Genomic DNA, 50,285 nt, shown 5'->3' with positions numbered 1-50,285 from the left:
GTCTTGGTAAACTTACTTTAGCAACTTTGGACTTCTTTTTTTATCTTTTTTTGAGCCCTTATCCCGAACTGGGGTTAAATAGACATTATCCCAAGTAGTACAATCGCAGCGCTAATGAGCAGTCCTGCTGTTGATCGCAATTTGACCTGATAGCGCTTTAAAATGAGATAAGCGGCATAAAGGCTGGCAAGCGTTAATAGCCCTTGGGCTAGGTAGTAGTTATAGCTAAAGGCTTCACCGTAACTATCAAGGCTATCAAAGCTATTGCCATATTCAGCAGCGATAAAATAGACGGAAACACTGAGCAAAACATAGGCGCTCGCATAGCCAATAGCATTGGTAATTTCTAGAGCGTTCATTCGCCATTTGGTCGGGATAAAAGCAGCAAGCCTATAGCGTTGTAAATGAGTCACGCTAGTGATTAATGCCAATAATCCTAAACTGACTTCGGATAAATGATAATAATTTAATAAGTAAAATAGGCAGCTTAAGGCTAAGGTTGCGCTCAATAAACGATAGATAAAATTGGGTATAGCAACAGTCATCAACAGTTGCACAAGGAGCAATAGCATTATATTGAGTGGCTCTGCAATCTCACTCGCCAGTAAAGCATAGGCAATATAACCTTGACCTGCTAGCGTAATCGCAAAGGCTAAGCTATTCCAAAAAGGGCTATGGCGTATACGGGCGTTATAAAATAGAAACCCGCCAATAACGCTTAATATGCCGCCAATAATAAATACCGCTAGCGTACTATCCAGCAAACCGGTGTTATCTAATAATAAGGTCAAAAACCCTATAAAAAATAGACTGGCTAAAATACCACTCATACCAAAAAATAAGCTGATAAACCACGGGCTGCGCGCTTCAGATTGAGCACTACTTAAAAGCTCATGGTTGACGTTTTGCGCATCGATGAGTCCCTGCTGTTGCAATAGCAAAAAGTCATGATTTTGTTCGTTATGGTTGATATTATTATTCATCTCATTGTTCATCGCTGTTCCCCTTGATTACAGTATGAGGAGCAGTGTCATCGTTCTTGATACGGGCAATTTTACGTAGCCACATAACTGCCGACGAGCTCATGCCAATAAGTAGCAAGGCTAATATCAAAAACCCACCCGCGTCAAAACCCTCCAATAGCCATTTACCGACCCAAAACATCACCACAGTAATGATAGAAAATGACAAATAAGTCAGCATAAGCAAATCAAGACGGCGCTGATAAAACTGCCAAAGCATAAAGCCGCACCAACCCAACCATAAGAGGGTAGCAATAAGCGTTGCCCAGATATTGCCATTATCAAAGACCGTGACAATCGCCAGATACGTCATAAAAAACGTGCTTAAGAAACCGACGACATAAGTGCTCCAATGCAAGCTGGAATTGGTTTGAGCGCTGTTTATTTGAGCAGTGGATTTTTTAACGTTAATGCGATGAAACAGATAGGGAATAGAAGAAGAAGTTTTATTATCGAAACCAATCAGCCAACTATAAAAGGCAATAAAATTAAATAGCGCAAGGATGGCTACTTGAGAGATGTTTTGCAGGCTATATTTAATAAATTGTAGATTTGCGACATCTAAATAGAGTAGCAAAAATGCATTGATTAGCCCTAACCAAAGCAGCCAGAGCGCAGGGAAACGGGCGATAACGACCCAAGGTGTAATCAGTATCGCCCAAGCAAAGAAAAGCTGCCAAGTATCAGCGCCTGTTTGATAGATCTGCCCAAATAGCGCCAATAAGCTACCGGTAATAATACTAGCGATAAGCAACAATAACTGCCGAATCAGTTGAAATTGTCGCCTAAAAGACAGTGCGACATAAAGCGCGATGGTAATCACCAGCGCCCCTTCAACCAAGGCGAATTTACCTATTTTGCCCAAGCTTTGCCAGTTATAGGCGATAAAGAACACAAGGGATAGTACCAGCGCCACCGTGCCAATAATCAGCAGCGCTTTATCAAAAAATATCAGCCAGGTGCGTTTGCTAGGATAGACTTCTAGGTGCGTTGCTGCCGCCTCGGTATTTTTAAGGGGAAGAAGACCTTGATTTAGCAACTGCTCGATAGTACGCCGTGCTTGGCTCATAGTCGCCTCTGAATAAAAACAGTTTGTCGCTTATCTTAGCTGTTTTTACGCCGGCATAATGTACTAAAGTTTATAGCTTGCAAAATTTTATACAGAGTCTAATAAAATTCAATGTGGCTTAGCAGGTGCTCTTGGATTAAATAGGCGCAGATATAAGCGCTCGGCCAAGCAACCATAAAGGCGTACTTCCAAGAATGAAACAGCGTAGTAAAGAAACCTTCGACAAATCCTACATTGATCAGTAGCAGGGCCGTCGAGATAATCGTCGACATCATCAGCGCCATCAAAAAGGTGAAAATCAGCCGATAGTATTTGCGCCGCGTGCGTATTCTGACGGTCGGGAAGTTTGCCATAATATTCTGTTGTCCTGCTTGATGAGAGCCACGTTTCACTGCTGCTGTAAACGTGATATTTTGCGATGAGAGAAGATGAGATAAAGCATTGCTCATGCTTAGCGGCGACTATGATAACGCGTGATGACGGCGAGGTAAAATGGTTATTATCAATCATCAAGTTCGCCTTATTATATTGTTATCATTCAGTTTTAATAATTTGTCGCCATTCATGCTGATGAAGTAAACTTAGCACTGTCCAAAACAACTCTATAAGGATAAAAATGTCTGCCAATCCAAGTAATTTAGCGCAGAACGTAGAAAAATATTTATCCAAAAACTCATGTAAACAAAGAACGCTTGGCATCATCGGCGGCATGAGTTGGGAGAGTACCGAAAGCTATTATCGACTGATAAATGAAGGTATCAAAGCTAGACTTGGCAATTTACATTCAGCAGATTTACTGATTCATAGCGTGGACTTTGCACCGATTGAGGCGCTGCAAGCACAAGGCGCATGGGATGAAATGGGTAAAGTATTGGCCAATAGCGGCAAACGTCTGCAAGCGGCTGGCGCGCAAGGTTTGCTTATCGCGACTAATACCATGCATAAAGTCGTCGATGATGTCCAAGCCGCTACCAACTTACCGATTATTCATATTGCTGATGTCACCGCTGCGGCGATTAAGCAGCAAGGGCTAACCAAAGTTGCGCTACTTGGCACGCAGTTCACCATGACAGAGAATTTTTATAAACAGCGTTTGATAGATGCAGGTTTGCAAGTGTTGATACCAGAGACAGGCGCACGGGCAGAGGTACATCGCATTATTTATGAGGAGCTGTGTCAAGGTCAGCTACTTGATAGCTCACGCCAGTATTATCAGCAAGTGACTAAAAATTTAGCAGATAAAGGCGCAAAGGGCGTCATTTTGGGCTGTACCGAAATTGGACTGCTGATTCAGCAAGCAGACAGCCCCATTTCCGTATTTGATACCACTGCAATTCATGCAGCAGCAGCAGTGGATTTTTTATTAAGTTCTTGGTTTTAAGGTTAGTGATTTTAAAATAGTTAATTTTAAAACGGTTGAACTTAAACCCATTGCATTGACTACCTATAAACCGCGCGAGGAACGTTTATGTTTTCTTCTCATACGGTGTTTTTGCAGGCGTTTTTGTAGTCGACGACGCAGCCTTGTAATACGGCGTAAAGGCGAGAGCTTCCACACCGTAGTCGGTAAAATATCACGAAACGAGGCGCTGGTACCGGTATGAGCGCGAAACTCCTCCGACCTTTGCGCTGCTTCTTCGGCTGGCATATTTTTACCTTTGCGCCAGCCGCCGTATAGATATAATCCCGCGCCCATCACCGCCGTTGCTACCATGCCAGCTGGAAACGATAGCCAAAGCGCATCGGCTCCAAGGAATGGATAAAGCCCGAACGCAAAGCCAAGGCGCACAGGATACATCGAAATCACCATGACGATAAGCGGCCAAACCACATAACCGTTGGCACGCATGGTGCCAAAGAAAACTTGCGCAATGCCAAAAAAGATAAAGCCCCATGTTGCCATCAACTGAATATGGCGCCCAATCGGCACGGCGGCGCTGTCACTACCAAGGAATAGCTCCAAAATAGTCTCATCAAAAATGCTTAGTACCCCAATCATAGCGCCCGTCAATATCACGTTAAAGATAAGCCCCCAGCGCGTGATGCCCGCCACACGGTCCCATTGATTGGCACCGATATTTTGTGCGACCATGGCACTGGCCGCTGCACTGAGCGCCATCGCTGGCATCTGCACATAGGTCCAAAGCTGCTGCGTCGCGCTATAAGCGGCCGTTGTCTGTACGCCCTCGCGGTTAATGAGCGACAGCATTGTGAGCGCTGCTGATGAGATAACAATCATCTGCAGCCCCATCGGCAGACCCTTTGAAAACATCGACTTTAGGATATCTCGGTCTGCGCGTAAAAAACGCAGCTCGGGTAACTTAAGTGTCAGCACAGAACCACGCAAATACATAGTGACAATCATACCAATCAGCGCTAGAGCATTGGCGACAGCAGTTGCAAAAGCCGAGCCAAAGATACCCCATTCAGGGAAGGGGCCGATACCCAAAATCAACACCGGCGTCAAAATCAGGTCGATAATCACCGAGATAATGATAAACCAAAGCGGCGTGGTAGAGTCGCCCGTTCCGCGTAGTGCCATCATGATCAGCGTAAAAGTTAAAGTGACAGGCATCGCTACAAAAATCATCCGCAGATAGGTCAGCGCAAGCTCTACCGCACTTGCTGGCGTACCGAGCAGGTTAAGCAGCAGTGGAGCAAATAGCCAGCCGATGGCCGATACCAATATGCTGATCGGAATAATACTACCCAGCGCGGTGCCCATGGTTCTTTTCACCATCGTATCGTTACGGCGTCCCATGGCTTGACCAATCAAAATAGTCGCCGCCATACCAAAACCGAAAACGAAGGAGATGAGGATAAACATCAAGATGTTGCCATTTGCCGTCGCGGCCAGCGCTTCTTCCCCTAAAAACCGCCCTACCCAGACGGCATTAATCGAGCCGTTCAATGACTGCAAGGCTGACGAGCCAAGAGTTGGCAAGGCAAATAGCAGCATGGTTTTGGCAATCGACCCTTGGGTGAGGTCATGGCTTTTGGCAGTAGAGGCAGTTGTTTTACTCAATGTTTATCCTTGTGCGCCATCCAGATTGGCCGTATTTTATGACATAAAAACCCTTATTATAGATGACCTTGCCTATAGCATCTTGGTTAGACTGGTAACGTTTTTTTATATAATGTATTGATAGGTGATAGTAGTATTAAAATTAAACGATGATAAATAGTGATAAGTTGTTGACCCAGTAAGCTAGTTATTAATACTCTTATGCTAAGATTGCGATTTTAACTTTTTTATCTCTATCTACCAACTATAACAAGGATGTTTCGATGCTCTTAAAACGCCTGTGCCTTGCCGCGGTTTTTAGTCTTTCTATGGTCGGTTGTACCACCGCGCCCAATCAATTAGCGGTCAATACCACGCAAAAGATTATCCAATATGAGCGTAACAAATCTGATTTAGAAATCAAAGCGCTGACATTGGCCTCTGGCGATAAGATGGTCTATGCCGAAAACGGCAATGTCGCTGGCGAGCCGTTATTACTCATTCATGGCTTTGGCGGTAATAAAGACAACTTTACCCGTATCGCGCGTCAGTTAGAAGGTTATCATCTCATCATTCCTGATTTGCTTGGTTTTGGTGAGTCGAGCAAACCCGTGAGTGCTGATTATCGCTCGGAGGCGCAAGCGACGCGCTTGCATGAGTTGCTGCAAGCCAAAGGGTTGGCGTCCAATATTCATATCGGCGGCAACTCGATGGGCGGCGCTATCAGTGTAGCTTACGCAGCAAAATATCCTAAAGACGTCAAAAGTTTATGGCTCGTCGATAGCGCAGGTTTTTGGTCAGCTGGTATTCCTAAATCGTTAGAAGGCGCGACGTTAGAGAACAATCCGCTGTTGATTAATAGCAATGAAGATTTCTACAAAATGTATGATTTTGTCATGTATAAGCCGCCATATTTGCCAAAATCGGTCAAAGCGGTATTTGCCCAAGAGCGTATCGCTAACAAAGCGCTGGACGCCAAAATATTGGAGCAAATCGTCACCGGTAATGTCGAAGAGCGCGCCAAAATCATCGCCCAATATAACATTCCGACGCTCGTCGTTTGGGGTGATAAAGATCAGATCATCAAACCTGAAACGGTCAATCTCATAAAAAAAATCATCCCGCAAGCGCAGGTCATTATGATGCCAGAGATTGGTCATGTACCGATAATCGAGGCGGTAGAACAAACGGCAGACGATTACAAAGCGTTTAGAAGTATAGTAGACGCACAGCGTTAGGGATTGGTTAAAAGTATTTATCTTATAGACAATAAAAGAAACACCAGATGCTCTGATGTTTCTTTTATTGTCTATAAGATTTTAATGAAGTCGTTTAAGATTATAAATCTTTGACAAGTCGCTCGAGCAATTCAAGCGTACTTTCTTCTCTGACCAACGCGACCCCTTGTCCTGCCCATAAAGACTGATGTTCAGCATTGAGGTTATTTTTTGCATGAGCACGCAAGTTTTTGGTCATGGCATTTAATTGTGGGTAAGGCGGTAACTCATGCGCGCTCTCAAATTGACCAAAATCGCGCAAATAGTCATTTAACAATCCGCGTGCTTGCTTACCTGAAAATAGTCGCGTTAATCGCGTCTCGCTACTGCGCTTACCCAGACTGGCATCAAGCAGCGCTTGTTTATACGTATCATTAATAGCGCATGTATCGGTGGTCAAAAAAGCCGTGCCTATTTGCGCCAGCTCAGCACCAGCCGTTTGCACCGCTTTAATCGCTTGCCCCGTCATAATACCGCCCGCTGCAATCAAAGGAATATCGGTGCAAGCACGCGTTTGACTAATCAGCGTCAGTAAACCCAATGGATCGTTTGCGCTTTGTGGCAACCAACCACCGCGATGACCGCCAGCTTCTGAGCCCTGAATACAGACCGCATCGACACCAATATCTGCCCATGCTTTCGCTTCCAACGGATGATTGGCAGTACCGATGACGCGTGTGCCCAAATCCTTTAAGCCCTGCACCTGCTCGGCGCTGATAATACCAAAGGTGAAGCTAGCGACAGGCACTGGATTGTCATACAGCACTTGTAGCTGCTCAGAAAAATTAAATGCGGGACGTTCAGGTAACGCCATGTCTATGTTGTTTTTTTTATAATACTCGTTTAACCAAGTAGGGATTTTGCTATCCAAAGTAGTAGAATCATGCTCAGATAACACCATTAGATTGATCATAAAAGGGCGGTCGGTGAGCGATCTAAGGATATTAATGTGCTCATTTAAAACCGTTGGCGCCGTCGTTCCGCCTCCCAATGACCCCAGTCCACCAAAATTACTTACTGTCGCTGCCAGCTCAGGCGTGGTTGCTCCTGCCATCGGTGCTTGTACGATAGGGTAGGTTAAATCAAAGGTATTTAGTAAGGTCATGACGGGCGTCCTTGTTATGTTATGAGAAAATTTGCATGACTTACTTTAACAAAGCTGAGGGATACGCGTGTTAGAGAATGTGTATTTAGTTATGCAATAAAAGTAGTGGATTTTTATTATGAAACCAATGTTTTTTAAGATTAGTACTCACTAATTGATAAAAAAAGGTCAGCTTTTTAAATCATCAAGGCGATGACCGAAAAAACTGACCCATTTCTTTAAACTTACTTACTGCTTAATTCAACTGCAAAAACCCTTTCGCATTCATCAATAACCCAACCACGTCATCACCACTGATGATCGTAAGGCGCTTATCGAACAATCGTATCCTAACCCACTGGCGGCCACGGACGGTCGGCATCACTGATAATCCATTCTGCCACATAGCCGCTCGGCGCTAGCTTCCAATCTGCTTGATTTAGCACCCCTAAGACACGCGAGGTTTCGATCACTTTGCCGCCCTCGGTGACGCCCGTGCGCAGTAGGGCAGAGGAGCAAGGCTTGCCTTTGACCCACATCGACTGCTCGATATATATCCAGCGCTCATCGAAGCCGACGATACGAGTTTTCATGGTGACTTTATCGAAGGCGCGAATGCGTTTGCGATATTGGATGGTACTGCCAGCGACCACCAAACCCCAGCGCTGCTTTAAGAGCTGTGTACCAAGGCCGCTCCGTACCGCAAAATCGGTACGTCCCATATCAAAAAGGGTCAGGACGCGGCCATTATTCATCTCCAAGAAATTATCAATATCGGTCAGACGACAGCGAAAGCTAATCTCGCTGGTATCTTTAAACGTTAAGGTATTGCCCTTTTTTACTTGTAGTGCGGCGCGAGCGATGGTGCTGGTATAACGAATAAATGGATACATGGCGCAATCTCAAAGAGGTGGAGGTTAAGTAAAAAAAGTAAAGTTTGGCAGAGTGGCAAATGTCATTATCAATGGTTAAACGGCACGCCAATAGACTTAAAATAAGCGCTGACCGTTTCGGGCAACCAGTTGATATCAAATCTTGATTGTTTATAAAGATGCGTCGATTTGTCTTTATCGACGTTATAACGAATAAAGCCCACGTGCCCGCCATGCTCAGTTTCTAAAAGTGTGACAGTATCGGAGACGTCGTTTGGCGTGGCAGTAAACCCAAGGAAAGGGTCGTCTTTAGCGCTGATTAATAATAAAGGTTTGGTTACTTTTATCAAATAAGGCAGCGCCGATGAAGCGTAATAATAATGGTTATTAGAGCGGTAGCCATGACGCGGAGCGGTAAAGATATCATCAAAGTCACTGATACGATTGACGGCTTTGATAGAGTCAATCTCATCTTTGGTGATGTCATTCGCCAAGGCTTTTTTGATAATGGGATTCAGCAGATACGGCGTATAAATACGGTGACTCAAAAAGCTGTGCATACTAAGCGCCGCCGACGACATATCGACAGGCGCTGAAATCACCGCTGCGCCGTCACATAGCGCTTTGTCGCCATATTCGCCCATATATTTTGCCAGTGCATTGCCGCCTAAGGACACACCTACCGCATAGATATGGGCAAAGTTTTTGCGCAAGTTCTCAAGCATATGATGCAGCTCGCCGGTGTCACCGGCGTTATAAAAGACGCGACCGCTCGCAGGAATACCGCCGCAGCTACGAAAGTGGGCGACCACAAAATGCCAGCCCTGCGCATGCATCTGATGGGCCAACGCGCGCGCATAATGGCTGTCGCTACTGCCTTCCATACCATGAAATAGTACGATTAATGGGGTTTGCTCACGCTCGCCATTACCTGCTGAGTTTATAACATCGGCGTCTATAGGATGTGCATCATAAAAGTCATAAGCAATATCACTTTCATCCAAGGAGTCTTTTTCGACCACACGGCGATAAGTCGGCGTTTTAGGGGCAAAAAATTTGGGTAAAATGCTTTGTAGATGTGGATTGCTTAACCAAAATGGCGGTTTAAATGGGGCAGGGGTAAAGGTTTTATGTGGTTTCGATGTTGGCATAAAGGTTTCTTATTTAATGGACGTTAAAAATATCGTTAAAATCGTTGTTAAAAATCAATGCCTTATCATACCGACGGCAGTTGCCAAAACCAATGCTTTTCAGTGAACGCTCAGTGAACGTATGGTCACTCAAAGCAATTCATCTAGAACTACCACTAAGAAGAACTAAGAAAAATGGCTCTACATACATACTTATCAATTATGGCGACTCTAAGACACGCCCATCCATCGCCAGCCGCTCTTTTAAGTGATCGATATCTGCTTCAGCAAGCGTTACGGTCAAGGTCACTTGCTTACTATAAGTCACATCATCAATATGCCCGCCCAAGTCCTCAACCACGTAGCGGCACTGTGCTTCGGTGGCAAACTCAGCGATTATTTGCACTTGCGCCATCGGCACGTACGGGAGCAGTACCATTTCATCGACGGCCGCCTGCGCAGAACCTGCATAGGCGCGGGTGAGACCGCCTGCACCGAGTTTGATACCGCCAAAATAACGCACGACGATGATAATCACATTGCCGATAGATTTATGCTGTAAGACGTTTAATATCGGTCGTCCTGCGGTGCCATTAGGCTCGCCATCGTCGTCAAAGCCTGCGCTGGTGGTGTTATTAGGGTCGCCAATGATATACGCCCAACAGTGGTGACGCGCATCGGCATACTTTACGCGTAGCTGTTCCACGTGAAACATTGCTTGCTCGCGCGAGGTCACAGGATAGGCGTAGGCAATAAACTCAGACTTTTTAATGTCTAAGCGCGCGCTGACCGCATGTTTTAGCGTTTGATAACTCATATTTCATCAGGTCTAAGTTGGATATGGTAAACTTACTTAACTTTCACTGCCTGCCGTATTGGGCGCAGTGTTCATTTAATTTTTTATTATAGTACCACTTCTCACTGTTTAAGACAGCGGACAAGCGCGAGAGCCGTGCTTGTATGGTTGGCTTTTAATACGAAGTTGGTAGTATAAAACGAATGGTAGTCAAGCGTATGCGTCTAGATAAATTTATAAGTAAAGCCACTGAGCTGTCGCGCAAAGAATCAAAGCGGATTTTGCACGCCGGTGAAGTGACGGTAAATGATGCGGTGGTCAAAGATCCGGGGCTGCATGTCGATATTGTCAACGATGAAGTACTGTGGGCGGGCGAGCCATTGTCGGTTGCGACTGGCAATCGCTATATCTTGCTTCATAAACCTGAAGGTTTTGAATGCTCTTTAAAAGCCAAAGAATATCCTATCGTCACCGAGCTAATCGCTGTACCTGAGCTTGGCAGCTTGCGTATTGCAGGACGCCTCGATGTCGATACCACGGGCGCCCTACTTATCAGTGACGATGGCAGCTGGTTACACCGTGTGACCAGCCCTAAACATGAGCATGCCAAAATATACGAGCTCACATTAGCAAGTCCCATGGACAGCGACGCGCAAGCCAATGCCGTCAAAGAAGTGGCTGAAGGTATCCTCTTAGAAGGCGACCACGAAGAAACCAAGCCTGCTACCCTTGAGTTTATCGACGAAACCCATGCACGCTTGACCTTGGAGCAAGGTAAATACCATCAAGTAAAACGTATGATGGGCTATTTTGGTAATCGAGTCACCGAGCTGCATCGCGCTAGTATTGGTCATATCACCTTAGACGGTTTGGATAAAGGCGACAGTCGTTTCTTAACGCCGGAAGAAGTGGCTAAATTCTAAAATTAGGCTCTGCTGCATCTTAAACAGTCATCAAAATTTTCTGCAAAAAAAGCAGCCATGAAAAAGTGCGCTGCTTTTTTAATGTCCACTGTTTACCGTTATATTCCCTGGCTACTGTCTGTGTTGCCTATCTCTTAAAGCTAAGTAGCAGTTTTGCAAAATTAAGCCCTAATACCTTTGCAAAAACTGTCCTTGTGCTAAAGTCTGCCTATCTTTTTTTTTAATCTATATTTTTACATAATATAGTCAGCTTTATTAATAATGAGCATTTTTAAAGTATTGCTATTAAAAATCAATAGGACAGTCTTCTGTGAAATTCTCTCTGTTAAAATCCGCCAGCTTAATCAGTGTCATATTATTGACCACCACCGCTTGTGCGCAGCAAAGCGCTACTGACACTATCAAAAATAATGTCAACCAAGCGCCGCAAAATAGTGCAAGTATACAAAGTACGCAAGCGACTAGCAGTGTGAGCAAAGCTGTCGATAGTCAATTACGCCAACTGCTGAGCCAAGCAGGTATCAAAACGCAAATCACTTCTATTGTGCCCTCTAAATTGCCCAATATGTATCAAGTGAACTTGGTAGGACAGCCGCCGCTCCATATCACTAAAGAGGGTAAATATGTCATCCAAGGCGAGCTACAAAAGAATCCAAGCAAACGCGTCGTCACAAAAACACCAGCGCGTAGCAGCAGCTTGCAAGTGGGCAAGCCCGTCAGTGCCAGCCTGAAATCTGACCTATTAGCAAATATGGGCGCGCTAAAAAACATGAGTACTAAAACGCCGTTCTTTTATACCGCCGTGCCGGGAGTCATTTGGGGTGCGACGCTAGAAGGTGTGCCATTTCTACTATCAGACGATGGGCAATACATCACCGATGGTGAGATATCAGTGATTGAAAACGGTCAGTTTATCGGGCTTGATAGCAACTTTGAGCGCCTTAAAAATCAGTCGGTATTTGCAACCTTAGACCACAGCCAACTGATTACTTATCCTGCCACCAGCCCTGAGAAAGCGGTTATTTATGTCGCTAATGACGTCAATTGTCCTTATTGTCGTCGTCTCCATCAACAGCTACCCATGCTTAATGCCAAAGGCGTGACGGTAAAAACTATCGGTTATCCAATCTATGAAAAGTCGCCTGAGCAAATGCGCGCTATCTGGTGTCAGGGGAGTGAGGACAGCCGCCGCACAGCTTTTGATAAAGCAATGCTACAAGGTAAAATGACACCGGCACCAGCCAGTTGTAAAGCCGATTATGTAACGCCTAACCGTGAAAAGTCAGCAGGGCTTGCGGTCATGGCAACGCCGGCTATTTACCGCGAAGACGGTGTCCTTTATCAAGCAAGCTTTGAGAGCCCAGAGTTTTTAGAGTTCTTGGGTGTGGAGTAAATGATTAAGAAGTCTGTTTATTAAGAGCTCTGATTATTAAAAGCTCTGATTATTAAAAAGTCTATAACATAGAAAGTAACCATTAAAAACTGCCCTATGAGCGATGTCCATAGGGCAGTTTTTAATGGTGCTTAATGATTGATTCTATCAGTCTATCTCAGTAACAGCTATTACAGTAACAGCTATTGCGGTAAAACAATATCAACGATTTTCCAATTTATCAAACCTTCGCGCTGCATCTCGATAGTCAGCGGATAACCTTTCACCTGACCGCTAATGGTAAAGCAGTTAATCCCGCAATAAGCCAGTTTTGGCTTGTCACTATCCGTACCTTGCGCCGCTTGTTGCTCAAGCTCGGCCGCTTGCTTTTGCATGATTTGCTGCATTTGGTTTTTGACCACGGCATTAATGTCGCCGCGCTGAATGATTAAATTTTGAATCAGGTTTTTAAGATCGACTTGATTACTGGCTATCGCCCATGCTGCGGCAAGCTCCTTGGTCGCGGTATTGGCTTGACCTTGGGTGTTAATCAATTTTTCAATATTTTGCGGGGTAATAGCGCCATCGACCGCTTGGATAATAAAGCCGTTGGCCGCTTCGGTTAATGGCGCGCCGCCAAGTTCGGCAACCAATGGGTATTTGGTCATGGTCACTGCAAATTGGCTGGTCAGCTGATTTTGAATACTGGGTCGCACCTGCTCATAATCAATCGCCGCTGCGATCGTTGCACCATCTTTGGCGTCATAGGCATTTTTAAGCTGATAAGCGCTGTAATAAGGCGAACCGCCATAGATAGCGACGGCAATGACAATCAATAAAACAATCAGCTTTTTCATAAAAACACGACCTTAGCGCAAATCTAATGGTTAAAAAATTAAAAACAGTATTTATATATACAGCAATATCGCGCTAAATATTAGCACGCCTACACCTTATAAAGGTATGGAAACCTTTGTGCAATTCTTAATAAATCCTTTTTTAGGGCATCTACAGCCTCATAATTTATAATTTAGACGCCTCAGTGCTTGATAAATCCCGCCATCATCTCCATAAATAGCGCAAACTTTTAATAATTGATTTGACTAAGCAGCATCCCGCCGTATTCGCTCGTAAGATTCATAAGTTATCCTCTTTCTGCTACCTATTCGCCACGTTTCATGTGAAACCTGTAAGTAGGTGCGTGCAGTGCAAAGGAGAAGATTGATTCGGGTTGATGAATCGGCCGTCCGGTGGACTGTGAAGACGATAGGAGAGCCCATGAGTAAGCGCGATTTTTATGAAATATTAGGTGTCAGTAAGACCGCTGACAGCAAGGAAATTAAGCGAGCCTACCGCAAGCTGGCCATGAAATACCATCCTGACCGCAATTCTGATGATCCTGATGCTGAAGACAAATTTAAAGAAGCGTCGATGGCGTATGAGGTATTGAGCGATGAAGACAAGCGCTCAGCTTATGATCGCATGGGACACGCGGCGTTTGAAAACGGCATGGGCGGTGGCGGTTTTGGCGGCGGTGGCAACTTCCAAGATATCTTTGGCGACATTTTTGGCAACTTTGGCGACATTTTTGGTCAATCACGCGGCGGCGGTAGCCGTTCACGCCGCGGTTCAGACTTACGTTATGTGATTGAGCTGACCTTAGAAGAAGCAGTACGCGGCTGTAAAAAAGAAATCAGCTTTACGGCACCTGCGCCGTGCGATACCTGCGATGGTAAAGGCGCAAAAGACGCGTCTGATGTGGTCACTTGTCAGATGTGTCATGGTCAAGGCCAAGTGCGTATGCAGCAAGGCTTTTTTGCCGTGCAGCAGACGTGTCCGCAGTGTGGCGGCTCTGGTAAACAGATTAAAAACCCTTGCTCTGACTGTCATGGCAGCGGCGTAAAAGATAAATCGCGCACGCTTGAAGTGTCTATCCCAGCGGGCGTTGACGATGGTGACCGTGTCCGCCTAGCAGGTGAAGGCGAAGCGGGCGGCGCTGGCGTACAAAACGGTGACTTATACGTTGAAGTACGTGTGAAACCGCACGACGTCTTTAACCGTCAAGGCGCTGACCTCTATATGGACGTGCCAGTGAGCATTACTGATGCGGCACTCGGTAAAGAAGTAGAAATCCCAACCTTAGATGGTAAAGTCAAAATCAAGGTCGCTGAAGGGACGCAGAGTGGCAAATTGCTGCGTGTGCGCGGTAAAGGCGTGACGCCAGTACGTACGACGATGAAAGGCGATTTGATTTGTCGTGTGGTCATCGAGACGCCAGTGAATCTAACGCGCGAGCAAAAAGACTTGTTACGTCAATTCCAAGATACGCTTGATGGTGACAGCAAGCATCAGCAGTCACCCCATAAAAAGTCATTCTTTAAAAAGATTGGTGATTTGTTTGATTGATAGCTAAGCCCTACTGTTTAAGTCATTATAAGGCCTATTGTTTCACGTGAAACAATAGGCCTTTTTGGTGATGCTATAAAAAACCATTTAACCATTATATTTGCTAAACTTATCCTCATAAATTTAATAACCAATCTATCGAAAATAAAACATTTAGGACAAGATATGAGTCAACAAACAGAAGAGCAAACTATTAACGTTGGTGTCATCGGTGCTGGCGGACGTATGGGACGTATGTTAATTGAAGCCGTACAGGACAACCCACAAACCACGCTAAATGCCGCGATTGAGCGTCAAGGCTCAAGCCTTGTCGGCGCCGATGCTGGCGAAGTTGCAGCGATTGGTCGCCTAGAGGTACAGATTGTCGATGATTTAAAAGCCGTTATTAATGACATTGATGTGCTGATTGATTTTAGCTTGCCTGATGCTACCGAACAAAATATGCAAATCTGCGCTGCGAATAAAGTTGCGATGGTGATTGGCACCACAGGTTTTAATGAGCAACAAGAGCAAGTATTAAAAGAAGCCAGTAAGCAAATCGCTATCGTCTATGCGGGTAATTATTCAACGGGCGTTAATTTGTCCTTAAAGCTGCTCGCTATGGCCGCAAAAGCCTTTGGCAATGATGCCGATGTAGAAGTTATCGAAGCCCATCATAAACACAAAATCGACGCACCATCGGGCACGGCTTATATGATGGCAGAGGCGGTTGCAGAAGCGCGCGGACAGAACTTAAAAGACGTTGCCATTTATGGCCGCGAAGGGCAAACGGGCGAGCGCGAAGCTGGCAGTATTGGCATTCATGCGATACGCGGCGGTGAAATCATCGGTGATCATACCGTAATGTTTATCGCTGACGGTGAAGTGGTTGAAATTACCCATCGTGCCCGAGCGCGCATGACCTTTGCCGCTGGTGCGGTGCGTGCGGCAACTTGGGTGATTAAGCAAGAAGTTGGACAATATAACATGCAGGATGTTTTAGGGTTAAATGACTAAAGCCTAAAATATTAAGGTTTCTCATTGATGGTTTGGTAGCGGTTATTTATTGATAAAGCAGAATGACTGCTAGGAGTCAGACATGAATAAGTTTAGCGAACATCTAATAGCCTATTTTAGTCGTACGCTGGCTATGATAAAAGCTACCAAAATCATAAGTTATACGTGTCCGATAGCATTTACCTTAAGTTTAACGGTATTGCCAATCGTCGTACAAGCGGCCGCTTATCAAACTTATGTGATTCATACCTATGGTGGCGAGAGCTTATTACCAGCGGTGCGTCAAGAGTTAAGTAGCAGTCGCGATGGCGGTACGGTGTCGACTTATCAAGATAAGCTCGTATTACATACCACGGCTGCTAATTATCAAAAAGTACAGCAGTTACTTAGTCAGATTGACGGTCAATCGCAGGCGTTGACCGTTGCTGTGCGTGTCGGTAATAGTCGGCAATCCCAAGGTAATATCCAGCAAGGTCGGGTTGTTATTAGTAATCACGGTATTCAAGGTACTGGCGTAATCAACCAAAGTAATAGCCAACAACAAAGTAATAATTTATATCAAGTACAAACCTTGTCTGGCAGTGCAGCAAGCATCAGCACCGGCATGCTTTACTCATTAAACCAAAGCTATATTGCCAATAGCTATCCGACCTATAAACGTCTAGCGGGGCAAATTATTATTCAGCAGCAAGTATTATTGCCGACGACGCAAGGGATTACGGTGATGCCAAGGCTACTACCGAACGGGCAGGTCGAAGTAACATTATCCCAAGTAGAAGAACAGCTCGTGCGCGCTAATCCTTCTTATAATCGCTATGGCTATAATAATAGCGTGCAAGGGCAAATATTGAATAGCACCATTGTCGTCCCACGTGGGCAGTGGGTCAATATTGGACAAATCTCACAAAACAATCAAAGCCAAAGCTCAGGTTATGCCAGTAATAGGACGTTAAATAGCAGTAATAGCGTACCTATTTCATTATTGGTACAGTAGCTGATTATTAATGTTGTCGCGAAGCAAAAATAACAAAGCGCGGCACTGTGATAAGCAGTACCGCGCTTTGTTACTGTTACTGTTATTGATATTAATTGGTTAAAAATTAATCAATATAAACCACCTCTAATGGCGGAAAACCATTGAACTCGACCGACGAATACGAGTTGGTATAAGCACCCGTGGTTAACCAAAAGATTTTATCGCCAATCTCTAGCTCTTCTGGCAACTGATAACCCGCTTCTTCATACATGATGTCGGTTGAGTCACACGTTGGCCCTGCCAATACAACCGTGCCTTCGCTGGTTGAGGTTTCCATTTTAGGCGTATAGACAGGATACTTGATCGCTTCGCCTAGAGTCTCGATTAAGCCTTGGAATAAGCCCACATCGGTATATACCCAGCGCGTCAAATCCGTATCTGATTTACGTGAAATCAGCACCACATCGCTGACCAAGACACCCGAGCCGCCAACCAATGAACGACCAGGCTCAAGGATAATCTCTGGCATCTCATCTTCATTGTAGTCATCAGTCAAATAACTGGTAATCTCTTCTGCATAGACTTTGACCGGATTGACTTCGCTGATATAGTTCGCCGGAAAGCCGCCGCCCAAATTAATCATTTGCAGCTTAATACCTTCCTCATTTTTCATCCAGTCGAACATATATTTGACCTTGGCGAGCGCATCATCCCAAGCAGCCACGTCTTTTTGCTGGCTACCGACGTGGAACGAGATACCATACGGCACCAAGCCCAATTCGCGCGCTTGAATCAACAGGTCAATTGCCATATTTGGATGGCAACCAAATTTACGTGATAGCGGCCATTCAGCGGTTTCAGAGCCTTGTACTAAGATACGCACAAATACTTTTGAACCAGGCGCGTGCTTAGCGATATTTTTTAAATCCGCTTCAGAATCGGTTGCATACAAATCAATACCTTTTTCAAAGGCATATTTGACATGCTGCGCTTTTTTAATGGTGTTGCCATAAGAGATACGCGATGGCTCAACGCCGCAATCAAGCACCCGATCCAGCTCATAGATAGACGCACAGTCAAAGTTTGACCCAAGCTCAGCCAATAAGTTAATGACTTCAACCGCAGGGCTTGCCTTCATAGCATAATGGATTTTTGCCTTTGGAAAAAACCCAACCATTTCCGCATATTTTGTTTTAATGCGGCTTAAGTCGACCACCAAAAACGGGGTTTCGCGACCTTCGGCAGCTTTGGTAAATTTCTGCCAGCCGGCAGGGTCAAAATATTGGTCAATTTTGATCATGGTCATGGTGGGGAAACCTTTAATGAAGACAGTGAATGTCGGAGAATAAAAATAGCAGAGAATTAAAACGTTAGGATATAGAAGCCAATCTTATCATCATAAAGCCATTATTTTTAACGATAATGATAGGACAACAAACGTGGCTTAAAATATAAATGTATTAAGAGTTGGTGGTTTGTGGCTGTTTATCCGCGATTTGCTCGCCCTGTTTTTCGCGTATTTTAAGCACTTTACGCACTTTATCACGCGCCCGCGTTTGTTTAAGACGCGATAAATAATCGACAAAGATGACGCCATTTAAATGATCCATTTCATGTTGGATACAGACGGCAAGTAAGCCTTCGACTTCTTCATCAATTTTATTGCCATTTTCATCCAAGGCCTCGATACGTACTTTGGTTGGACGTTCAACCTTATCATAGACTTCAGGCACCGACAAACAGCCCTCTTCGTACGGCTGCTTTTCTTCTACCAATGGCGTAACTTTCGGGTTAATAAATACCCTTGGGCTGTTTTTATCTTCCGATAAATCCATGACGATAAGCTGAATATGACGGTCGACTTGGCTTGCCGCCAAACCAATACCTTGGGCATCATACATCGTCTCAATCATATCGGCGATTAAGGTTTTGATTTCAGCCGTAACTTCCTTGACAGGCTTAGCAATCGTGCGTAAGCGCGGGTCGGGATAGCTTAAAATAGGGAGTAACGCCATAAGGCTCACCTCAATGATAAAGATAAAATAGGACTGATATTATAAGATAAATGGGGGCAAAAGTAATGCATATCAATAGCCAGTTTTTCTTAGGTAATAACATAAGCAAAACTTATAGCTCATAATCCACATAGAAAGTACAGTCATTAAAAAAGGTCTTACGCTGGGTAAGACCTTTTTTATATGCTCTAATTTATTACAAGTAATGGCTTGCGCTTGTTATACGCGGCGTTTGTTCATAATCATCTCATAGATAAACAGTAAGATAATCGCACCGATTACTGAGAAGATAAGTCCAGTAAAGCCGCCATCAGCATTGATACCGATTAAACCGGCGACAAAACCACCCAGCATCGCACCAACGATACCCAATACGATGGTCATAATCCAACCCATTGGGTCGTTGCCCGGTTTAATAGCGCGTGCCAATAAACCTGCGACCAAACCTACGATAATCATCCAAATAAAGCTCATTGTTATTCTCCTAATTTATTTTAATAAATATTTTTTTAATTAATGATGTCTTATTAATTTTGATGAATACATTGTAGCGATTAGCAGTTATTAAAAATAAGCGCAAAATGTTACCTGTGTAGGGGCTATGTGAGGTAATTAGCTTAATTGCTATGTTGCAGGTAGATTAGGTAAACGAAAGGTTAAAAAGGTAGTCGAGTCGCTAACGTCGTTAAGGATAAATGGCTATTAAAAGCAAAATTAATATGAGAAGCTGTAAAATATAAAATAAAAAAAGCGTAGCTCGTCATCAACAAGTCTACGCTCTAACTTAATTTTTTAGTCAGCTGTTATTTAGATAGATTATTTATTGCTTAAAGCAGCTAATAAACGCTGATGGATACCTTCAAAGCCACCATTAGACATAATCACAATCGCATCGCCGGCAGTAGCATGGCGGCTGATATGATCAATGATATCCTCCACACTAGAGAGTACTTGTTGATTACCAATATTTGGATTAGCTGTAGTGGCAGTCTCGATAACTTCTCTTAGACCCCATTCAAGTCCGGTTGGTTCATACCATAAAGTATGGTCGGCGAGGGCGGCGGATTCAGCCAAGCTGTCTTGGTGAATGCCCATTTTCATGGTGTTGCTGCGCGGCTCGATAATCGCCCAAATCCGTCTGTCTGCCAGTTTCTTTTTAGCGCCATCTAAGGTAGTCGTAATAGCGGTCGGATGATGGGCGAAATCATCAAATACCAAGATGTCGTTGACATCGCCAATCAGCTCCATACGGCGTTTGATACCAGCGAAGGCGGATAATGCTGCGCAGGCGGTTTTGATATCGACACCAATATTATAAGCGGCGGCAACTGCAACTAGCGCATTATTGACGTTATGAATGCCGCTCATCGACCAATCGACGATCGCTGTATGCTCATACTCATCGTCCCCTGCAAAACTGATACTAAATTGACCGCCATCAGCGCTGATAAGCTCGGCTTGCCAGTCGTTAGTGTGCTGTAAATTCTGCTCGTCTTTTTTATAATCAACTGACTGTTTATCAATAACCGCTGTCCGCCAAACTGGCGTCCAAACACCCTTTGCCAACGTCTCTTCTAAGCTAATGGTCGCCGCTGGCATGATGATTTTGCCGCTACTTGGAATCATACGCACCATATGGTGAAACTGGGTTTGGATGGCGTTTAGGTCAGCGAAGATATCGGCATGGTCAAATTCAAGATTGTTTAAAATAGCGGTACACGGGCGATAATGGACGAACTTTGAGCGTTTATCAAAAAACGCTGAATCGTATTCATCGGCTTCAATAACGAAGTAGCCGGTTTTTTCTCCACTGCCATCAACAGTTTTTTCAGCACCCAAGTAACTGCTATGGGCGAAGACTTGTTGCAAACGCTCGTCACTAGTATCAACCAATGGTACGCCGCCAATCAAAAATCCTGTATCAATACCGGCATAATGTAATATCCACGCCAGCATGGTGGTCGTGGTGGTTTTACCATGCGTACCTGCCACGGCAATGACATGGCGTGATTGTAACACTTGCTCGGATAAGAACTGCGGCCCTGAGGTGTAGCGCAGACCGCTATCGAGCATATATTCGATAACATCCATGCCACGCTTCATAGCGTTCCCAACCACTACCAAATCAGGCGCTGGCTGCAAATGTTCGACCAAATAACCTTCGGCAATGGTCACGCCCGCATTTTCAAGTTGGGTGGACATCGGCGGATAGACATTGGCGTCTGAGCCTGTGACAGTATGCCCAAGGCTGCGCGCCAGTAACGCTAGCGAGCCCATAAAAGTACCGCAAATACCAAGAATATGAATATGCATAGATGTTCCGTACACGCTTGAAAAAAGGGAATTGAGCTTGAATGTCAGCCAACAGTGATTAGTAGAGCTGGCAGTTCGGTAGGCAGCCCAATAATCAAAGCCTCATTGTAAAGTAAACACCATAAGATGACCAATAAAAAACGCCTAGTCGGTAGGCGTTGTGTGGACTCTCAATTTGGCTGAGGTAGGCAGTTATTTATTTACGAGAAAGGGTGTAGTCATCGTTAAGATTGGCATCAGTGTCCATCATAATCAAATGGTTGTCACTGATTTTATAGGTTTCGATGTTTTTTCTCTCATAAACGATGGTGATTTTATCGTCATCTTGGCGATAAACCCCTGATTCTAACAAAGGCGGAACGGTCGGCGCCGCATTATTAAAAACACTAGTTTTTAGCACAGAGCCATCAGCGAACAAATTTAAGGTAATCTCGATATTATCGCAAGAAGCGCACGGTACCACACCGCCATAATCGCCCATCAAGGTGGCTTGTAAGCTGCTGTCGCTACTGGCGGCCGAAATCATCGGCGCGCGGCGACTGTTATCACTTGAGTTTGCCGCTGCTATCAGTGATTGGCCTTCTGCATTATTTGTCTCATTCACTGCAGCGTCGGTCAGATTGTTTTGAACATCAATATCCTGCAAGTCAGCAAGTGCCACCGTATTAGTAGTCTGAGCACCTTGCGTTGTTGTGTTATTGGCAGTCGTAGAAGATGAGGCGCTATCACAGCTCGTGAGTAGCAAACAGAGCGGCAGTGCTAGCAAGGGGCGCGTACAGCGTCTCATAGCGGTAATTGCAGCGGAGGAGTAGGGTAAGATAGTAATCATAGCGTTACCAAAAAACATTTTTTAATAGTGGGTTTAAGCCTTGTCAGTAGGATAACTAATTAAAGTCTTGGTAAAAGTTAAAGAAATTGTAAGGGACAATCTTAGCGCCAACAGGCAGCGCTTGCGACCCTAACTTCGTTAAATTATGTGATAAACCTCATGGTTTTGATAACAAATCTCGCGCTGAGGCTTTGCAAACACTAGCTATATACGTTTAAAGTGCAATTAAGACTACCGTTATTCCATTAGGGTAAATAAACACCTTGGATATATCAAAGTGTAAAAGTGACTAGAGCGTGTCGTTAATTAAACCCTATGGCTTTAACCGTGCTAAAAACGCCTGAAATATGAGCCAAAAAAATAACCGTCCATGCATTGTGCAGGACGGTTATTGGCTACTCATAAGGGTAGTAGAAGCAGGTTAGCGGGCAGGGCGCACGATACGCCATAAAATTAATACATGTACCAATATCAAAATGCTAAATAAAATCAAAGATTGCTCAGGGATACTCAAACCCATAAACGTCCACTCAATAGACGCGCATTCACCAGAGCCGGCAAATACTTCTTTTAATACTTGCTGCATCGGTAGGGTATCAAGCCAATAATCTAAGCCGGGTCCACATGAGGGCACTTGGTCGGCGGGCAAATGCTGTAGCCATACGTGCCGACCGGCAACTACTGCTGCCCAGCCAATACCTGCCAAACTGCCAAGCCACAATAGTAAGCGGACGATTTTTGATTTTGGGTCAAATATAGCGGCAATCAAAGCAAAGCCGCCCATAACCATCAGACCGATGCGCTGAAAGATACATAGCGGACAAGGCGAAAACCCCATATAACGCTGTAAGAAAAATAGCGCAAAGCTCATGCCGATCACGGCCATGATTACTAAAAACACTTGTAGATTACGGTAAGTGGTCAGCTGTCGCATGGGGCGAATACTCTTATAAAGTGCTCATTGATATAGGATAAAACTAACAAAAAGTAGACTGTTAAAAGGTCAAATTAATCAACCATTAACGGTACTGTTGTAAAAATTCCATAAAATCTTCGGTTTCGGCAGCTTCAAGCTCTGCCTGCTGCAAGATAGATTTTTCCGCCAGTACTTCATATTTGGCTTGGGTGTTTGGGCTCAACGTCTGCTGTAATATCGACTCACGATGCTGCTGCGCCAAAGTAAAGCCAAGCTGCCACAAGCTACCCAAACGTTCACTATCCGAGTTCACTTGTGCTGAGATGGTTGACTCAGGATGCCCCGCTTTACCTTGCATCAAGGCAACCGCTGTCCGATATTCATTACCCCCATAATGCGCGTCAAGCAGCTCTGCCAATGGCTGCATACGGCTTAAGTGCATAAGCATCCAGCTTTCAAGGGTTTGCTCATCACCATTATTAATGATTTGCAAGTTTTCGCGGCGACCTTCGTTGACCACGCGCTCGACATTAACCGCCAACGCTTCTTCTTCTGCTGGCATGAGCTCTGGCGAATCACTGAGCAGGCAGTATAATGCCATCACTTCTAAAAAGCAGGCGCTAGATAAACGAATGCCAATATCGCTATAAGGGTCAAGGTCAATAGCACGAAACTCAACGTAAGCGATACCGCGGCGCTCAAGCGCTTCGGTTGGGCTCTCGCCACTCATCGCGATTTGTTTGGGGCGAATCGGACTATAGTATTCATTTTCTATTTGTAGAATATGGTCATTGATTTGTATCGGATTACCGTCGTCATCATCTAAGCCAAGTTTCTCAAAGCTTGCATGCGGGGTCTGAATCGCACGGCGCAGTCCTTTGATATACTCGGGCAAATTATTATAACGAATATCGAGATGTTCTTGCACGCTGTTGGTATAGCCTAGCTTGCCCATACGTAGGCTGGTCGCCGTCGGTCTATAGTAGGTTGAGTCATTGAGCAGCTCAAGATCATGGTCGATACCTGACACAAAGCACGGACAAACGCTAGGGCTTGCCCCTAATAAATACAGCACCAAACTGGTCAGACGTTTAAAGTTACGAATCAATCCCAGATACTTGTCATTTTTAAATTCTGTCAGGGTCAAATCTTGCGCGTTTGGCGTTTGCGCTTGCCATGCGGCAAATAAATCATCGCCAAATGACAGGTTATAATGTAAACCAGCAATCGTCTGCATTCGGCGACCATAACGGATACCAAGTCCACTACGGTAGAGGGTTTTTAGCTTACCCGTATTAGAGCTGCCATAGTCTGCTAGCGGAATATCTTCATCTTTTGATGACAGCATACACGGCATTGACAATGGCCACATCAGCTCGCCTTCAGGCATACCTTGATAAACCAATAAATGCAATTGGCGCAACATGGTTAGCGTTTCTTTTGGAGAGGTTTTTGGGTCAGTAATAAGTTCGAGCAGACTTTCAGAGTAATCGGTGGTGATAAATGGATGGGTGAGCTTGGAGCCAAGCTTGGCTGGATGTGGGGTTTGTGCCAAGTAGCCATCAGGTTTAACCCGCAGCCCTTCTTTTTCGATACCGCGCAGCATGCCGCTTAAATGCTTGCTATCAAACCAGTTTGGAATTTTAAAATCGACAAAGCTGCTCGCAAAATTACTCATAATAGTCATCTGTTGTTATTAGTTATGGTCGGTCGCCACGCAATCGCTGTGCAACCGAAAAAATGGGTTATAGAATCACGTCAGTTTAGCCCAAAGCCGCCCCAAAAACCACGTACAATTACAAATACAGTAAGCTTCACTGGCGCTCAAATAACGGTTGTTTGGTTTATAAAATTGGTTAAGCGGCACAGCTATTAGTCAAATCTACTGCTCTAAATCAAACAGCTATAAAGCAAAAAAAACATCTAACTTATCAGGTAGATGCTTTAGATAACTCATTACTTAATATAAACAGGCTTACGAAAATTCTAATTCCGTCTCAAAACCTTTTAGAATATGACGCGCCATTGCAAGGTTTGATTTTTGACGGTCAAGTACAAGGTATAAAAATAAGCTGTCATTACGTACCAATGGACGTAGCAAATGATACTGCTTGCTCAAAGTGATAAGAATGTCTTCGATGTTCTCATCTAAATTTAGCGCTGCTGCTACTTTGCGCTTAGAGCGTAGTACTTCGGTGTTGCCAGCCGCTGCTAGCTCAAGGTCGATGCCAGAGCCAAGCGTGGCCATTGCAAGACCAGATTATCGGTCAAAAACGACTTTTTCAGTTTACGATTGTATACTTAAATTATCCCAACAATACTATATTGCTTTTAAGATAAAGCCGTCATTTCGACTTATTTAACTCGACTTGCTTAAAGAGAAAACGATGAACCGCAGCCACAGGTCGTGGTGGCGTTTGGGTTGGTGACAATAAAGCGTGCGCCCTCTAAGCCCTCGGTATAGTCGACGGTCGAGCCTTGCAAATACTGATAGCTTAGCGAATCGACGACTAAGGTCACATCATCATTATCAAAATTGGCATCATCTTCATTGAGCTCATTGGCAAAGTTAAAGCCATAAGAGAAACCTGAACAGCCGCCGCCCGTCACATAGACACGCAGCATCAGATTGCTATCACCTTCTTCTTCACGTAGGCGACGTACTTTTTTTGCCGCGCTGTCGGTCAAGTTTAAGGCGGTTGGGTCGACTGGTTGACTTGTGCTTGGATTAAATTGATTGGCTGATTCGTTCATATCTACCTCAGTTGCTAAAATCAAATGATTTGTTTTTTATTTCTGCGAGGTCGTCTATTTATACTGGATAGGGCGACTGATAAGTAGCGGCTGATAACGCCTAGGCTACGGTAAAATTTTTTATATTTGTTAAGGCATTTAGCAATGTAACATTTTAGCAATATAACTTAGCATTGAAATATTGTGGCATAGCGGTTTGGCGAATAGCACTGCGGCCGCTACTTAACTTTAAAGGCCCAATTTCAAATACCTAACTGCATGATGTCAATAGTGTTTTACTAGTATAACATAATTGGGGTGCTGATTGATTTGTCAAGGGTGACAGCAGGGTTTGCAACTATATAGTAGTTTTACATGTCAAATAGCGGTTTTAATTACCAAATTTTTAATCGTTCGTAAGCCATTATGATAGCAAGTGGTTTTTAGCCGTATAAAGGATTGAATTTAAAATAGTTATTTAATCGTTTGCCTATGCGCCAAGCGTTTGAAATAATAGCCGCCTGTAAACATGCCAGACGGATGTTTTTATTGCCTTATGTTTTATATTATTGTTGAGATGAAGAAATTATATGATCGAATTTAAAGACGTTGGCGTTCGCCGTGATGGTCGTGAGTTGTTTGCAGGGGCAAGCTTTCAGCTCCATCCGGGCCATAAAGTTGGCTTGACGGGCAATAACGGCACCGGTAAATCGACCTTGTTTGCCTTATTATTGACGCAAATGGGCACCGGCGATACCGAAGTGACGCTTGATAGAGGCGAAGTCAGCATTCCTGATAGCTGGCAGGTGGCTCACATGGCGCAGGAAGTCGGGGCGAGCACGCAGACGGCGATAGATTATGTGCTAAGCGGTGATGAGCAGTGGTATGAGATTAATGCGGCGTTAAATGATTTAAGCAGTGTCAGTGACGATCAGATTGGCGTATTGCATCAGCAGTTTGATGAAATTGACGGCTATCGGACGCCGACCAAAGCGGCCCAAATCATGGCAGGTCTTGGTTTTAAGACCAGTCAGCATGAATTGCCCGTTGAAGGGTTCTCGGGTGGTTGGCGTATGCGTTTAAACCTTGCCAAAACCTTGATGAGCCGCGCCGATTTAATGCTCCTTGATGAGCCAACCAACCATTTGGATTTGGACGCCATTCTTTGGCTTGAGACCTGGATTAATGCTTATACCGGTTTGGTAATTGTTATCTCGCATGACCAAGCGTTTTTGGACGCCACCGTCGGTCATATCTTGCACGTCGAACAACAAAAAATCACCCTTTATACGGGTAATTATCAGCAGTTTATCCGTACCCGTCACGAGCGTATGGCGCAGCAGCAGCAAGCGTTTGAGAAGCAACAAGCGACCAAAGCCCATTTGGACGACTTTATTCGTCGTTTCCGTGCCAAGGCCAGTAAAGCCAAACAAGCGCAAAGCCGCATCAAGCAGCTTGAGCGCATGGCAGAGCTGTCGCCGATGATGGCGGACAATCCGTTCTCGTTTCGCTTTTATGAGCCGGCCAATATGAGCTCGCCGCTGATAGAAATGAGCAATGCTGATATCGGCTATAGCGAGACGCCGCTTTTGCATAATGCCAACGTCCAAGTAACGCCCGACACCCGCCTCGGTTTGTTGGGAATGAATGGCGCTGGTAAATCGACCTTGATTAAAGCCTTGGTTGGCGAAATTGGTATTTTATCAGGCAGCTATCGCGTCTCTGACACCTTAAAGCTTGGCTATTTTAATCAGCATCAAATGGATACTTTAGACGCCGCAGCGACACCGATGCAAATGCTGCGCCGCCTAGCAGGTAAAACCTCTGATGCCGAACTGCGCTCGTTCCTTGGCAGTTTTGACTTTCGCGGCGACCGTATCGATACAGCAAGTGAGCTATTCTCTGGTGGCGAGCGCGCGCGTTTGACTTTGGCATTAATCGTTTGGCAGCGTCCAAACGTGCTGGTTCTCGATGAGCCAACCAACCATTTGGACTTGCAAATGCGTCAGGCTTTGACCATCGCCCTGCAAGGGTTTAAAGGGGCAGTGGTGCTGGTATCGCATGACCGTGAGCTGATTGCCAATGTCTGCGACGAGCTGTTTTTAGTGCATGACGGCCAAATCGACGAGTTCGATGGCGATATCAGCGACTACGGTAAATGGCTAGCAGAAAAGCGCAAACAAGAAAATGCCTCGGACAAAAATACCGGTAAGAAAAAGAACAAAAAAGACGATAAGAAATCTGTTTCACGTGAAACAGATACAGGTTCGGCAAACAGTCAAATAACCAAACCATCAACCAGCCAATCAGGCAACCAAGTGAGCAGTAAAGCGTCAACTGCACCTGCAAGTAATAAAGCCGCTCAGCCTTTGATTAGCAAAGAAGAGCAGCGCAAATTGGCCGCTGAGCAGCGTAAGCTCACCGCACCGATACGCCGTGAGATTGAAAATACAGAAAAAGCTTTGGCTAAAATTGATGAAAAATTGGCCATCTTAGAAACCAAGCTTGCCAATACTGAGTTGTACGAAGAAAGTCGCAAAGCTGATTTATTGCTGTTGTTAGATGAGCAAACTGCGCTCCAGCAGCAGCATAGCGACAATGAAGATAAGCTGTTGCTAGCGATGACAAATTTAGAAGAAATGGAAGCGCGTTTTCAATAAAAAATTGTCAAGGTAGGGTGACAGCGTGATTGTTTAAGCGCTTAATATAGTGACTGTAAATATAGGGACTATAAAAACTCGTCGATATAAAAAAAGGGAGAGCCTGAGCTCTCCCTTTTTTATGCCATTATTCCATACGGTATTTACCATCTCCATAAGACAGTATTTTCATAGTAGTTGTGCAAAGTTCGCAGTTTATTTGACCAGCAGCGGCTTTCGATAAATCCAATATACGACCTTTAATATAAGGTCCTCTATCGGTAATTTTTACGATAACGCTCTGCTTTGTCTTTTTGTTAGTCACTTGTACCTTCGTACCAAACGGCAGCGTTTTATGCGCGGCGGTGAGGGAGTTCATATTGAAGATACTGCCACTTGCGGTACGTTTGCCGTGGAACTTACTACCATAATAACTGGTGTTGCCGGCAAAAACGGTCGTACTTAACAGTAGCGATAAAGTGATGACTAAAGACTTGATTAAATAAGACATTTAATACCTATTTCTTGTTGATGAGATAGACAGATACTCTTGCCTATGTTATCCATACTCCCTGCGAGTACAAATAATAAAGGCATTTTACAAGAAAGAGCTTGTTATACCCTTACAGGTATGTAAAAGAACTACTAAGGTCAAAAGTGCGCTGTTATGCCTGCAAATCTATGATTCACCATAGCTCAATCCTCTTAACCACTCTTTAATTTTGTTAACAATATCTCCATTATTACTTATAAATATAGCCTTTATACTTAAGGTAACTATTTATTTGTCTAACAGTTTGGGTTGGTATTGTTGGCCGTTTATTATTGTTATGATGGTACGTAGACGACAATAACAATGATAACGACAATGTTAATGTCAATACGTTATATCGATCTCATACAAACCGGTCCATCGTTTCGTTTATATTGGCATAGCAGTCTTATTCACAGGCTTTTATATTGAGGAAAAATAACATGGCAGAGAAAAATTACTATGACATTTTGGGCGTCAAAAAAGATGCCAGCGATGCTGAGATTAAAAAGAAATATCGTAAGCTGGTACGCCAATATCACCCTGACGTCAGTGATGATCCAGACGCTGATAATAAAATCGCGGAAATCAACAATGCTTATGAAACCCTCAGGGATAAAGACAAGCGCGCAGAATACGATGCCATGCTAGACAACCCTTTTGCCGGTGCAGGTGGCGCTGGTGGCTTTGGCGGTTTTGGTGGGCAATCTGCGGGCGCTGGCGGCCAAGGTGGTTTTCGCTGGGAAGACATCAAAGATCAGTTTGGTGAAGGTGAGGCTTATGGTGGTGGCGGTTTTCGCTTCGATGATATTTTCTCCGCTTTTGGCGGCGGTGCGCGCGGACAATCGCAGCAGGGTGGCTTTAGGTCGCAAAATAGCCAAGGTCAAGACCAACATGCGGAGATTGCCGTGGATTTGGCTTCGGTCTATAGCGGCGATGATTATAGCATCAAGTTAAATGTGCCCGTTCGTCAGCCAAATGGTAGTGTCGATTATGAAAATAAAACCCTTAAAATAAAAATTCCTAAAGGCATCACCGATGGCAAGCAAATCCGCTTAGCAGGACAAGGGGCAGCTGGTATCGGCGGTGGTAAAAACGGCGATTTATTTTTAAAGGTTAAAATCAGTCACGCTGATAATATCCGTATTGAAGGCGCCGATGTTTATCAAACCGTTAATATTGCGCCTTGGGAAGCGGCGCTCGGTGAAAAAATTAATGTCAGTACCCCAGCGGGCTCGCTTGGGGTGACGATTCCTAAAAACAGCAAATCAGGTAGCAATTTACGCCTAAAAGGTAAAGGTATTCCTGCGAAGCAAGCGGGCAATCTATATCTGACCCTAAATATCGTCAATCCTGATGTCAGCAGCGAGGCGGCCATAAAAGCGTATGAACAGCTTAAAGAAGCGTTTGCTGATACCAATATCAGCCGTTAACGACGGGTATTAACGTCTGATATTAACAGCTATTATTAACGATTGGTGCTATCAGTTTTTAACTGTGATGAATCATGAATAATCGCCCTGTAATAGAGATAACGACCATACGATAAAATAAAGCGCAAACGAGGATAATCATTATGAAACACTCGCCTGAATTTACCGACATTATCTTGAGCCTAGATGAGCTCGTATCTGCCTGTGGGCAAGAGCGCCAATGGGTCATCGAATTGCTTGAAGAAAATATTATCGAATATGATGTACCAGAGCGTCAGCAGTTTACCGGTTATCAGCTGACAACCGTACGCCGTGCCTCGCGCCTCAGCCGTGACTTTGAAGCCAGCGTGCCGGCGATTGGTTTGATACTGGAGTTACTAGATGAGGTTGAGCAGCTGCGCCAATTTAAGCGCCAGCTTGATATGCAGATGCCGGTGATTGAAGTAGACGTCGAGCATTTAAAATAGCCAATGTCTTATCATTACCCATAAAAAAGGGTCTCTAAATGAGACCCTTTATACTATTAAAAATACCGCTTTAAAAATGACAGTTTTTCATTAAAACCAACGTCAATAACTAACAACTAACAACTAACAACTAACGCGCATATTTTGGATCAGCGGCAGCGGTAAATAAGACGTCTGTTGATGAGTTTAAGGCAGTTTCAGCGGAATCTTGTACCACCCCGATGATAAAGCCAATTGCCACCACTTGCATGGCGATGTCGTTTGGAATACTAAATAAGCTCGCAGCTAATGGAATTAAAAGTAGCGAACCACCAGCCACACCAGAAGCGCCGCAAGCACTAATCGTTGCGACCAAACTTAGTAGTAGCGCTGAGGCAAAGCTTACTTCGATACCAAGTGTATGCGCTGCTGCTAGCGTTAAGACGTTAATGGTAATCGCCGCACCCGCCATATTGATGGTTGCACCTAGCGGAATGGTGACTGAATAAGTGTCTTCGTGTAGACCCAATTTACGCGCAAGGTTCATATTAACCGGAATATTGGCGGCTGATGAACGGGTAAAAAACGCGGTAATCCCCGATTCACGCAGACAAGTAAATACCAGTGGGAAAGGGTTTTTACCCGTCTTAACTAAGACGATAATAGGGTTGACTACTAGCGCAATAAACAACATACAACCGACCAGTACCATCAAGATGCGCGCATAACCTGCTAGGGCGGCAAAGCCTGTCTCAGCGACGGTATTGGCAACCAAGCCTAAAATACCAAATGGCGCTAGCGCAATGACCCATTTGACCACTTGCGAGATGGCATCAGAAAAATCACTGACCACGGCTCGCGCGGTATCGCTGGCTTGACGTAGGGCAAAACCAATGATGATTGCCCACGCTAAAATACCAATATAATTGGCATCAGCGATAGCCTGCACAGGGTTGGCAACCAAATTCATCAGCAAGTTGGTGAGTACTTCTTGCAGGTTAGCAGGGGGTACTTGCTCAATGTTGGCATTGACCAATATTAGCTCGGTAGGGAATAAAAAGCTTGCGCCAACGGCGGTCAGTGCTGCCAAAAAAGTGCCAAACATATACATAATCAACACCGGCTTGACATACACTTCATTGCCACTGCGATGTTGGCTAATCGCTGCCATAACCAAAATAAAGACCAATATCGGCGCGACTGCTTTTAGCGCGCCGACAAATAGCGTCCCTAATAGGCCCAGCGCAACACCGATATTTGGTGCCAGCCAGCCAATCAAAACGCCTAATATTAAACCGATAATAATAAGCGGCACCAGCCCTATACGCTGGTACATCGCAATCAATGAACGCATCTATACACCCTCGACTTTGTCAATAAATATAAAATTTATAATAGAACGGAAAAGTAATCGAAGGATGGTAGCATTTTTTTAAGATAAACGCCTACCTTTAACCCATGCCTACCTAGGCACATAAGGTCAAGTAAAAGTGCGCAATGTGAAAAAATAGAAGTGTTTTTTAAGAAAAAAAATAGATAAGGTTTATCGATTAAACCTTAAAATGGGTCAGCTCATAGCCCAATTGTTGATAAGCTTTATATTTATGCCGACCTTCTTGCGTACTCTCAGGGTCAGGTTTTATCAGCTCAAGCACCCGAGTAGGTTGGGCGTTATTGGTCGCTGCCATAAAACGATTGACAGGATGGATAGTGGTATTTAAGACAATGCCTTTAAAATCCGCTGGCATATAACTGCTAAGTAAAACAGGGGCTAATGGCTCGTTATTCTCTTGAACAGATTTACTAGCATCTTTAGGCTCAGAAATAGTAGCATGCAAAAGTCGCTGATGCGGTATAAAGCTTGCGGCATCATATGACCATAGCGCCTCATCAAGCGTCGATAGCAATTCATCATCTTTATCAATGAGAATCAACAGCGACTGGCTGCTTTTATTCAGCGCGGTTTGGGTCAATTGACAAATAAAGCCCAAGATATCTTGGGCTTTACTTTCACTTAAAATATAAAAACTGATATTCATAAATTCATTTTCATAAATTGGTATTTTACCAATAGATTATTGATAGCGGATTAGGCATTGTTTGCGCTGTTTTTGAGGTATTGCATAAATAGCGGAACAGGGCGACCAGTTGCTGCTTTGTCTTTACCTGAATTCCATGCCGTACCAGCGATATCCAAATGCGCCCATGCTTGACCTTCTTCAACGAAGCGCGATAAGAAACAAGCGGCTGTGATAGCCCCGCCACCTTTACCACCGATGTTTTGCATATCAGCGATAGGCGAGTCAAGCTGCGCTTGATACTCATCATCTAACGGCATATGCCAGATTAAATCGCCCGACAAATGACTGGCGTTTTCTAATTCAAACAACACGTCTTCGTCATTACTAAATACCGCTGAGCGCACGTGACCTAAGGCAACCACACAAGCGCCGGTCAACGTTGCCACATCGATAATGGCTTTTGGATTATAGCGCTGTACGTAGCATAATGTATCGGCTAACACCAAACGACCTTCGGCATCGGTATTTAAGATTTCAACCGATTTGCCATTCATGGCTTTGACGATATCGCCTGGGCGCGTGGCATCACCTGATGGCATGTTTTCTGCACAAGCAAGCGCACCAACGACGTTGATCGGGAGACGCGCTTCACATAAAGCTTTAATCGTACCGAGTACTGACGCTGAACCGCCCATATCAAATTTCATCTCATCCATCGCCGCACCAGGTTTGATTGAGATACCGCCTGAATCAAAGGTCACGCCCTTACCGACTAAGACGATAGGCGCATCATCATTGACAGTTTTTACATCGCTGTTTTTGTCAGATTTTTTACTAGCAGCTTTGGTCGGTAATTTATCCGCCAAGGCTTTTAGACCGCCTGTTACTTTTGCACCACTATTGGCGATTTTGCTAGCGCCGACTTTAGCGCTAAAGTTAGATTTACCGCGGTACTCTAACAATACCAATTTGCCTTCTTTGGCTGAACCTTGGGCAACCGCTAAGAAGCAGTTCATACCCAGCGCTGACATCTCATCTTCACCCAAGACGGTGACTTTTAATAAGTCAGGATAAGCTTTAGCAAGCGCTTCGGCTTGTTCGGCCATGTAAGCAGGGAAACAGATATTGCCCGGCTCATTGGCGACATCACGGGTCAAGCTTTGACCAGCGAATACCGCTTCGGCAAATGTTAACGCAGCTTCTAATGACTCGTCAGCCAATAAATAGATGTCGGTTAAAACAGGCGTGCTTTGTTCAGATTTGTATTTATCAAAACGGTAGCTTGCTGCCAATAAATTAAGGGCAAACTGGCTGAAATGATTTTCTTCTAAAGCATCACCTAAAGCAACGGTGATAGAGTCAACACGTTTTTGCGTGCTTTGATAGATGGTATTGGCGATTTTTTGCAATACGCTGTGACCAAGCTTATCAAGATTACCCACACCAACGAGTAATAGCTGTACTGGGTTTTCTTTCGTGGTTTTCTTGTCGCCAGCGAGCGCATAATCAGCGACGGTTTCGCAGGCTTTACCATTAAAATGTGATACTTCCATCAATTGCGCAATACGGCTTTGATAATCGCTCAATTGCGCTTCAGCTAAGATGTTTTTCTTATCATCGATGAGCACCACAAGACAGGCAGCGTCTTTACTTTTGGCTTCTTTTTTAAGTATTTTTTGTGTATGGGTTTTTGGCAGGGTTTGCGTTAATTTAATATTCATATAGTTATCCTTATTAGAGTTATGAAATGACGTATTTTATTAATGTATTTGTGCTTTTTAAAATAATACTTTTTAAATGCCGTTACTTATGCAGCTAGCACAATAGTGTAGCATATTGCGAGGCGAGTGCGCAGCGAGCGCGGCGTCGCTATCCATATAGCAATTCTATATTTTTTTGAATCGACTACCTATTTATTTGTGCTGTTTAAAGTATTTGTACCATTTAAATTTGGCAGAAACAGTAGTTTAGCAACAAAACCTAAAAAAGCGCGGCAAAGGATACCAAGGACAAACAAACTTTGCTAAATAGTATAAAGCAAACATACGGCGTAAATAGTTAACAGATTCATCCATAGATTAAGGTATTCTTATAAATAATATACGCTGTAGGCTTTGTTAGTTTTAGCTATTATGAACCAAATAATCAAGGCTTATAGCAAGATGCATGCAATGTTTTCCAACACATTTCACAGCCATTTTTGAGCAAAATATGCTAGGATTAGCGGTTATCTTTATCGCTACTGTTTATAACATAGCGCCAGTCAAACTGCGCTAAATTGTGCGCATACCAACCTTTTTCTAAAGAGTGCCTATTGTGATATTACGCCGCTATATGACTCAACAAGTTGCCTCAACGACCGCTTTGGTGTTGGGGTTTTTAGTGGTGATGATGCTCGGCGGCCGCTTAATCCGTTATTTCGGCATTGCCGCAGAAGGCAATTTAGACATCAGTTTATTATTTACCATCATTGGTTATAATTTGCCCTACTTTTTAGAGCTTATCCTGCCATTGGCGTTTTTTATCGCACTCATGCTAGTATTCGGGCGCTTATACGTCGACCAAGAGATGGCGGTGATTAATGCCAGCGGCGTGTCGCGTGGTAAGCTTGGACGTTTGATGACGCCGCTGATATTGGCATTATTTGTTGGAGAGGCGGCCTTATCTATTGTTGGAAAACCGTGGGGCGTACGCTCATCGGAGAGCGTGTGGCAACAGCAAGCGTTGACCAGTGCTTTTGATTTGATACGTCCCAATCAGTTTATCAGTAGTGGCAATTATCATTTATATGTCGGCAGCTTGAGCGATGATAAAAAACAATTGCAAGATGTGATATTGATTCAATCTGAGCCTAAAGCCAAAGGCAGTACGGCGAAAAACGCGGCCGCTGATGTAAATAATAATATCGACCCAGAAACCGCTGAGCAATTAAATATCCCAGAGCTGCCAAACGCGCTTATAAGCAACAATGCTATCAGTAAAGATACCATTACCCTTGCCAAACGCGCTCAGCAAGTAGATACCAGCAGTAGCGGCGTTACTCAACTAGATTTGTTCCAAGGTCGCCGTTATGAAGTCGGCGCAGGCAGTCTAAAATACAACCAAGTGGGCTTTGATCGCTACCGTATCACCTTGACCGAATCTTCCAAAGAAGTCATCACCGAAGCCAATATTGAAACCCAAGCGATAGGTCCATTATGGCAAGCCGCAACGGGCAGTACAGCAGTAAATAGTGAAAACGCACTTCGAGCGGCGCAAGGGGAGCTTGGCTATCGTCTGGCTTTGCCTTGGCTCATGATTATCGCACCGATGCTCGCCGTGCCACTGGCGCAAGTACGTCCGCGCCAAGGTCGCTGGTTGCGTCTATTCCCATCGATTTTATTGTTTGTCAGCTGTGCGCTTGGCATTATTTCACTCAAAAACGCGGTAAGCAAAGGCAGTGTTAGCGTTTGGGCGTATGCATGGCTGGTTTTAGGGTTTATGGCATTAGCGCTTTATATGAATTGGGGCAGCCGCGTCCAGCATCGTTTGCGCTTTCGCAAACCAGATGAGCTGTTAACCGTTAGCGAGCATCAAGGCAATATTGACCATAAAAGTAATGGCTCACAAGGAGGACAATCCTAATGAGCGCTTTATTCTCTAAATCATCATCGTCTAATTCATCAAAGCCAAATTCGCCAAGCCCTAAGCTAAAGCTTGCGCCAAAACCGACCAATCTAAAGGTGCTGAACCGCTACGTCAAGCTCAATGCTTTGCTCGCCATCATCGGCGCGGTTATAGGCTTGTGGGCATTGCAGCTGGTATTTTCTTATTTGTCTGAGCTGGATTCGTTAGATGATAACTATACGATGGGCGAGGCGATTAAATATATTTTTTATCGCTCGCCGTACTTCTTAGAGCAATTTATCCCAACGGGTGCGTTACTTGGTGCGGTGGTTGGTTTGGGTTTACTTGCCAATAAAAGTGAGCTGGTCGTCATGCGCGCCGCTGGCGTCAGTGTTTATCGTATCGTCGGTTGGGTGTTGCAGCCGGCCTTGATTTTTGTGCTATTGGCATTGGTGATTAATCAGTTTGTCCTACCGCATTCTAATCAATTAGCGCAAGAAATTAACGATCAAGACAATAGCTCGCTTGTCACCTCGGTACGCGGTTATTGGACAGTACAGCCACGCTTTGAGAGTACAAAAGACGGCAGTGCCAAGCCAGATGGCAGCGATATTTTGTATATCGATTATGCCGATGTGAAAGGCAATATCGGCGAAGTTAAACGTTGGCATTTAGACAATAATGGCAATCTGCAAACTGCTATTCATGCCGAGGGCGGCAAATATATCGGCCGCGAAGCAATAGATACTAATAGCAGCAAACCGAGCGAGCAATATCGTTACGAGTGGCAGCTGAATAATATGACCAAGCTGATGATTGGTCAGGGCTTTGAGAGTAGCCAAGCTATCGCACCGTCAGATACCTTGAGTTTGCCCTTCGCGCCTGAGTCGGTGTATTTACTCACTCGTAAGGCCGAAGATTTGTCATTGACTCAATTATATGAGCATCGCCAATTTATGCGCCAGCAAGGCACGCGCTCGTTAAGTCATGAGTTGGCCTTTTGGCAAAAGCTGCTGTCACCATTATCGATTTTATCGCTAGTGATTGTTGCCTGTTCATTCGTCTTTGGCTCACTACGTACGCATAGCTTGGGCTTACGCATCGTCGTGGCATTGCTATTTGGCTTGCTGTTTAGTTATGTGCAAGACTTGGTTGGCTTTGTCTCATTGGCGACTGGTTTTTCGCCGTTATTAATGGTGCTATTACCGATTATCGCCAGTGCGATATTGGGCGGGTATTTGTTGAAGCGGCAAATGTAGTTTTAAAAATATAATTGTAAAAATATAGTTCTAAAAATTTAGGTAAAAAAACCCGCTAACACGATGATGTGTTAGCGGGTTTTTTTGTGCAGCTTTTAAGTTGCTTAAGCTTAGTCTTTGGTCGCCATGGTAATGGTATAGGTTTTACCTTGTTTAACCTTTTCGCTATTGCCAAAGACTTCGGTAAACGAGCGCTTCATAAACTGACGTAAACCATTGATTGTCACTACATAAAAACGCCCACCTTGACGCATGCGCGCATAAGCATCAAGGAAATACAGATAATGCTGCTCTTTGCCGACTTTAGCGGGCAAGTTCGACATCACAAGGCTAAAGTCTTTGTCTTTTGCCACATGGTTAAAGCCATTTGATAAATGTACATCGACATTCTTTAGACCGTTTTTCTCGCAATTCAAGCGCGCATATTCTACCGCCATAAAATCCTTATCAATTAAGGTATGCTGACCATTCGGGCATTCACGCGCCGCCGTCATCCCAAGCACGCCATAACCACAGCCCAAATCGATCGAATCATCGTCCGCTTGAAAATCCACGTAATCAAGCAGCATCAAGCTACCATCATCGAGCTTTTGCGGTGAAAAAATACCCCACGTGGTCGCAAAATCAAACGGCTTGCCCAGCACATCTTGGCGAAAATGAATGTCTTCACGCCAGTGTTCGGCGCTTTTTAATAGGTCAGCAGGGGGACGGTGGTTTGTAGAGTGGCTCATGGGATTCTCGGATAGTAGATAGGTAAAAGGTTAATAAACTATGGCAGGTATTGTAACGAGAAAAGGGCAGGTTTGCAGCTAGGGATTGATAGAATTGTAGCAAGGGTTGAAGAAAAGAAGTAGGGTGCGCCTAGCGCACCTTAATCAAGACAATATCTAACATGGATACGCAAGGCGCATTCTACTTCCCCAACCGCTTCTTTAATAAATGATCAAATATAAACGGACCAAACGGTAAGAACGAGCCAAGCACACCTGCAGGCATTGCCCATAGCGGCATTTTTATTTTGCTCGTTGCAATCAGCAGTACCAAGATATAGGCGATAAACAGTACCCCATGCGCCATACCGACATATTTTACGGCTTCAGGAATGCCCATCATATATTTTAGAGGCATGGCGATACCAAGCAATAATAAAAAAGACGTGCCTTCCAAGTAACCCATGATGGTCAGGTTTTTGAGGGCAGAATTTTGCCCTTTTGTTAGGGTAGGCAGAGTAGATGGCTGAGCTTGCAACACGTTATATTCCTTTTACAATCATCAATAAATCTTTAATTTCAGTTTTAACCGCGCGGATGATGCTCGGCATGCAGCTTTTGTAATCTCGCCGTCGCCACATGGGTATAAATCTGCGTGGTTGATAAATCACTGTGCCCCAGTAATAACTGCACGCTACGCAAGTCTGCGCCGTGATTGAGCAAATGAGTGGCAAAGGCGTGACGTAAGGTATGTGGTGATAATTCTTTATCAATGCTGGCAACTTTGGCGTATTTTTTTAATAGATACCAAAAGTTCTGCCGTGTCATATAGCCGCCTTGCGCGGTCAAAAATACTGCTTGGCAATTACCCGATTTTAAATGCGCAATCAAATCACCACGAGCGTGCGTTAGATAATCTTCTAGCGCCTCTGCTGCGTATTCGCCGAGTGGCACCAGTCGGGTTTTATTGCCTTTACCGGTAATTTGTAGCCAACCAGCGTTTAGATTGACTTGTTCTAATGACAGATTAATCAGCTCGCTAACGCGCAGACCACAAGCGTAGAGCACCTCTAACATAGCTTTATCACGCAGTCCGAGTGCGGTGCTAGTATCAGGCGCGGCGAGGAGATTATCGACATCTGCCTCACTCAAATCCTTTGGCAGTGGACGACCTAATTTGGGGCTTTTGATACGCTCACACGGATTGTCTTCGCGCAGATTACTGGCAATCATCCAAAGATAAAACTGGCGCAAGCTTGACAGCATACGGGCTTGCGTGCGCGGCGTTTTGCCCTCGATGGTAAGGGTTGATAAACAGTGCAGCACGTCTTCAGGCTGCCATTTCGTCAGTGCAATAGGGTTGGTCAGCTCACAAGAGCGCAAGTCGCGCACATAAGCATTACGCGTCCGCGTTGCAAGCCCGCGGGCAAGCATTGCTTGCCGAAACTCGGTGATATAAGTTGGCTCGTCATCGACGGCCAGCGTTTTAGGTTGGCGCTGTTGGACGGCGCGGTCGCGGCTCATAATTTGTTACTCAATGATTAATTATCAGTTATTAAAGATTGGGTAGGTTCTAAGCACCATAAAGAAGTAACCTCGCTACTCCTCGCCGCATATAGCGGATCAGACTCATCCTGACTGCGACCATGCTTAGGTTTGGTATCAAGGCGGTATTTTACTTTCAGACCACTATCAAAAAACCAGCTTAATAATTCCTCACGAGTGCGCAGTTGCAGGTGCTCAGCCAAATCCGACAGAATCAACCAGACTTCTCCATGCTCAGCTAAATGAGCTTTCGCCCCCTGCAAAAAACCACGCAGCATTTTGCTATTAGCATCATAAACGGCATACTCTAACGGCGAGCTGGGCTTAGCAGGCAACCAAGGCGGATTACAGACAATCAGATTGGCGAGTGGTGCATCAGTTGGATAAAGGTCGGCTTGTTGCAACTGTACATTAGCTAATTCTAATCGCGTAAAATTTTCGCTGGCGCAGGTTAAAGCTCGCGGATTCAAATCCGTGGCTATTATTTGTGGAACACCGCGCTGCGCCAAGATAATTGCTAGCAAGCCAGTGCCCGTACCGATATCATAAGCAACATCACAAGTATCTGGCAGTGGCGCATCGAGTAATAGCTGTACATATTCATGGCGGGTTGGGGCAAAGACACCATAATGCGGGAATATTGATAAATCTAAACCATCAATCGGAACGCCTTTTTCGCGCCACTGCGCTGCACCAAGCGCTCCTTGTAAGTCACGAAACGACAGCACATACGACTCATTTAGTTCATTATCCAACTGACCAAAAGCAGCTATGCAAGCTGCACTCATATCAGGGGCGCGGCGTAATTGGCTGACATAATTGGCATCAAGCTCGAGTAGCAGACGGCTTAATATGCGCGCACGCTGGGCTTGCAATTGGCGCTGCTGATGAAATAAGTTAGGAATGTCTTTGGATAACTCTGAAGATTTATCTACATTTTTATTGGATTTCGCAGATTGATTTGCTGCTTTTTTCATTTTACGTAGCTCAGAGCGCTCATTGGTACGCTCGATGCGTCGATTGAGCGCTTGTAGCAATTGCCGTGCATTATGAAAGTCACCGTGCCACAGTAGTGAAGTGCCTTCGCAAGCCAAGCGATAAGCCTCATCGGCGGTCGTTTTATCATCGACCAATACAATACGCGCAGGTGGCGCATGATTGCTTTCCGACACCCAAAGTGCGTGATGTAACGTCTCGCTGCCGTCTTTGTTTTCGAGCCACTGCACATACTGCTTTTGGGGTGCTAACATGCTATCTACCTTTAATTTGTGAATGATATATTTCGTACAAAGCAAAGATATCTGGATGCTATTAGTGCGCTGATGCTATGAGTGCTTTAAGCATTCTTTTTCTTGACCAAATACCGATACAGGGTGGCGTTAATAGGCGCATCATCATCGTCCGCAATTGTGATTTCATCCGGATCAACATTTAAAGGTACATTTTCAGCAAGCGTTTCTTGCTTTACAAGCTCGTGCCCCAAGTGACGGCAAAAATTAGGAATATCGCGAGTGGTCGCAGGATCTGTAGCGAGTATCTCAATCACCTCGCCAGCATCGGCATTACGTATGGTTCGATGTAGCATCATCACCGGCTCAGGGCAAATCAGCCCTTGGGTATCTAAATGATGTTGAATGGTACTATCAGATGTTGAAGTTGTCATAGTCGTTTTTTAAATCAATAAAATATGGTGAATGTTTTCAGTTCTTTATTAGTGATGGCATTTTTATCAGGAAGTTTTATGTTTCTTTAACATTTTCAGACGTTTCTTCAGCGTCTAAAAAATTAAAAAAGCGCTTAAAGCTCACCTTAAATAAAAACGCCACCCCAAGCCAACATGCCAAACCTAACCAAGCAGTATCAGCAAATAATAGCCCGCCAAGTAATATAACCGTCGATACACCAATACTCATGGCAATCATTGACGGCTGATTTAAGCGATAACGATAAATCACCAGCGCATCATAAATAGTAATAGGAATCGTGAGCGCCACCAAAGCGTAGGGCAGGTTATAGAACAATTGATAAAGCAGCTGATTGTTATGAAAGGCTTTGATACTAGCAATGGTGCCAAAGACCATAAAGGCGAGGATAGCAGCATAAATAAGATAAACCGCTATCTGGTTTGCTCGCTGAGCGCCTTTGATACGTGCAATCGCGAGCGGTGCAAAGCCACGTTGCGACTTGTTTTGCAAAGATTGGTCTGAGACAGTGGTCATATTAATCAGTCATTTATTCGTTTAGACGATATAAAAAAAGAGGGGGAGGTTAGTCATGGCTTTACCCTACTATTAATCCGCTTTAATGGCGTCGATAGCGATACTGCTACTCGGATCAGCAAAATACGTCGACATTAGGATACAAGCGGAGATATCATCAATCGGATCGCGCTCGTTTTGAATCCAGCCGTTTTCCCACGCAATTTCGCGTGCTGCTACTGAGGTCAGGCGTTCATCACAGAGAGAGACAGTGACGGGTAAACGCTGCTCCATAATTCTGTGCGCCAACCGACGAGCAAATTTATGCGCCCGCTTGGACAGCATTGAGCTGCTCCCATCCATGTTTAATGGTAATCCGACCACCACTTTTGCCACGCCCCACACCTTGATAATACCAAGCAGGTTGTCCCAATCCGGCTGACCATTATTCATCGCCAAAATATCAAAGGCACGCGCCGTCTCGGTAATAGAATTGCCTAGCGCCATCCCCATCTTTTTGACGCCATAATCGAGCGCCAAAATAAGGTGCGGCTTAATCGTTGGCTCTGTAGCGCTATCAGCATTTATAACGTCTGTGCTATGAGTAGTTATAGCGCCCGCGCTATCTGCAAGAATACTATTGACCATAATTTGAGGTATTTCCTGTTTCTGTCTTCATGAAGCAAATGCTGCTCAGTATATAGCACTTAATATATAACGCTAGGCATGACCAATATCGCTGCTTAGATAGTCAAAATTAACGCCAATCTTATCGGCAGCGATTTGCCAGCGTTCTGCAAATGGCGTATCAAACAATAAGTTTAAATCAGCCGGGCAGACGAGCCAGTCGCCACTCGCAAGCTCTTGGTCGAGCTGCTTTTTTCCCCAGCTGGCATGACCTAAGCACAGCTGATAATGCCCAACACCTTGACCAGCAGCGATGCGTTTTAGGATATCTTGGCTGGTAGTAATACAGACGTTTTCTGAGATGGCAAAAGACGACGCCCATTCTGGTTGACCGGTGTGCAAGACAAAACCGACTTCTGGATACATAGGACCCCCTTCTAGCGCCATATCTTCCATTACTTGCGGATCGGTCACTTCGATACCTAAGTCTTCTAGCAGTTTGCCGACGCGCGCTTGCTCTATCGGACGATTGACCATCAGACCGAGCGCCCCATGTTTATCATGGCGACAGATATAAATCAGCGCCTGCTCAAACCGTGGGTCTGACAGCTCGGGCGCCGCGATTAAGAAATGATGGGTCAAATTGGCTTTAGACATAGAAACAAACGCAACCTAATATTAAAGGTGAAATTATCAAGAGGATAGACCACTATATGGCGTTTAGGTGTAAAAAATCAACTAAAGCAAATGTTTAGCGATTATTTGTGAGTAATTTGCTATTAATCATTTAGCTGCCAACCATTTCATAGCCATCAATCAATAATCATTATTTAACATCGCTTAATAAGCTACGCGCATGGTCACGGGTGACATCCGTGATGGTCACCCCGCCAGACATACGGGCCAGCTCATCGACTTGCGCGCTATCGGTTAAGATTAATAGCTCGCTTTCGGTTTGCTCATCATGATGTTTTTGTACCAAGATATGCTGATGCGCTTGCGCCGCAACTTGCGCTTGGTGGGTAATGGCCAATAACTGCTGCGTCTGCCCAAGCGCGCGTAACAGCTCACCAACCACTTGCGCCGTACCGCCACTGATACCAACATCCACTTCATCAAAGACGAGCATTGGCTTGGCAGCATTATTATTAGCATTGGTCGCTTGCAGAACTTGCATGACCAATGCCATCCGCGACAGCTCACCACCTGAGGCAATTTTATGTAGTGGCTGCATGGGCATACCGACGTTGGCGCTAAACAACAAATCGATATCATAGCAGCCTTGACCATTATACTGGTTAGGGTCGGTCTTTTTGGTAAAGACAAACTCGCAGCGCGCATTTGGCAGGGCAAGCGGTCGTAATTGCGCAATCAGCTGTTTACTGACTTTTGGCGCCGCTTTTGAGCGCTGTTTATTAAGCTCAGTGGCAAGTGACAAATACTCTTGCCACGCTTGCTCGATTTGCACTGCCATCGCATCGCTACTTGGCTCGTTTTCTAACTGTTCTAATTGCGCTTGCCACTGCTTTGCTTCATCAATCAAATCGCTTGCGGGCAGGCCATGCTTACGCGACAAGCGGTGCCCAAGACTGATTAAGCTATCGAGTGTTTGCAAGCGCTCAGGGTCGGGTAATTGCTGTTCCGCATAATCCGATAGCAAGCCTGTGACCTCAGTGATTTGCTGCTGCGCCAAATGCAACTGTTCGGACGCCTGCTCAAAGGTTTGACTGACGCTCATTTGATTGTCGCAAAGCTTAATTGCTTGCCCGAGTAAGGTCATGACATCCGGCTCATCGGTGTCATTATCGAGCAGGTGTAAACCGTGACTGGCCTCCGTCATCAACGCTTCGATATTAGACAGCTCTTCGTGCTCCGCTTCAACTTCTGCATAATCAACCGCGAGTAGCGGCGCAATGTCAGCAAGCTGGCTTTGCAACAATTGAATGCGATCTTGACGCTGAGCTTCGCGGCTGGCGATATCATCAGCGCGGCGTTTGAGCTGCTGATAAGCTTGATAGCTGCTGGTCGTTTGTACAGCAAGTGGCGTGATTTGTGCCATCTCGTCAAGCCATTGCACCACAAATTGTGGCTTTAGTAAGGCTTGCTGGGCATGTTGACTATGAATGTTTACCAATAAAGCGCCCAAGCTTTTAAGTTCCGCTAAGCTGACCGGCGTGCCATTTAACCAGGCTTTAGAGCGCCCTGTATTACTAAGCTGACGGCGAATCAAGACTTCAGGTTCTTCTAAAGAGCGCTCGTTTTTTGCAAACCATTCTGCCACGACGTCATTATTTTCTACATCAAACTGCGCATAGATATCAGCATACGCCGCGCCGTGCCTGACCATGGCACTATCAGCGCGCTCGCCTACGCACAAAGACAGCGCATCTAGTAATAATGACTTGCCAGCACCTGTCTCACCGGTGATGACATTGAAGCCTTCAGCCATGCTCAGCTCGTGCTGAGCAATCAATGCAAACTGCTGTAAAGTTAATGATACGAGCATCAATGCCTCTCATGGCAGACAATAAATATCAGCAAGTAGGCTGATTTTTAGGTCTACAATAGGATAAATAAAGAAAAACAGCTTTGGTAAATGGTGCTAAGAAGATAAAGACAATTGGCAAATATTATGGTGGCAAAAGGTAGGAAATACAAATTTTAAAGGTAAGCAAAGCTAGGTATTCATTTAACAATAAGCACAACTTTCCTAGTGGCTGTAACAAACTTTATAGATATAATGTGGTAGCATAATCTCACATAATGATAAACTCTTACCACCAGATTTTCATACCATCTGCTATCTATGATGTTTCTAGTAAAAGACGAGAGGTGAGTTCATGCTAGACAAAGTAAGCGTTTCATCATTACTTTTCATAGTGTATTCTCTATGCGAGTCTTTATTTGGTTAACAGTTATATCGAGCTAAATATAGAGTGAATCGTCAAAAAGTTGTAATAGAACTGTCAGTTAAGCGATGAGTTATTTTGCTATTTAGTTTTTCAATTTGGTCTTTTAGTTTGGCAATAATTATTTGATAAGGAAGCCACTATGACAGCGGCGCAATTTACCAATGTAACAGTCAATGCTCAAGCCACGATATCCTACGATGGTCGTTGCTCAAGCCATACCATTATGTTTGAGGACGGTCGCCATAAAACGCTCGGGGTTATTTTGCCTTGCGACAATTTGGTTGAGCACTATCACTTTAGCACCAATACTTCGGAGCGCATCGAAATCATCAGCGGTGAGTGTGAGGTCAAAATAAACGGTGAGGAAGAATTTAGCTACTACCGCGCAGGACAGTCATTCGTAGTCGAAGGCAATAGTGGTTTTAATTTGCGTACAGAAGAAATCGTGCAGTATATTTGTCATTTAGAAGGTTAAGCTGGCTAAAAAATCATACGATTAAAGGTGTCAAAAGACAACTTGCCCCACCTTTAAATAAACAAGTTAAAAGAAATAAACCTTATGCGAAGGTTTATTTCTTTTTTTTGGCAATTATTTTAATAATTTTTCGTTTCGCCACGCGTTAATTGCTACAATTATCGTTATATAGGCAGTCCGCTACAAAATGAACATAGAGCTACTGGCATTCATTTTGCGCAGCCTCTGTCTGCGTAGGCATAGCAAGCGAGGAAAATGAATACCAGTAGCGCGTTATCATATTTGTACTGATTTTATTTAGAACTGACTATACTTCCTATTTTTTATCGCCGTACGCGATACCACTTTTATATTGTAGATTCCCTATGGCAAAACCCAGCTATTTTTATGGCATTCACGCGATTGAAGCCTTACTCGAATACCGCCCGCTTGATGGACTCAGTTTATTTGTCCAACAAGGACGTGAGAGCGACAGCCACGTACAAGCGATTATGGCGCAAGCACGTGATAATGGTATTAGTATTCAACCGACACAAAAAGATAAGCTTACTCAGCTGTGCGGCAGCCCGCAACATCAAGGTGTGGTGCTTAATGCGCGTCCGTTAGGGTTCGCTGACGAAGGTTTATTGGATACCATTGCTAAGCGTGAGCAGTGCCTATTATTGGTGCTTGACCAAATTACCGACGCGCATAACTTTGGTGCGTGTTTACGTACCGCAGTGGCCATGGGCGTTGATGCCGTTATTTGTCCCAAACACCATGCGGCAAGCCTGACGCCAACCGTTGCGAAAGTATCGGTAGGGGCTGCCGAGATGATGCCTATCGTCAGTGTGACCAATTTGGCTCGTACGTTAAGCAAGATTAAAAATGCTGGCGTCTTTGTGTTTGGCACCGCATTAAATGCAGGGGCAAAGCCAATACATGCCGCTGATATGACGGGCAAAACCGCGATTATTATGGGATCAGAGGGCGAAGGTATGCGCCGCCTGACAATGGAGAGCTGCGATGAGTTGGTTTATATTCCGATGTCAGGCAACGAGCATGGTAACTTGCAAAGCTTAAATGTGAGTGTGGCGACCGGTATGGTGCTCTATGAGATTAATCGGCAGCGAACTTTAGCTGCTGGGCAAGCGTAAGATAGTTTTGATGTAATGGCTCAAGCTGTAAATATAACGCCGCAAGATCGCTTTCGTTAAGCACCACATCATCTGCATGACGATTACGCTCTTCGCGGCTGAGCTGATTAATCATGATGGCTTTAATCTTTTGTACGCTTTGCTCATCGCGCTGGCTGGCACGCGCAAGCTGAGTTTCTTCGGTGGCATCCATTACCAAAATACGCTGGCATAAGTTGGCAAGCCCTGCTTCTGCACCTTCAATGAGCAAAGGTGCTGAGAGCACAACATATGGTGACGTACTGGCTGCTAGTTGCAATTTTGCCGCTTCGCGTATCGCTGGATGGGTGATGGCTTCAAGCTCAATTAAGGCTTCAGGATGGGTGAAGACATGAGTACGCACGGCAGCGCGATCCATTTCACCGTCAGCATTTAATACCCAATCACCAAATTTTCTTTTGATTTTGCGTAAAGTGTCGCTGCCTTTAGCGACCACTTGATGAGCAATCACATCTGCATCAATAATATCAATCCCTTGCTGCGCGAACCAATCGCTTGCCGCCGACTTGCCGCTGCCGATACCGCCGGTCAAGCCGACAACTAACGTCTTGCTTTTGGTTTGGGGCGACTGTGGCTGATAGGAATAAGATGAAGATGAGGCATAATTTGACATAGTAATGACTTATTTAACCGATAGAAGAGGGAGGCTACAATATACCAATAGCCTATTCTAGCAGGTTAAAGCGCATTTTTGAGAAATTGCGCGTCTACTTGCATCAGTATAGGGGTTTAAGCGTACATTCCTAGATACCAATTGACGATATCTGGGCCGTATAATAATGCAATGATACCGGCAATCGCGATATAAGGACCAAAGGCAAAAGGGCGACTTTCCCCTTGTTTTTTCATCAGAATAATCCCGACGATAGAACCTAATAGGGAGGAGAGTAAGATAATGAGTGGCAACATCATAGGGCCAAGCCAAGCACCCAATACGGCCAGTAATTTAAAATCGCCTTGTCCCATGCCGTGTTTTTTCGTAATGAGATAAAAGATTTTTACCACGACCCACAAAGATAAAAAGCCAAGTAAAAGTCCCCAGATTGACTGCGTAGGTGAGACAAACCAACCTTGCGAATTTACCGCCAATCCTAAGCCCGCCAATGGAAAGGTTAGTCGATCTGGCAATAGCTGAGTATCAAAGTCGATTCCTGTTAGTGCAACTAGGGTCCAGACTAAAATTAATGCTGATAATCCAGCGGCGCTGACGCCAAACTGATAAATGACCAGCATAGATAGCAGAGCAGTTACCAGCTCAACAATAGGATAACGCAGTCCGATAGCAGCTTTACAGTCTGAGCAGCGACCATGTAATATAAGCCAGCTTATTAAAGGGATGTTTTCATACCACTTTATTTTATGGGCGCAGTGCGGACAGCGTGAAGCAGGTGTGCTTAATGTAATAGAAGGGTCAGCAGCGACGATGTTTGCCAGTGGTTGCGTATGTTCAGACGGCATGTCTGCTTGCTCAGCCATAAACTGGCTACATTCTTGCCGCCACGCCGCTATCATCATGAGCGGTGTCCGATGAATCACCACATTTAAAAAGCTGCCAACACAAAGACCAAGTAGACCAAATACAACTAAGGCAAGAGTTATATTTTCTTGTAATAACTGAAGAAATTGCATGAAATCGTTTTCCTTGCAGTGGCTGTTAGCCTACCACTGAGCCCATTTGGAAGATTGGTAAATACATGGCAATCACTAAGCCGCCAACCAATACACCGAGCACCGCCATAATTAACGGCTCCATTAAGCTGGTCAAACCATCAACAGCGTTATCGACTTCGTTTTCGTAATAGACCGCAACTTTATCGAGCATCTCTTCTAAGCTACCTGATTCTTCACCAATACCAACCATTTGAATCGCCATACTTGGGAATAAGTTGGTTGAGCGTATCGAAAATTGCAATTGCTGACCGGTTGAAACATCGTTTTTTATTTGCTGAATGGCGTTATAAAAGACTACGTTATTTGCAGCGCCAGCGGTAGAATCTAAAGCATCAATGAGGGGTACACCAGCAGCAAAGGTGGTCGATAATGTGCGCGCAAAGCGAGCGATGACCGCTTGATAAGCGATGTTGCCAAATATGGGCGCTTTTAATACCGCACGGTCTAAGAAATCGCGAAACTTCTTAGAGCGTTTTTTAGCTTCTGAAAAGCCAATGACGGCGCCACCAATCAGTACGATTAAAATAAACCACCAAGATTGCATCCATTCTGACATCCCTACTACCATCTGAGTAAACGCCGGTAGTTCGGCACCAAATGAACCAAATAAATCGGCAAATACAGGAACAACTTTAACCAGTAGGATAATAGTGACGATAATAGCAACGACAATCACGGCGATAGGATATTTCATTGCCTTTTTAATTTTGGCTTTTAACAGCTCACTTTTTTCTTTATAGGTTGCAACGCGCTCTAGCATGGTCTCTAACGAACCGGACTGCTCGCCAGAGTCTACAAGAGAACAAAACAGATCATCGAAATAGCGCGGATGTTTACGCAGTGCCGAAGCAAAAGTGCCGCCCGCTTCGATATCGGCTTTTATTTGTAAGACCAAATCTTTCATGCTCGGGTTATCAAGAGAGTCAGCAACAATCTCAAAGGATTGGGTTAACGGCACGCCAGCTTTCATCATAGTGGCCAACTGCCGGGCAAAAATAGCAATATCAATCAGTTTAATAGACTTTTTAAAAGTGTATAAAGGCTTGGGTTTTTTCTTGATACCTTTGACAGTGATACCTTGTTTGCGCAAAGTGGCTTTCGCCAACTCCAAGCTGCGACTGGTGGTTTCGCCTTTTACTTTTTGTCCGCGCCGGTTTACTCCATCATAGACAAAGTCTAATAGCATGTCGGTTTTAGCTTTTGCCATGTTGATACCCTCAAAATTCGGTGGTGTATCAAAAAGTATGCTGGAGTAATAAAAGAAGGGTGACAGCCGAAGCAAGATGATATATTTGAGGTTATG

Annotated in this window: 47 protein-coding genes and 1 pseudogene; 14 read left to right on the top strand and 34 right to left on the bottom strand. The window is 44.6% G+C overall.

Annotated features, from left to right (window positions below; translation table 11 throughout):
- Window positions 1-74 precede the first annotated feature (74 nt).
- The 3 genes from H9653_RS08260 to H9653_RS08250 form a co-directional block, all read right to left on the bottom strand.
- The gene (locus H9653_RS08260; RefSeq protein WP_191691808.1) at window positions 75-995 is read right to left on the bottom strand and encodes a DUF4401 domain-containing protein; all 921 of its coding nucleotides are present in this window, start codon (window positions 993-995) and stop codon (window positions 75-77) included.
- Window positions 985-2,091 carry a DUF2157 domain-containing protein gene (locus H9653_RS08255; protein WP_191691806.1) on the bottom strand — a complete coding sequence of 369 codons (1,107 nt, stop codon included), beginning with the start codon at window positions 2,089-2,091 and terminating at the stop codon, window positions 985-987. The genes H9653_RS08260 and H9653_RS08255 overlap by 11 nt, the downstream gene beginning before the upstream one ends.
- A gap of 98 nt (window positions 2,092-2,189) precedes the next feature.
- On the bottom strand, window positions 2,190-2,483 hold the full coding sequence (locus H9653_RS08250) for a DUF2798 domain-containing protein (protein ID WP_318242161.1): 294 nt from the start codon (window positions 2,481-2,483) through the stop codon (window positions 2,190-2,192).
- A gap of 224 nt (window positions 2,484-2,707) precedes the next feature.
- On the opposite strand from H9653_RS08250, the gene H9653_RS08245 reads away from it, so the two are divergent.
- Window positions 2,708-3,472, top strand: coding sequence for an aspartate/glutamate racemase family protein (locus tag H9653_RS08245; RefSeq protein ID WP_191691804.1), 765 nt, complete (start codon window positions 2,708-2,710; stop codon window positions 3,470-3,472).
- 63 nt (window positions 3,473-3,535) lie between these two features.
- Here the strand turns inward: H9653_RS08245 and H9653_RS08240 are convergent, their stop codons facing one another.
- On the bottom strand, window positions 3,536-5,116 hold the full coding sequence (locus tag H9653_RS08240) for an MATE family efflux transporter (RefSeq protein ID WP_191691801.1): 1,581 nt from the start codon (window positions 5,114-5,116) through the stop codon (window positions 3,536-3,538).
- Window positions 5,117-5,379: 263 nt separating this feature from the next.
- Between H9653_RS08240 and H9653_RS08235 the strand changes: the two genes are divergently transcribed.
- The gene (locus tag H9653_RS08235) at window positions 5,380-6,333 is read left to right on the top strand and encodes an alpha/beta hydrolase (protein ID WP_191691799.1); all 954 of its coding nucleotides are present in this window, start codon (window positions 5,380-5,382) and stop codon (window positions 6,331-6,333) included.
- 100 nt (window positions 6,334-6,433) lie between these two features.
- Here the strand turns inward: H9653_RS08235 and H9653_RS08230 are convergent, their stop codons facing one another.
- The 4 genes from H9653_RS08230 to H9653_RS08215 form a co-directional block, all read right to left on the bottom strand.
- Entirely contained in the window at window positions 6,434-7,477 is a 1,044-nt protein-coding gene (locus tag H9653_RS08230) for an NAD(P)H-dependent flavin oxidoreductase (protein ID WP_191691797.1), read from the bottom strand.
- Between the two features lie 329 nt (window positions 7,478-7,806).
- A complete protein-coding gene (locus H9653_RS08225) occupies window positions 7,807-8,349 on the bottom strand; it encodes an acyl-CoA thioesterase (RefSeq protein WP_191691795.1) in 543 nt (180 codons plus the stop codon).
- 68 nt (window positions 8,350-8,417) lie between these two features.
- Window positions 8,418-9,479 (bottom strand): YheT family hydrolase, encoded by a 1,062-nt coding sequence (locus H9653_RS08220; protein ID WP_191691793.1) that lies wholly within the window; start codon window positions 9,477-9,479, stop codon window positions 8,418-8,420.
- 199 nt (window positions 9,480-9,678) lie between these two features.
- A complete protein-coding gene (locus H9653_RS08215) occupies window positions 9,679-10,275 on the bottom strand; it encodes a YigZ family protein (protein ID WP_191691791.1) in 597 nt (198 codons plus the stop codon).
- 197 nt (window positions 10,276-10,472) lie between these two features.
- On the opposite strand from H9653_RS08215, the gene H9653_RS08210 reads away from it, so the two are divergent.
- Both H9653_RS08210 and H9653_RS08205 read left to right on the top strand, forming a co-directional pair.
- The gene (locus H9653_RS08210) at window positions 10,473-11,177 is read left to right on the top strand and encodes a pseudouridine synthase (protein ID WP_191691789.1); all 705 of its coding nucleotides are present in this window, start codon (window positions 10,473-10,475) and stop codon (window positions 11,175-11,177) included.
- Between the two features lie 310 nt (window positions 11,178-11,487).
- Window positions 11,488-12,570 (top strand): disulfide isomerase DsbC N-terminal domain-containing protein, encoded by a 1,083-nt coding sequence (locus H9653_RS08205; RefSeq protein WP_191691787.1) that lies wholly within the window; start codon window positions 11,488-11,490, stop codon window positions 12,568-12,570.
- A gap of 182 nt (window positions 12,571-12,752) precedes the next feature.
- On the opposite strand, the gene H9653_RS08200 is transcribed toward H9653_RS08205, so the two are convergent.
- Window positions 12,753-13,406 (bottom strand): DUF2939 domain-containing protein, encoded by a 654-nt coding sequence (locus tag H9653_RS08200; RefSeq protein ID WP_191691785.1) that lies wholly within the window; start codon window positions 13,404-13,406, stop codon window positions 12,753-12,755.
- Between the two features lie 421 nt (window positions 13,407-13,827).
- Between H9653_RS08200 and dnaJ the strand changes: the two genes are divergently transcribed.
- From dnaJ to H9653_RS08185, 3 genes are all read left to right on the top strand, one after another.
- Window positions 13,828-14,955, top strand: coding sequence for a molecular chaperone DnaJ (gene dnaJ / locus H9653_RS08195; protein ID WP_191691784.1), 1,128 nt, complete (start codon window positions 13,828-13,830; stop codon window positions 14,953-14,955).
- Between the two features lie 165 nt (window positions 14,956-15,120).
- Entirely contained in the window at window positions 15,121-15,951 is an 831-nt protein-coding gene (dapB, locus tag H9653_RS08190) for a 4-hydroxy-tetrahydrodipicolinate reductase (protein ID WP_144297327.1), read from the top strand.
- 82 nt (window positions 15,952-16,033) lie between these two features.
- Window positions 16,034-16,945: a hypothetical protein gene (locus H9653_RS08185; protein ID WP_191691783.1), complete on the top strand. Its 912-nt coding sequence runs from the start codon at window positions 16,034-16,036 to the stop codon at window positions 16,943-16,945.
- A gap of 106 nt (window positions 16,946-17,051) precedes the next feature.
- Here the strand turns inward: H9653_RS08185 and H9653_RS08180 are convergent, their stop codons facing one another.
- The 9 genes and pseudogenes from H9653_RS08180 to erpA all read right to left on the bottom strand — a co-directional run bounded on the left by H9653_RS08180 (window position 17,052) and on the right by erpA (window position 25,754).
- Window positions 17,052-18,227 carry a type III PLP-dependent enzyme gene (locus tag H9653_RS08180; protein WP_191691813.1) on the bottom strand — a complete coding sequence of 392 codons (1,176 nt, stop codon included), beginning with the start codon at window positions 18,225-18,227 and terminating at the stop codon, window positions 17,052-17,054.
- Window positions 18,228-18,387: 160 nt separating this feature from the next.
- Window positions 18,388-18,942 carry a peptide deformylase gene (def, locus tag H9653_RS08175; RefSeq protein WP_144297325.1) on the bottom strand — a complete coding sequence of 185 codons (555 nt, stop codon included), beginning with the start codon at window positions 18,940-18,942 and terminating at the stop codon, window positions 18,388-18,390.
- Between the two features lie 219 nt (window positions 18,943-19,161).
- A complete protein-coding gene (locus H9653_RS08170; protein WP_068408390.1) occupies window positions 19,162-19,416 on the bottom strand; it encodes a GlsB/YeaQ/YmgE family stress response membrane protein in 255 nt (84 codons plus the stop codon).
- Window positions 19,417-19,758: 342 nt separating this feature from the next.
- On the bottom strand, window positions 19,759-21,255 hold the full coding sequence (gene mpl / locus H9653_RS08165) for a UDP-N-acetylmuramate:L-alanyl-gamma-D-glutamyl-meso-diaminopimelate ligase (RefSeq protein WP_191691781.1): 1,497 nt from the start codon (window positions 21,253-21,255) through the stop codon (window positions 19,759-19,761).
- Window positions 21,256-21,451: 196 nt separating this feature from the next.
- Window positions 21,452-22,084: a copper resistance protein NlpE N-terminal domain-containing protein gene (locus H9653_RS08160; protein WP_191691779.1), complete on the bottom strand. Its 633-nt coding sequence runs from the start codon at window positions 22,082-22,084 to the stop codon at window positions 21,452-21,454.
- A gap of 421 nt (window positions 22,085-22,505) precedes the next feature.
- The gene (locus H9653_RS08155) at window positions 22,506-23,018 is read right to left on the bottom strand and encodes a disulfide bond formation protein B (RefSeq protein ID WP_191691777.1); all 513 of its coding nucleotides are present in this window, start codon (window positions 23,016-23,018) and stop codon (window positions 22,506-22,508) included.
- A gap of 85 nt (window positions 23,019-23,103) precedes the next feature.
- Window positions 23,104-24,678, bottom strand: coding sequence for a glutamate--cysteine ligase (gene gshA, locus H9653_RS08150; protein ID WP_191691775.1), 1,575 nt, complete (start codon window positions 24,676-24,678; stop codon window positions 23,104-23,106).
- A 297-nt stretch (window positions 24,679-24,975) separates the two neighbouring features.
- Window positions 24,976-25,260: pseudogene (locus tag H9653_RS08145) on the bottom strand (roadblock/LC7 domain-containing protein); the annotation flags it as partial.
- A 113-nt stretch (window positions 25,261-25,373) separates the two neighbouring features.
- Entirely contained in the window at window positions 25,374-25,754 is a 381-nt protein-coding gene (gene erpA / locus H9653_RS08140) for an iron-sulfur cluster insertion protein ErpA (RefSeq protein WP_068407319.1), read from the bottom strand.
- 569 nt (window positions 25,755-26,323) lie between these two features.
- Here erpA and H9653_RS08135 point away from each other — a divergent pair.
- Window positions 26,324-28,393 carry an ATP-binding cassette domain-containing protein gene (locus tag H9653_RS08135; protein ID WP_191691773.1) on the top strand — a complete coding sequence of 690 codons (2,070 nt, stop codon included), beginning with the start codon at window positions 26,324-26,326 and terminating at the stop codon, window positions 28,391-28,393.
- A 127-nt stretch (window positions 28,394-28,520) separates the two neighbouring features.
- Here the strand turns inward: H9653_RS08135 and H9653_RS08130 are convergent, their stop codons facing one another.
- Window positions 28,521-28,883: a septal ring lytic transglycosylase RlpA family protein gene (locus H9653_RS08130; RefSeq protein ID WP_102076714.1), complete on the bottom strand. Its 363-nt coding sequence runs from the start codon at window positions 28,881-28,883 to the stop codon at window positions 28,521-28,523.
- Between the two features lie 464 nt (window positions 28,884-29,347).
- On the opposite strand from H9653_RS08130, the gene H9653_RS08125 reads away from it, so the two are divergent.
- Together H9653_RS08125 and H9653_RS08120 are read left to right on the top strand one after the other, a co-directional pair.
- Complete coding sequence (locus H9653_RS08125) at window positions 29,348-30,337, top strand: DnaJ C-terminal domain-containing protein (protein ID WP_191691771.1); 990 nt, start codon at window positions 29,348-29,350, stop codon at window positions 30,335-30,337.
- A 143-nt stretch (window positions 30,338-30,480) separates the two neighbouring features.
- Window positions 30,481-30,804: a chaperone modulator CbpM gene (locus H9653_RS08120; RefSeq protein ID WP_068407333.1), complete on the top strand. Its 324-nt coding sequence runs from the start codon at window positions 30,481-30,483 to the stop codon at window positions 30,802-30,804.
- Window positions 30,805-30,934: 130 nt separating this feature from the next.
- Here the strand turns inward: H9653_RS08120 and sstT are convergent, their stop codons facing one another.
- From sstT to H9653_RS08105, 3 genes are all read right to left on the bottom strand, one after another.
- Window positions 30,935-32,137: a serine/threonine transporter SstT gene (gene sstT / locus H9653_RS08115; RefSeq protein WP_068407337.1), complete on the bottom strand. Its 1,203-nt coding sequence runs from the start codon at window positions 32,135-32,137 to the stop codon at window positions 30,935-30,937.
- A 196-nt stretch (window positions 32,138-32,333) separates the two neighbouring features.
- On the bottom strand, window positions 32,334-32,822 hold the full coding sequence (locus H9653_RS08110; RefSeq protein WP_191691769.1) for a DNA polymerase III subunit chi: 489 nt from the start codon (window positions 32,820-32,822) through the stop codon (window positions 32,334-32,336).
- 50 nt (window positions 32,823-32,872) lie between these two features.
- A complete protein-coding gene (locus H9653_RS08105; protein ID WP_191691768.1) occupies window positions 32,873-34,525 on the bottom strand; it encodes a leucyl aminopeptidase in 1,653 nt (550 codons plus the stop codon).
- Window positions 34,526-35,138: 613 nt separating this feature from the next.
- Between H9653_RS08105 and H9653_RS08100 the strand changes: the two genes are divergently transcribed.
- Both H9653_RS08100 and lptG read left to right on the top strand, forming a co-directional pair.
- A complete protein-coding gene (locus tag H9653_RS08100) occupies window positions 35,139-36,428 on the top strand; it encodes an LPS export ABC transporter permease LptF (protein WP_191691766.1) in 1,290 nt (429 codons plus the stop codon).
- On the top strand, window positions 36,428-37,669 hold the full coding sequence (lptG, locus tag H9653_RS08095) for an LPS export ABC transporter permease LptG (RefSeq protein WP_191691764.1): 1,242 nt from the start codon (window positions 36,428-36,430) through the stop codon (window positions 37,667-37,669). Before H9653_RS08100 ends, lptG begins: the two co-directional genes overlap by 1 nt.
- A 110-nt stretch (window positions 37,670-37,779) precedes the next feature.
- Here the strand turns inward: lptG and H9653_RS08090 are convergent, their stop codons facing one another.
- The 9 genes from H9653_RS08090 to recN all read right to left on the bottom strand — a co-directional run bounded on the left by H9653_RS08090 (window position 37,780) and on the right by recN (window position 45,255).
- Window positions 37,780-38,400, bottom strand: a complete 621-nt coding sequence (locus H9653_RS08090) for a class I SAM-dependent methyltransferase (protein ID WP_191691762.1) — start codon at window positions 38,398-38,400, stop codon at window positions 37,780-37,782.
- Between the two features lie 181 nt (window positions 38,401-38,581).
- On the bottom strand, window positions 38,582-38,920 hold the full coding sequence (locus tag H9653_RS08085; RefSeq protein WP_191691761.1) for a DUF3817 domain-containing protein: 339 nt from the start codon (window positions 38,918-38,920) through the stop codon (window positions 38,582-38,584).
- Between the two features lie 44 nt (window positions 38,921-38,964).
- Window positions 38,965-39,903 (bottom strand): site-specific tyrosine recombinase XerD, encoded by a 939-nt coding sequence (gene xerD / locus H9653_RS08080; protein WP_191691760.1) that lies wholly within the window; start codon window positions 39,901-39,903, stop codon window positions 38,965-38,967.
- A gap of 17 nt (window positions 39,904-39,920) precedes the next feature.
- Window positions 39,921-41,174 (bottom strand): methyltransferase, encoded by a 1,254-nt coding sequence (locus H9653_RS08075; RefSeq protein ID WP_191691759.1) that lies wholly within the window; start codon window positions 41,172-41,174, stop codon window positions 39,921-39,923.
- Window positions 41,175-41,260: 86 nt separating this feature from the next.
- The gene (tusA, locus tag H9653_RS08070) at window positions 41,261-41,587 is read right to left on the bottom strand and encodes a sulfurtransferase TusA (protein ID WP_191691758.1); all 327 of its coding nucleotides are present in this window, start codon (window positions 41,585-41,587) and stop codon (window positions 41,261-41,263) included.
- Window positions 41,588-41,663: 76 nt separating this feature from the next.
- On the bottom strand, window positions 41,664-42,143 hold the full coding sequence (locus H9653_RS08065; RefSeq protein WP_191691756.1) for a hypothetical protein: 480 nt from the start codon (window positions 42,141-42,143) through the stop codon (window positions 41,664-41,666).
- Between the two features lie 72 nt (window positions 42,144-42,215).
- Complete coding sequence (gene ruvX / locus H9653_RS08060; RefSeq protein WP_225211668.1) at window positions 42,216-42,770, bottom strand: Holliday junction resolvase RuvX; 555 nt, start codon at window positions 42,768-42,770, stop codon at window positions 42,216-42,218.
- Between the two features lie 72 nt (window positions 42,771-42,842).
- Window positions 42,843-43,406, bottom strand: a complete 564-nt coding sequence (locus tag H9653_RS08055; protein ID WP_144296863.1) for a YqgE/AlgH family protein — start codon at window positions 43,404-43,406, stop codon at window positions 42,843-42,845.
- Window positions 43,407-43,575: 169 nt separating this feature from the next.
- Window positions 43,576-45,255 (bottom strand): DNA repair protein RecN, encoded by a 1,680-nt coding sequence (recN, locus tag H9653_RS08050; RefSeq protein WP_191691754.1) that lies wholly within the window; start codon window positions 45,253-45,255, stop codon window positions 43,576-43,578.
- A 545-nt stretch (window positions 45,256-45,800) separates the two neighbouring features.
- On the opposite strand from recN, the gene ppnP reads away from it, so the two are divergent.
- Window positions 45,801-46,136, top strand: a complete 336-nt coding sequence (gene ppnP, locus H9653_RS08045; protein ID WP_068407914.1) for a pyrimidine/purine nucleoside phosphorylase — start codon at window positions 45,801-45,803, stop codon at window positions 46,134-46,136.
- Between the two features lie 365 nt (window positions 46,137-46,501).
- Window positions 46,502-47,272 (top strand): 23S rRNA (guanosine(2251)-2'-O)-methyltransferase RlmB, encoded by a 771-nt coding sequence (gene rlmB, locus H9653_RS08040; protein WP_191691752.1) that lies wholly within the window; start codon window positions 46,502-46,504, stop codon window positions 47,270-47,272.
- On the opposite strand, the gene coaE is transcribed toward rlmB, so the two are convergent.
- From coaE to H9653_RS08025, 3 genes are all read right to left on the bottom strand, one after another.
- A complete protein-coding gene (gene coaE, locus H9653_RS08035; protein WP_191691750.1) occupies window positions 47,235-47,924 on the bottom strand; it encodes a dephospho-CoA kinase in 690 nt (229 codons plus the stop codon). The two genes, rlmB and coaE, sit on opposite strands and share 38 nt — an antisense overlap.
- A 116-nt stretch (window positions 47,925-48,040) precedes the next feature.
- Window positions 48,041-48,940 (bottom strand): prepilin peptidase, encoded by a 900-nt coding sequence (locus H9653_RS08030; protein ID WP_191691748.1) that lies wholly within the window; start codon window positions 48,938-48,940, stop codon window positions 48,041-48,043.
- A 25-nt stretch (window positions 48,941-48,965) separates the two neighbouring features.
- Window positions 48,966-50,189 carry a type II secretion system F family protein gene (locus H9653_RS08025; protein ID WP_191691746.1) on the bottom strand — a complete coding sequence of 408 codons (1,224 nt, stop codon included), beginning with the start codon at window positions 50,187-50,189 and terminating at the stop codon, window positions 48,966-48,968.
- Between the last annotated feature and the right edge of the window lie 96 nt (window positions 50,190-50,285).

It is taken from the genome of Psychrobacter communis (assembly GCF_014836505.1).
Taxonomy (GTDB): Bacteria; Pseudomonadota; Gammaproteobacteria; order Pseudomonadales; family Moraxellaceae; genus Psychrobacter; species Psychrobacter faecalis.
This window is presented reverse-complemented; position numbering and strand designations above follow the sequence as displayed.

Excerpts from the sequence above, each read along its gene's own strand:
- recN (WP_191691754.1), bottom strand. The coding sequence starts at position 45,255 with ATGCTCGTATCATTAACTTTACAGCAGTTTGCATTGATTGCTCAGCAC.
- dnaJ (WP_191691784.1), top strand. The coding sequence starts at position 13,828 with ATGAGTAAGCGCGATTTTTATGAAATATTAGGTGTCAGTAAGACCGCT.
- H9653_RS08025 (WP_191691746.1), bottom strand. The coding sequence starts at position 50,189 with ATGGCAAAAGCTAAAACCGACATGCTATTAGACTTTGTCTATGATGGA.
- H9653_RS08200 (WP_191691785.1), bottom strand. The coding sequence starts at position 13,406 with ATGAAAAAGCTGATTGTTTTATTGATTGTCATTGCCGTCGCTATCTAT.
- H9653_RS08100 (WP_191691766.1), top strand. The coding sequence starts at position 35,139 with ATGACTCAACAAGTTGCCTCAACGACCGCTTTGGTGTTGGGGTTTTTA.
- H9653_RS08180 (WP_191691813.1), bottom strand. The coding sequence starts at position 18,227 with ATGATCAAAATTGACCAATATTTTGACCCTGCCGGCTGGCAGAAATTT.
- H9653_RS08245 (WP_191691804.1), top strand. The coding sequence starts at position 2,708 with ATGTCTGCCAATCCAAGTAATTTAGCGCAGAACGTAGAAAAATATTTA.
- H9653_RS08105 (WP_191691768.1), bottom strand. The coding sequence starts at position 34,525 with ATGAATATTAAATTAACGCAAACCCTGCCAAAAACCCATACACAAAAA.
- dapB (WP_144297327.1), top strand. The coding sequence starts at position 15,121 with ATGAGTCAACAAACAGAAGAGCAAACTATTAACGTTGGTGTCATCGGT.
- H9653_RS08055 (WP_144296863.1), bottom strand. The coding sequence starts at position 43,406 with ATGTCTAAAGCCAATTTGACCCATCATTTCTTAATCGCGGCGCCCGAG.
- ruvX (WP_225211668.1), bottom strand. The coding sequence starts at position 42,770 with ATGGTCAATAGTATTCTTGCAGATAGCGCGGGCGCTATAACTACTCAT.
- erpA (WP_068407319.1), bottom strand. The coding sequence starts at position 25,754 with ATGAACGAATCAGCCAATCAATTTAATCCAAGCACAAGTCAACCAGTC.
- H9653_RS08225 (WP_191691795.1), bottom strand. The coding sequence starts at position 8,349 with ATGTATCCATTTATTCGTTATACCAGCACCATCGCTCGCGCCGCACTA.
- H9653_RS08260 (WP_191691808.1), bottom strand. The coding sequence starts at position 995 with ATGAACAATGAGATGAATAATAATATCAACCATAACGAACAAAATCAT.
- H9653_RS08160 (WP_191691779.1), bottom strand. The coding sequence starts at position 22,084 with ATGATTACTATCTTACCCTACTCCTCCGCTGCAATTACCGCTATGAGA.
- H9653_RS08230 (WP_191691797.1), bottom strand. The coding sequence starts at position 7,477 with ATGACCTTACTAAATACCTTTGATTTAACCTACCCTATCGTACAAGCA.
- sstT (WP_068407337.1), bottom strand. The coding sequence starts at position 32,137 with ATGCGTTCATTGATTGCGATGTACCAGCGTATAGGGCTGGTGCCGCTT.
- H9653_RS08135 (WP_191691773.1), top strand. The coding sequence starts at position 26,324 with ATGATCGAATTTAAAGACGTTGGCGTTCGCCGTGATGGTCGTGAGTTG.
- H9653_RS08170 (WP_068408390.1), bottom strand. The coding sequence starts at position 19,416 with ATGAGCTTTATTTGGATGATTATCGTAGGTTTGGTCGCAGGTTTATTG.
- H9653_RS08210 (WP_191691789.1), top strand. The coding sequence starts at position 10,473 with ATGCGTCTAGATAAATTTATAAGTAAAGCCACTGAGCTGTCGCGCAAA.
- H9653_RS08110 (WP_191691769.1), bottom strand. The coding sequence starts at position 32,822 with ATGAATATCAGTTTTTATATTTTAAGTGAAAGTAAAGCCCAAGATATC.
- mpl (WP_191691781.1), bottom strand. The coding sequence starts at position 21,255 with ATGCATATTCATATTCTTGGTATTTGCGGTACTTTTATGGGCTCGCTA.
- H9653_RS08255 (WP_191691806.1), bottom strand. The coding sequence starts at position 2,091 with ATGAGCCAAGCACGGCGTACTATCGAGCAGTTGCTAAATCAAGGTCTT.
- H9653_RS08185 (WP_191691783.1), top strand. The coding sequence starts at position 16,034 with ATGAATAAGTTTAGCGAACATCTAATAGCCTATTTTAGTCGTACGCTG.
- H9653_RS08125 (WP_191691771.1), top strand. The coding sequence starts at position 29,348 with ATGGCAGAGAAAAATTACTATGACATTTTGGGCGTCAAAAAAGATGCC.
- H9653_RS08030 (WP_191691748.1), bottom strand. The coding sequence starts at position 48,940 with ATGCAATTTCTTCAGTTATTACAAGAAAATATAACTCTTGCCTTAGTT.
- H9653_RS08220 (WP_191691793.1), bottom strand. The coding sequence starts at position 9,479 with ATGCCAACATCGAAACCACATAAAACCTTTACCCCTGCCCCATTTAAA.
- H9653_RS08120 (WP_068407333.1), top strand. The coding sequence starts at position 30,481 with ATGAAACACTCGCCTGAATTTACCGACATTATCTTGAGCCTAGATGAG.
- gshA (WP_191691775.1), bottom strand. The coding sequence starts at position 24,678 with ATGAGTAATTTTGCGAGCAGCTTTGTCGATTTTAAAATTCCAAACTGG.
- H9653_RS08235 (WP_191691799.1), top strand. The coding sequence starts at position 5,380 with ATGCTCTTAAAACGCCTGTGCCTTGCCGCGGTTTTTAGTCTTTCTATG.
- lptG (WP_191691764.1), top strand. The coding sequence starts at position 36,428 with ATGAGCGCTTTATTCTCTAAATCATCATCGTCTAATTCATCAAAGCCA.
- H9653_RS08075 (WP_191691759.1), bottom strand. The coding sequence starts at position 41,174 with ATGTTAGCACCCCAAAAGCAGTATGTGCAGTGGCTCGAAAACAAAGAC.
- H9653_RS08215 (WP_191691791.1), bottom strand. The coding sequence starts at position 10,275 with ATGAGTTATCAAACGCTAAAACATGCGGTCAGCGCGCGCTTAGACATT.
- H9653_RS08065 (WP_191691756.1), bottom strand. The coding sequence starts at position 42,143 with ATGACCACTGTCTCAGACCAATCTTTGCAAAACAAGTCGCAACGTGGC.
- rlmB (WP_191691752.1), top strand. The coding sequence starts at position 46,502 with ATGGCAAAACCCAGCTATTTTTATGGCATTCACGCGATTGAAGCCTTA.
- H9653_RS08155 (WP_191691777.1), bottom strand. The coding sequence starts at position 23,018 with ATGCGACAGCTGACCACTTACCGTAATCTACAAGTGTTTTTAGTAATC.
- H9653_RS08130 (WP_102076714.1), bottom strand. The coding sequence starts at position 28,883 with ATGTCTTATTTAATCAAGTCTTTAGTCATCACTTTATCGCTACTGTTA.
- ppnP (WP_068407914.1), top strand. The coding sequence starts at position 45,801 with ATGACAGCGGCGCAATTTACCAATGTAACAGTCAATGCTCAAGCCACG.
- def (WP_144297325.1), bottom strand. The coding sequence starts at position 18,942 with ATGGCGTTACTCCCTATTTTAAGCTATCCCGACCCGCGCTTACGCACG.
- xerD (WP_191691760.1), bottom strand. The coding sequence starts at position 39,903 with ATGAGCCGCGACCGCGCCGTCCAACAGCGCCAACCTAAAACGCTGGCC.
- coaE (WP_191691750.1), bottom strand. The coding sequence starts at position 47,924 with ATGTCAAATTATGCCTCATCTTCATCTTATTCCTATCAGCCACAGTCG.
- tusA (WP_191691758.1), bottom strand. The coding sequence starts at position 41,587 with ATGACAACTTCAACATCTGATAGTACCATTCAACATCATTTAGATACC.
- H9653_RS08090 (WP_191691762.1), bottom strand. The coding sequence starts at position 38,400 with ATGAGCCACTCTACAAACCACCGTCCCCCTGCTGACCTATTAAAAAGC.